57 protein-coding genes and 1 tRNA gene (1 of these 58 running past the window's edge) are annotated in these 55,394 nt (G+C 62.7%); 29 read left to right on the top strand and 29 right to left on the bottom strand.

Going from position 1 to position 55,394, the window contains the following annotated elements; all coding sequences use genetic code 11:
* A protein-coding gene (argH, locus tag KBY58_RS01510) for an argininosuccinate lyase (protein WP_255002471.1) crosses the window boundary here: on the top strand, positions 1–217 show its final stretch. Its footprint begins 1,196 nt before the window's first position; only the last 217 of its 1,413 coding nucleotides appear in the window; the start codon falls outside the window, past its left edge; its stop codon occupies positions 215–217.
* 90 nt (positions 218–307) lie between these two features.
* On the top strand, positions 308–796 hold the full coding sequence (locus KBY58_RS01505; RefSeq protein WP_255002470.1) for an RNA recognition motif domain-containing protein: 489 nt from the start codon (positions 308–310) through the stop codon (positions 794–796).
* A 21-nt stretch (positions 797–817) separates the two neighbouring features.
* Here the strand turns inward: KBY58_RS01505 and dusA are convergent, their stop codons facing one another.
* Positions 818–1,843 carry a tRNA dihydrouridine(20/20a) synthase DusA gene (gene dusA, locus KBY58_RS01500; protein WP_255002468.1) on the bottom strand — a complete coding sequence of 342 codons (1,026 nt, stop codon included), beginning with the start codon at positions 1,841–1,843 and terminating at the stop codon, positions 818–820.
* A 6-nt stretch (positions 1,844–1,849) separates the two neighbouring features.
* Between dusA and KBY58_RS01495 the strand changes: the two genes are divergently transcribed.
* Entirely contained in the window at positions 1,850–3,160 is a 1,311-nt protein-coding gene (locus KBY58_RS01495; RefSeq protein WP_255002533.1) for an NAD(P)/FAD-dependent oxidoreductase, read from the top strand.
* Here KBY58_RS01495 and KBY58_RS01490 read toward each other — a convergent pair.
* The 3 genes from KBY58_RS01490 to KBY58_RS01480 are packed head-to-tail and all read right to left on the bottom strand — an operon-like array spanning position 3,148 to position 7,302.
* Entirely contained in the window at positions 3,148–4,398 is a 1,251-nt protein-coding gene (locus KBY58_RS01490) for a type II secretion system F family protein (protein ID WP_255002466.1), read from the bottom strand. The two genes, KBY58_RS01495 and KBY58_RS01490, sit on opposite strands and share 13 nt — an antisense overlap.
* Before the next feature lie 3 nt (positions 4,399–4,401).
* Positions 4,402–5,478 (bottom strand): type IV pilus twitching motility protein PilT, encoded by a 1,077-nt coding sequence (locus KBY58_RS01485; protein WP_255002463.1) that lies wholly within the window; start codon positions 5,476–5,478, stop codon positions 4,402–4,404.
* Positions 5,479–5,499: 21 nt separating this feature from the next.
* Entirely contained in the window at positions 5,500–7,302 is a 1,803-nt protein-coding gene (locus KBY58_RS01480; protein WP_255002461.1) for a GspE/PulE family protein, read from the bottom strand.
* A 106-nt stretch (positions 7,303–7,408) separates the two neighbouring features.
* Between KBY58_RS01480 and grpE the strand changes: the two genes are divergently transcribed.
* From grpE to rsgA, 4 genes are read left to right on the top strand one after another with little or no spacing between them, the layout of a single operon-like run.
* The gene (gene grpE / locus KBY58_RS01475) at positions 7,409–8,095 is read left to right on the top strand and encodes a nucleotide exchange factor GrpE (RefSeq protein ID WP_254934317.1); all 687 of its coding nucleotides are present in this window, start codon (positions 7,409–7,411) and stop codon (positions 8,093–8,095) included.
* Positions 8,095–9,216 (top strand): molecular chaperone DnaJ, encoded by a 1,122-nt coding sequence (gene dnaJ / locus KBY58_RS01470; RefSeq protein WP_255002460.1) that lies wholly within the window; start codon positions 8,095–8,097, stop codon positions 9,214–9,216. Before grpE ends, dnaJ begins: the two co-directional genes overlap by 1 nt.
* Positions 9,216–9,461, top strand: coding sequence for a sulfurtransferase TusA family protein (locus KBY58_RS01465; protein ID WP_255002459.1), 246 nt, complete (start codon positions 9,216–9,218; stop codon positions 9,459–9,461). The genes dnaJ and KBY58_RS01465 overlap by 1 nt, the downstream gene beginning before the upstream one ends.
* A complete protein-coding gene (gene rsgA / locus KBY58_RS01460) occupies positions 9,451–10,473 on the top strand; it encodes a ribosome small subunit-dependent GTPase A (protein ID WP_255002458.1) in 1,023 nt (340 codons plus the stop codon). The genes KBY58_RS01465 and rsgA overlap by 11 nt, the downstream gene beginning before the upstream one ends.
* Here rsgA and KBY58_RS01455 read toward each other — a convergent pair.
* Genes KBY58_RS01455 through murC form a run of 3 tightly spaced genes read right to left on the bottom strand, consistent with a single transcriptional unit; the run spans position 10,470 to position 13,194 of the window.
* Positions 10,470–10,811: a YbaB/EbfC family nucleoid-associated protein gene (locus KBY58_RS01455; protein WP_255002456.1), complete on the bottom strand. Its 342-nt coding sequence runs from the start codon at positions 10,809–10,811 to the stop codon at positions 10,470–10,472. The two genes, rsgA and KBY58_RS01455, sit on opposite strands and share 4 nt — an antisense overlap.
* 24 nt (positions 10,812–10,835) lie before the next feature.
* The gene (gene murB / locus KBY58_RS01450) at positions 10,836–11,738 is read right to left on the bottom strand and encodes a UDP-N-acetylmuramate dehydrogenase (protein WP_255002455.1); all 903 of its coding nucleotides are present in this window, start codon (positions 11,736–11,738) and stop codon (positions 10,836–10,838) included.
* A 4-nt stretch (positions 11,739–11,742) separates the two neighbouring features.
* The gene (murC, locus tag KBY58_RS01445) at positions 11,743–13,194 is read right to left on the bottom strand and encodes a UDP-N-acetylmuramate--L-alanine ligase (RefSeq protein WP_255002453.1); all 1,452 of its coding nucleotides are present in this window, start codon (positions 13,192–13,194) and stop codon (positions 11,743–11,745) included.
* A gap of 189 nt (positions 13,195–13,383) precedes the next feature.
* Between murC and gap the strand changes: the two genes are divergently transcribed.
* Positions 13,384–14,406 (top strand): type I glyceraldehyde-3-phosphate dehydrogenase, encoded by a 1,023-nt coding sequence (gap, locus tag KBY58_RS01440; protein WP_254934323.1) that lies wholly within the window; start codon positions 13,384–13,386, stop codon positions 14,404–14,406.
* 60 nt (positions 14,407–14,466) lie between these two features.
* Here the strand turns inward: gap and KBY58_RS01435 are convergent, their stop codons facing one another.
* The gene (locus KBY58_RS01435) at positions 14,467–15,507 is read right to left on the bottom strand and encodes a peptidylprolyl isomerase (RefSeq protein WP_255002451.1); all 1,041 of its coding nucleotides are present in this window, start codon (positions 15,505–15,507) and stop codon (positions 14,467–14,469) included.
* A gap of 146 nt (positions 15,508–15,653) precedes the next feature.
* On the opposite strand from KBY58_RS01435, the gene efp reads away from it, so the two are divergent.
* Complete coding sequence (efp, locus tag KBY58_RS01430) at positions 15,654–16,214, top strand: elongation factor P (protein ID WP_254934325.1); 561 nt, start codon at positions 15,654–15,656, stop codon at positions 16,212–16,214.
* 5 nt (positions 16,215–16,219) lie between these two features.
* On the top strand, positions 16,220–16,705 hold the full coding sequence (accB, locus tag KBY58_RS01425) for an acetyl-CoA carboxylase biotin carboxyl carrier protein (protein ID WP_255002450.1): 486 nt from the start codon (positions 16,220–16,222) through the stop codon (positions 16,703–16,705).
* Here the strand turns inward: accB and pdxA are convergent.
* Positions 16,692–17,720, bottom strand: a complete 1,029-nt coding sequence (pdxA, locus tag KBY58_RS01420; RefSeq protein ID WP_255002449.1) for a 4-hydroxythreonine-4-phosphate dehydrogenase PdxA — start codon at positions 17,718–17,720, stop codon at positions 16,692–16,694. The two genes, accB and pdxA, sit on opposite strands and share 14 nt — an antisense overlap.
* A gap of 108 nt (positions 17,721–17,828) precedes the next feature.
* Positions 17,829–18,779: an SDR family oxidoreductase gene (locus KBY58_RS01415; protein ID WP_255002447.1), complete on the bottom strand. Its 951-nt coding sequence runs from the start codon at positions 18,777–18,779 to the stop codon at positions 17,829–17,831.
* 32 nt (positions 18,780–18,811) lie between these two features.
* Between KBY58_RS01415 and KBY58_RS01410 the strand changes: the two genes are divergently transcribed.
* Positions 18,812–19,027: a serine protease inhibitor gene (locus KBY58_RS01410; RefSeq protein WP_255002446.1), complete on the top strand. Its 216-nt coding sequence runs from the start codon at positions 18,812–18,814 to the stop codon at positions 19,025–19,027.
* Here KBY58_RS01410 and KBY58_RS01405 read toward each other — a convergent pair.
* A complete protein-coding gene (locus tag KBY58_RS01405) occupies positions 18,973–19,413 on the bottom strand; it encodes an HNH endonuclease (protein WP_255002445.1) in 441 nt (146 codons plus the stop codon). The genes KBY58_RS01410 and KBY58_RS01405 overlap by 55 nt on opposite strands.
* Before the next feature lie 74 nt (positions 19,414–19,487).
* Here KBY58_RS01405 and KBY58_RS01400 point away from each other — a divergent pair, with 74 nt between their 5' ends.
* Entirely contained in the window at positions 19,488–21,077 is a 1,590-nt protein-coding gene (locus KBY58_RS01400) for a DEAD/DEAH box helicase (protein WP_255002443.1), read from the top strand.
* Here the strand turns inward: KBY58_RS01400 and KBY58_RS01395 are convergent, their stop codons facing one another.
* Together KBY58_RS01395 and KBY58_RS01390 are read right to left on the bottom strand one after the other, a co-directional pair.
* Positions 21,078–21,488 (bottom strand): hypothetical protein, encoded by a 411-nt coding sequence (locus KBY58_RS01395; protein ID WP_255002440.1) that lies wholly within the window; start codon positions 21,486–21,488, stop codon positions 21,078–21,080. It abuts the gene before it with no gap.
* A 16-nt stretch (positions 21,489–21,504) separates the two neighbouring features.
* Positions 21,505–21,972 carry a YgdI/YgdR family lipoprotein gene (locus tag KBY58_RS01390; RefSeq protein ID WP_255002438.1) on the bottom strand — a complete coding sequence of 156 codons (468 nt, stop codon included), beginning with the start codon at positions 21,970–21,972 and terminating at the stop codon, positions 21,505–21,507.
* A 44-nt stretch (positions 21,973–22,016) separates the two neighbouring features.
* On the opposite strand from KBY58_RS01390, the gene KBY58_RS01385 reads away from it, so the two are divergent.
* The 3 genes from KBY58_RS01385 (at position 22,017) to KBY58_RS01375 (ending at position 23,022) form a co-directional block, all read left to right on the top strand.
* On the top strand, positions 22,017–22,289 hold the full coding sequence (locus tag KBY58_RS01385; RefSeq protein ID WP_315858011.1) for a hypothetical protein: 273 nt from the start codon (positions 22,017–22,019) through the stop codon (positions 22,287–22,289).
* Positions 22,290–22,348: 59 nt separating this feature from the next.
* Positions 22,349–22,585, top strand: coding sequence for a hypothetical protein (locus KBY58_RS01380; protein ID WP_254934333.1), 237 nt, complete (start codon positions 22,349–22,351; stop codon positions 22,583–22,585).
* Positions 22,586–22,860: 275 nt separating this feature from the next.
* Positions 22,861–23,022: a hypothetical protein gene (locus KBY58_RS01375; RefSeq protein WP_255002437.1), complete on the top strand. Its 162-nt coding sequence runs from the start codon at positions 22,861–22,863 to the stop codon at positions 23,020–23,022.
* Positions 23,023–23,041: 19 nt separating this feature from the next.
* Here the strand turns inward: KBY58_RS01375 and KBY58_RS01370 are convergent.
* Together KBY58_RS01370 and KBY58_RS01365 are read right to left on the bottom strand one after the other, a co-directional pair.
* Positions 23,042–23,113, bottom strand: a tRNA-Gly gene (locus tag KBY58_RS01370).
* Positions 23,114–23,125: 12 nt separating this feature from the next.
* Entirely contained in the window at positions 23,126–24,283 is a 1,158-nt protein-coding gene (locus tag KBY58_RS01365) for a pyridoxal-phosphate-dependent aminotransferase family protein (protein WP_255002530.1), read from the bottom strand.
* A 79-nt stretch (positions 24,284–24,362) separates the two neighbouring features.
* Between KBY58_RS01365 and cbiD the strand changes: the two genes are divergently transcribed.
* The 5 genes from cbiD to mrdA are packed head-to-tail and all read left to right on the top strand — an operon-like array spanning position 24,363 to position 30,023.
* Positions 24,363–25,523, top strand: coding sequence for a cobalt-precorrin-5B (C(1))-methyltransferase CbiD (gene cbiD, locus KBY58_RS01360; protein ID WP_409995698.1), 1,161 nt, complete (start codon positions 24,363–24,365; stop codon positions 25,521–25,523).
* Positions 25,524–25,556: 33 nt separating this feature from the next.
* On the top strand, positions 25,557–27,155 hold the full coding sequence (gene guaA / locus KBY58_RS01355; RefSeq protein ID WP_255002434.1) for a glutamine-hydrolyzing GMP synthase: 1,599 nt from the start codon (positions 25,557–25,559) through the stop codon (positions 27,153–27,155).
* Positions 27,156–27,201: 46 nt separating this feature from the next.
* Positions 27,202–27,843, top strand: a complete 642-nt coding sequence (locus KBY58_RS01350) for a hypothetical protein (RefSeq protein WP_255002433.1) — start codon at positions 27,202–27,204, stop codon at positions 27,841–27,843.
* 57 nt (positions 27,844–27,900) lie between these two features.
* Positions 27,901–28,257 carry a hypothetical protein gene (locus KBY58_RS01345; RefSeq protein ID WP_254934338.1) on the top strand — a complete coding sequence of 119 codons (357 nt, stop codon included), beginning with the start codon at positions 27,901–27,903 and terminating at the stop codon, positions 28,255–28,257.
* Between the two features lie 2 nt (positions 28,258–28,259).
* Entirely contained in the window at positions 28,260–30,023 is a 1,764-nt protein-coding gene (gene mrdA, locus KBY58_RS01340) for a penicillin-binding protein 2 (RefSeq protein WP_255002432.1), read from the top strand.
* Here mrdA and KBY58_RS01335 read toward each other — a convergent pair.
* From KBY58_RS01335 to KBY58_RS01320, 4 genes are all read right to left on the bottom strand, one after another.
* The gene (locus KBY58_RS01335) at positions 30,020–31,168 is read right to left on the bottom strand and encodes a glycosyltransferase family 4 protein (RefSeq protein WP_255002431.1); all 1,149 of its coding nucleotides are present in this window, start codon (positions 31,166–31,168) and stop codon (positions 30,020–30,022) included. The two genes, mrdA and KBY58_RS01335, sit on opposite strands and share 4 nt — an antisense overlap.
* Before the next feature lie 14 nt (positions 31,169–31,182).
* Positions 31,183–32,376 (bottom strand): NAD-dependent epimerase/dehydratase family protein, encoded by a 1,194-nt coding sequence (locus KBY58_RS01330; RefSeq protein WP_254934341.1) that lies wholly within the window; start codon positions 32,374–32,376, stop codon positions 31,183–31,185.
* 55 nt (positions 32,377–32,431) lie between these two features.
* The gene (psb34, locus tag KBY58_RS01325) at positions 32,432–32,599 is read right to left on the bottom strand and encodes a photosystem II assembly protein Psb34 (RefSeq protein ID WP_254934342.1); all 168 of its coding nucleotides are present in this window, start codon (positions 32,597–32,599) and stop codon (positions 32,432–32,434) included.
* A 125-nt stretch (positions 32,600–32,724) separates the two neighbouring features.
* Positions 32,725–33,534: a thiazole synthase gene (locus KBY58_RS01320; protein WP_315858012.1), complete on the bottom strand. Its 810-nt coding sequence runs from the start codon at positions 33,532–33,534 to the stop codon at positions 32,725–32,727.
* Positions 33,535–33,656: 122 nt separating this feature from the next.
* On the opposite strand from KBY58_RS01320, the gene KBY58_RS01315 reads away from it, so the two are divergent.
* Positions 33,657–34,208 (top strand): hypothetical protein, encoded by a 552-nt coding sequence (locus KBY58_RS01315; RefSeq protein ID WP_254934343.1) that lies wholly within the window; start codon positions 33,657–33,659, stop codon positions 34,206–34,208.
* 39 nt (positions 34,209–34,247) lie between these two features.
* Here KBY58_RS01315 and KBY58_RS01310 read toward each other — a convergent pair whose 3' ends face one another.
* The 3 genes from KBY58_RS01310 to rpmI are packed head-to-tail and all read right to left on the bottom strand — an operon-like array spanning position 34,248 to position 35,401.
* Positions 34,248–34,784 carry a hypothetical protein gene (locus tag KBY58_RS01310; RefSeq protein ID WP_255002430.1) on the bottom strand — a complete coding sequence of 179 codons (537 nt, stop codon included), beginning with the start codon at positions 34,782–34,784 and terminating at the stop codon, positions 34,248–34,250.
* Positions 34,785–34,806: 22 nt separating this feature from the next.
* Entirely contained in the window at positions 34,807–35,154 is a 348-nt protein-coding gene (gene rplT / locus KBY58_RS01305; RefSeq protein ID WP_254934345.1) for a 50S ribosomal protein L20, read from the bottom strand.
* Positions 35,155–35,203: 49 nt separating this feature from the next.
* Entirely contained in the window at positions 35,204–35,401 is a 198-nt protein-coding gene (gene rpmI, locus KBY58_RS01300) for a 50S ribosomal protein L35 (protein ID WP_254934641.1), read from the bottom strand.
* A 166-nt stretch (positions 35,402–35,567) separates the two neighbouring features.
* Between rpmI and KBY58_RS01295 the strand changes: the two genes are divergently transcribed.
* A complete protein-coding gene (locus KBY58_RS01295) occupies positions 35,568–37,004 on the top strand; it encodes a SpoIID/LytB domain-containing protein (protein ID WP_315858010.1) in 1,437 nt (478 codons plus the stop codon).
* 24 nt (positions 37,005–37,028) lie between these two features.
* A complete protein-coding gene (locus tag KBY58_RS01290; protein WP_255002429.1) occupies positions 37,029–38,399 on the top strand; it encodes a glycosyltransferase in 1,371 nt (456 codons plus the stop codon).
* Between the two features lie 27 nt (positions 38,400–38,426).
* Here the strand turns inward: KBY58_RS01290 and KBY58_RS01285 are convergent, their stop codons facing one another.
* The 4 genes from KBY58_RS01285 to tig all read right to left on the bottom strand — a co-directional run bounded on the left by KBY58_RS01285 (position 38,427) and on the right by tig (position 43,843).
* A complete protein-coding gene (locus tag KBY58_RS01285; protein WP_255002428.1) occupies positions 38,427–40,295 on the bottom strand; it encodes a DNA polymerase III subunit gamma/tau in 1,869 nt (622 codons plus the stop codon).
* A gap of 28 nt (positions 40,296–40,323) precedes the next feature.
* Positions 40,324–41,691, bottom strand: coding sequence for an ATP-dependent protease ATP-binding subunit ClpX (gene clpX, locus KBY58_RS01280; RefSeq protein WP_255002427.1), 1,368 nt, complete (start codon positions 41,689–41,691; stop codon positions 40,324–40,326).
* A 92-nt stretch (positions 41,692–41,783) separates the two neighbouring features.
* Positions 41,784–42,446 (bottom strand): ATP-dependent Clp endopeptidase proteolytic subunit ClpP, encoded by a 663-nt coding sequence (clpP, locus tag KBY58_RS01275; protein WP_409995697.1) that lies wholly within the window; start codon positions 42,444–42,446, stop codon positions 41,784–41,786.
* A complete protein-coding gene (gene tig, locus KBY58_RS01270; RefSeq protein ID WP_255002426.1) occupies positions 42,443–43,843 on the bottom strand; it encodes a trigger factor in 1,401 nt (466 codons plus the stop codon). Before tig ends, clpP begins: the two co-directional genes overlap by 4 nt.
* 203 nt (positions 43,844–44,046) lie before the next feature.
* Between tig and KBY58_RS01265 the strand changes: the two genes are divergently transcribed.
* The 3 genes from KBY58_RS01265 to KBY58_RS01255 all read left to right on the top strand — a co-directional run bounded on the left by KBY58_RS01265 (position 44,047) and on the right by KBY58_RS01255 (position 48,150).
* A complete protein-coding gene (locus KBY58_RS01265; RefSeq protein ID WP_255002422.1) occupies positions 44,047–45,123 on the top strand; it encodes an aspartate-semialdehyde dehydrogenase in 1,077 nt (358 codons plus the stop codon).
* Complete coding sequence (gene dapA, locus KBY58_RS01260; protein ID WP_254934351.1) at positions 45,120–46,034, top strand: 4-hydroxy-tetrahydrodipicolinate synthase; 915 nt, start codon at positions 45,120–45,122, stop codon at positions 46,032–46,034. The genes KBY58_RS01265 and dapA overlap by 4 nt, the downstream gene beginning before the upstream one ends.
* Before the next feature lie 82 nt (positions 46,035–46,116).
* Positions 46,117–48,150 carry a ribonuclease J gene (locus KBY58_RS01255; protein WP_255002414.1) on the top strand — a complete coding sequence of 678 codons (2,034 nt, stop codon included), beginning with the start codon at positions 46,117–46,119 and terminating at the stop codon, positions 48,148–48,150.
* Here KBY58_RS01255 and KBY58_RS01250 read toward each other — a convergent pair.
* Together KBY58_RS01250 and tilS are read right to left on the bottom strand one after the other, a co-directional pair.
* Positions 48,147–48,560, bottom strand: a complete 414-nt coding sequence (locus tag KBY58_RS01250; protein ID WP_255002413.1) for a hypothetical protein — start codon at positions 48,558–48,560, stop codon at positions 48,147–48,149. The genes KBY58_RS01255 and KBY58_RS01250 overlap by 4 nt on opposite strands.
* Before the next feature lie 55 nt (positions 48,561–48,615).
* Entirely contained in the window at positions 48,616–49,671 is a 1,056-nt protein-coding gene (gene tilS / locus KBY58_RS01245; RefSeq protein ID WP_255002411.1) for a tRNA lysidine(34) synthetase TilS, read from the bottom strand.
* Between the two features lie 110 nt (positions 49,672–49,781).
* On the opposite strand from tilS, the gene KBY58_RS01240 reads away from it, so the two are divergent.
* The 3 genes from KBY58_RS01240 (at position 49,782) to KBY58_RS01230 (ending at position 54,225) form a co-directional block, all read left to right on the top strand.
* Positions 49,782–50,552, top strand: coding sequence for a DUF561 domain-containing protein (locus tag KBY58_RS01240; protein WP_255002409.1), 771 nt, complete (start codon positions 49,782–49,784; stop codon positions 50,550–50,552).
* A gap of 11 nt (positions 50,553–50,563) precedes the next feature.
* Complete coding sequence (gene uvrB, locus KBY58_RS01235) at positions 50,564–52,570, top strand: excinuclease ABC subunit UvrB (RefSeq protein WP_255002408.1); 2,007 nt, start codon at positions 50,564–50,566, stop codon at positions 52,568–52,570.
* A 119-nt stretch (positions 52,571–52,689) separates the two neighbouring features.
* A complete protein-coding gene (locus KBY58_RS01230) occupies positions 52,690–54,225 on the top strand; it encodes an alpha/beta fold hydrolase (protein ID WP_255002406.1) in 1,536 nt (511 codons plus the stop codon).
* 11 nt (positions 54,226–54,236) lie between these two features.
* On the opposite strand, the gene KBY58_RS01225 is transcribed toward KBY58_RS01230, so the two are convergent.
* The coding region (locus KBY58_RS01225) for an ACT domain-containing protein (RefSeq protein WP_255002402.1) at positions 54,237–55,394 on the bottom strand (1,158 nt) is incomplete at its 5' end.

The raw sequence follows: 55,394 nt of genomic DNA, 5'->3' as shown, positions 1-55,394 counted from the left end.
GGTGGGTGGCCTGGTGAAAAGTTCCTTGGCGGAGGGGCTCCTGCTCAAGGACCTTCGCCTCGATCGCTGGAAAGAGCTTCATCCCTCCTTTGAAGCCGACATTTATGCGGCCATTGCCCCCCGCCAGGTTGTGGCGGCCCGCCGCAGTGAGGGTGGTACTGGCTTCGAGCAGGTGGATCAACAGCTGCAACGAATGCGCAGCCGCTTGGCTTGCTAGGCCAGGCCAGATGTAATTGGGCGATTTAGGCTTGCTTGGTTAGAGGCCCTTGGGCCCACATTTCAGCGGCCCCGGGGCCGACCTTGGTTCGTGAGCATTTTTGTTGGCAATCTCCCCTTCCGCGCAGAGCAGGAAGACGTGGCTGAGTTGTTTGCACCTTTTGGTGAAGTTACGAATTGCGCCCTGCCCCTGGAGCGCGATACCGGGCGCAAGCGCGGTTTTGCCTTTGTGGAAATGGTCGATGACGCCGCCGAACTGAAGGCAATTGATGCCCTTCAGGGTGTGGAATTGATGGGTCGCCCCCTGCGGATCAACAAGGCGGAACCCCGCAGTGCTGGCGGTGGCGGCGGTGGTGGTCCCCGCCGCAACGAGGGCGGCTACGGCGGCGGCGGGTACGGCCACGGCGGGGGGGGGGATGGGGGGGGGGGTGGATCAGCCCCTGAACGGGGATCGGCCCCTGAGCGGGGATCGGGCGCCAAGGGATGGGAGGACCGCAGCTATGGCAGTGGAGCGCCTGCTGGAGACAGCTTTGATGCGGGCCGCACCCGTCGCCGCCGTAGCGGCAGCAGCGAGGCCTGACGGCTAGCCCAGGGTTTGGGCCTAGTAACCCCGCTCTTCCAGGGCCCGGGCAGCCTGGTCCATCACCTCCGTGCCGGCGTCTTTTTGGCCAGCGGCCACACCGAGCTGGTGTCGCCAGGCCCGGGCGCCGTTTACCCCTTCCACCACATGAACCAAATGGCGGGCGATGGGCCAAAGCCGATTGCCCCGCTGGAGCCAACCCTCGGCATAGGGAATCAGACCACGCACCACCGTTGAGGCTTTGATCGGCCCAGCTTGAATGACGCCAAAAATATCCCGATCGACCCCAGCCCAGCGCAGGGGGTGGTCGTACACGGCCCTGCCCACCATCGCCCCATCCACCAGGGTCAGTTGTTCCTGGCAGGCAGCCAGGGTCTGGAGCCCCCCATTGATTTCGATCCTGAGGTCAGGCCGATCGATCTTTAGTTGGTGCACCAACTCGTAGCGCAGGGGAGGGATCGTGCGGTTTTGCTTGGGATCGAGGCCCTCCAGCCAGGCCTTGCGGGCGTGCACGCTGAAGCGGCTTGCTCCGGCGGCGGCCACCGTGTCCACAAATTGGATCAACTCCCCATAGGAATCGCGCTCGTCGATGCCGATGCGGTGTTTCACCGTTACGGGCAGGGCACTGGCGGCGGCCATGGCGGCAATGCAGCGGGCCACCTGGTCGGGTTCGGCCATCAGGCAGGCCCCAAACCTGCCTTTCTGCACCTTTTCGCTGGGGCAGCCCACGTTGAGATTGACCTCGTCGTAGCCCCAATCGGCCGCTAGGGCTGCAGCCTCCGCCAGCAGGACCGGATCGTCACCACCCACCTGGAGGGCCAGTGGGTGTTCGCTCGGATCAAAGCCGATCAGGCGCTCCAGGCGGCCACCGGGCTGGCTGGCCTCCGGCAGTTTGCGGGCATGGTGCAGGGCCTGGGCCACCACCATTTCGGTGTAGAGCAGGCTGCGCTTGGTTATTTGGCGCATCAACACCCGGAAGTGCCGATCCGTGTAGTCCATCATTGGAGCCACACTGAAGCGATAGCTACTCCCGTCGACGTGCTCCATTCCCCCATGCTGCCCACCCGTGCCGCCGTGGTGGTGGCCGGCGGCGGGGCGGCGGGATTTATGGCCGCAATTGCCGCGGCCGAAGCCGGAGCTAGGGATGTCCATCTGCTGGAGGCGACCCCCGAACCCCTGGCCAAGGTGCGAATCAGTGGCGGTGGCCGCTGCAACGTCACCCATGCCTGTTGGGATCCCAGGGTTTTGGTGGGCCATTACCCCCGGGGATCCCAGGCCCTACGCGGCCCCTTTAGCCGTTTTGCCACGGGCGATGCCGTCGCCTGGTTTGACGACCACGGCCTGGAGCTGGTTGAGGAAGGCGATGGGCGGATGTTTCCCCGCTCCAATCGCTCGGAATCGGTAATTAAGACCCTGCGCCGGGCGGCCCAGTTGGCCGGGGTAGAGCTCCACCTCGGCACCGCCCTTCAAACGGCAGTGCCAATTGGCGCTCCTGGGGAGGGCTTTGAGCTGAAGCTGCGCTGTCCGGGGCCCGATGGTTCCCGCAGTGCGGCCATGCAGGCCGGTCAGCTTGTCTTGGCCACGGGTAGTCACCCAAGCGGCAGGCAGTTGGCCGCTGGCCTGGGCCACACCCTGGTGGCGCCCGTGCCCTCGCTGTTCACCCTGGCCCTCGCCGCTGACCCCCTGCGGCAGCTGGCGGGGGTGGCGATGGATCCGGTGGCAATGGAGCTGGAACTTTCCGCCGACTTGGCAACCGGCGATAGGGCAGTTGGCACAAAACGTTTTTGCCAACAGGGTCCGGTGCTGATTACCCACTGGGGCCTCAGTGGGCCGGCAACCCTGCGGCTGACGGCCTTTGCCGCCCGCGCCTTGAAGCAGGTGGGCTATCGCGCCGTCTTGAAGCTGGATTGGAGCGGCGGCCGCTCCCAGGCCCAGCTGGAGGGTTGGTTTGCCGAGGCCCGCAGCCACCAGGCCAAGCGCCAATTGACTAATTGGCGTCCCTGGCCCGAGCTGAGTCGCCGCCTTTGGGGGCATCTTTTGGTTCAGGTGGGGGCCGATCCAGAGCGGCGCTGGGCCGATCTCTCCAAGGTCCACCAGATCGGCCTGATTCAGGCCCTGCGGGCCAGCCGCTACGAAGTCACCGGCAGGGGACCCTTTGGTGAGGAGTTTGTAACCGCCGGTGGCGTGCCCTTGGCTGAATTGAGCTTGGCCACGATGGAAAGTCGGATTAGCAGCGGGCTTTATCTGGCCGGTGAGCTGCTCGATGTGGATGGAATCACCGGCGGATTCAACTTCCAACACTGCTGGAGTTCCGGTTGGCTGGCGGGACAGGCGATTGCCGCTCGCCAGGGCTACTTGATTTGATCAAAGATCGAAAACATCGGCAAATACATGGCCAGCAGGATCGATCCCACGATGCCTCCCACAACCACGATCATCGCCGGCTCCAGCATGGCCGTGAGGGCCTTTACGGCTGCCCCCACCTCGTCTTCATAGAAGTCGGCCACCTTTGAGAGCATGGTGTCCATTCCTCCGGTTTCTTCGCCAATGGCAAGCATGCTTAAGGCCATCTCTGGAAATACTTTTTTGCGCGATAGGGCCAGGCTGAGTGGCATCCCCTCCTGCACTTCGTTGCGGGAGGCTGTGATCGCATCGGCAATCAGGATGTTGCCAGCTATTTCACGCACTATTTCTAGGGAATAGAGGATCGGAACACCTGCCCGGGTTAGGGAGCTGAAGGCTCTGCAGAATTGGGCGGTGGCTGTTTTTTGCAGCAGATCTCCAAATAGGGGCAGTTTCAGTAGCCAGCCATCTATGCGGCGCCGGCCATGGGCGCTGGCGTAATAGCGGCTAAATAGCCAACCCCCCAGCAATAGGGCGGCAGCCGCAAAGATGGAAAAGATCGAGCGCAGCAGCTGGCTTAGGGTCACCATTAGTTGGGTGAATGGGGGCAGCTGGGCCCCTAAATCTTCGAAGATTCCTGAAAAGGTGGGGATTAAAAATATTGTCATACCTAGGAAAACTAAAACTGCAATTAAAAGCACCGCCATTGGATAGCCCAATGCCCCCTTGATTTGATTTTGCAATTTGGCGTTGTCTTCCAGCAGTTTGGCCAGGCGCTTTAGGGATTCATCCATTACCCCGCCGGCCTCGCCCGCTTCCACCATGGCAACCGTAAGCCGGTCAAATACCTGGGGCCATGCCCGCATCGCGGCTCCCAAGCTGCTGCCTTCGTTCACCTCACGGCAAAGGCTCACCAGGGACCGCTTGAACAGGGGCATTTTTTGCTGGGCTGCCAGCAAATCCAGGCTGCGCACGATGGGCACACCGGCATCCACCATGGCGGCCAATTTGTTGGCAAAGAGGGCCTTCTCCCTGATCCCAGGCCTGGCCTCAAGCAGTCTTTCAAGCTGCATAAAGCCGCCTGAGCTCCCTGAAATGTCAGGGCCTGGAGGTTGGGAGGCAGTTAGGAGCTCCAGTTGGCTGGCCCGGATTCCCCGCCGCCTCAGTTGCCTTTTGGCATCAAACCAATCAACCGCCTCAACCCGCAGTTGGCGGGGTTCGCCGTTTTTGCCGACGTAGGTACTTACAAAGCGCGCCACGGCCTAGGGGCGCTCCAGCAGCCTTTGTAGTTCCTCCGGTTTGCCGGTTTTGTTGAGGGCTTCCTCCAGGTTTACCGTGCCCGCCTGCACAAGGTTTGCCAGCGCCTTTTCCAGGGTTTGCATCGCAAATTGCCCTCCCGTTTGGATCTGGGAGTAGAGCTGGGCCGTTTTGCCCTCGCGAATCAGGTTGGCGATGGCGGGGGTGTTGACCATGATTTCCTGGGCCATCACCCTGCCCTGTTGCTCCGGCCCGGCCTGACTTCGCCGGCAAAGGGTTTGGCAGAACACCGCCACCAGGCTGTTGCTGAGTTGCACCCGAATTTGGGTCTGTTGGCTGGCGGGGAAGACATCCACCATCCGATCAACGGTTTGGGCGGCTGAGCTGGTGTGCAAGGTGCCGAGTACTAAATGGCCGGTTTCGGCAGCGCTGATGGCCAATTGGATGGTTTCCAGATCCCTCAGTTCTCCCACCAGGATTACGTCGGGGTCTTCCCGTAGGGCAGAGCGCAGGGCATTGGCAAAGCTGCGGGTGTCTTCGTTTACCTCCCTTTGGTGAATCAGGCTGCGGGCACTGGTGTAGGTGAACTCAATCGGATCTTCGATCGTCAGGATGTGTTCCACCCGGCTTTGATTGATGTGCTCAACCAGGGCCGCCAGAGTTGTGGTTTTGCCGGAGCCAGTGGGCCCTGTTACCAGCAGTAAACCCTTGGGTTTACGGGCCATGGCTTCGATCACCGGGGGCAGGCCCAGGGCTTCCAGGCTGGGAATCTGCTGACCCAGCGCCCTCAGGCAGGCGGCGTAGCCGCCCCGTTGGCGATATACGTTCACCCGGAAGCGCGAGACCCCCTCCAGTTCGTAGGAGCAGTCCAACTCCCAAGTTTGCTCCAGTTGTTTGCGCTGGGTGTTGTTAAGCAGCGCCAAGACCAGCCTGTTGCAGCTCTCCCCATCAAGGGCTTCTGCTGCCATGGCTTTGAGTTGGCCGTTGAAGCGTCCGTAGGGGGGTTGGCCCGCGCCCAGGTGCAGGTCGCTTCCGCCCGCCTGCACCAGCCTGGTCATTAGGTCTTCGAGATAAGGCTCCATCGCCCCTAGCTCCGCCGCAACTCAGTTCCTTGCGGTCAGACAGTAAGGACATTCCAGCCATTCGTCCCGCAGTCCCGCGCCGCAGCTGCCGCAACTCAAGGCGGCCAGGGAGCGGGCTCGAAGCTCCGATTCCAGGCCCGCATCGGTCAGCAACATCCGCTCCACCTCCTCCAGGGTGGTGTGGCCCTGGCGCACCAGGTCGAGGCCGTAGCCCAGCAGGGTTTTCATGCCGCTTTCCAGGGCCAGGCGCCGCAACGCATCGGTGCTGGAGCGTTTGGCCACGGCCGCGGCGATGGTTTCATTCATCCGCAGGATCTCGTAGACACCAATCCGTCCCCTGTAGCCATTGCCCAGGCAGTGGGGGCAGCTATCTGCCGTGGGGTTGCCCTGCTGAGCCCTGGCGGAGTGCTGAGCCCTGGCGGAGGTCTGGGCCCTGTAAAAGCTGACCGCTGTTTCATGGCTGGCCAGTAGGCCAAAGCGCCCCAGTTCCTCACTGCTGGGCTGGTAGGGGATTCGGCAATGGCGGCATACCCGTCTCAATAAACGCTGCGACACGATCCCCAATAGGGATGCGCTCACCATGAACGGCTCCACCCCCATCTCATCCAGGCGGGCGATGGCGCTGGCGGCGTCGTTGCAGTGCAGGGTGGTAAGCACCAGGTGGCCGGTCAGGGCAGCCTCCAGGGCCGTTTTGGCAGTTTCGGTATCCCGGGTTTCCCCCACCAGCAGCACGTCTGGGTCCTGGCGCATGAAGGCCCGCAGGGCGGTGCTGAAGTCGAAGCCCTTTTCGCGATTCACCTGGGTCTGGGTGATGCCCTGCAGGCAGTATTCGATCGGGTCTTCCACCGTCGAAATGTTGATGCCCGGCCCATTGCGCTCCGAGAGCAGGGCGTAGAGGGTGGTGGATTTCCCTGAGCCGGTGGGGCCTGTCACCAGGATCATGCCGAAGGGCTTGGAGCCCAGGGCCCGCAGGGCCAGGCGGGCATCGGGATCCGTGATCAGGCTGTCGAGCCCAAGCTGGGTGGCACCGCTATCTAGGAGCCTTAGACACACCTTCTCGCCGTGGCGACTGGGCAGGGTGCTCACTCGGAAATCCATGGTTCGGCCGCGGTAATTGCGCCGAATCCGGCCGTCCTGGGGCAGGCGCCGCTCGGAAATGTCCAGGTCGGCCATGATTTTCAGCCTGGAGGTGATGGCGGGCACCAGGTGTTTGGGCAGGTCATCCAGTTGCTTCTGGAGAACCCCATCGAGGCGAAAGCGGATTGCCAGACCTGCCTCCTGGGGCTCCACATGGATATCGCTGGCCCCACTCTCGAGGGCCTCGATCAGGATGCGATCCACCAGGCTCACCACTGGTGAACCGTGGTTGGCGGCTGAAGTTTCGAGATCCTCCGGATCACCCCCCTCCTGGAGGGCCCTGTCGGTTGCAGGCAGGGTGAGGCCCTCGGTGAGCGATCGGGTGCGGACCATCGGCGCAGGGGTTACTTGTTGCTCCAGGGCTCTGTTGATGTCCGCCGCCAAAGCGAGTTGGAATTGGGTTTCTTCGGCTGGCCGGCCCAGCTGGTGGAGGAGTTGCTGGCGCTGCTCGGGGCCCCAGTTGCAGGGAATGGCCACCTTCAGGATCTGGCCCTTTTGCTGCAGGGGCATGGCCCCCCAGCTCCGCCAGAACTCCAAACTGGCGCCCGCCCCCCCCAGGAGGGTTGCATCGGCCTGGCCCAGTTCCTCTGGGGTCAACACCGGTTTTTGCAGCAGCAGTTCCGCCTTCAGGCGCTGTTGCTCGAGGATGCGAGCTTCGGGTACGGAGCCGCCGGAGGGAAAAATCATCGGAACAAAAGGTGCGGGCTTCCGCCGCTTGTGGGAGGTGCCCATCTGCCTTCAACATGTCTAGATCTGATTTGTGCCCCCGTCAGCCATGAGCGGCGACTCCTCCATGAGCGGTGAGAGCAATTTCGAGGGCAGCCCCCAGGGCGCTCCAGAACAGGCTTTAGAGGGTGAAACCACCCCCCTTGCAGGCGAACAACCTGCTGCTGTTGACCCTGAACAACCAGGGGAAGAGCCAATTACCTCCCAGGAAACTGGCGAGAGCCCGGTCAATCTGGAGGCCGAGCTAGCCAGCCTTAGGGAGCAGAACGAAGCGCTCAACGGCCAGTACATGCGCCTGGCGGCTGATTTCGACAACTTCCGCAAGCGTCAGAGCCGGGATAGCGAGGACCAGCGCCTGCAGATCACCTGCACCACCCTCAGCGAAATCCTGCCGGTCGTCGACAACTTCGACCGGGCCCGCCAGCAGCTCAATCCCCAGCACGAGGAGGCCCAGGCCCTCCATCGCAGCTACCAGGGCCTCTACAAGCAGCTGGTGGATGTTTTTAAACAGCTCGGGGTTTCGCCGATGCGGGTTGAGGGCGAATCCTTTGATCCCAGCCTCCATGAGGCGGTTTTGCGGGAGCCCAGCGAAACCCATCCGGAGGATGTGGTGATCGAGGAATTGCAGCGGGGCTATCACCTAAATGGCCGGGTGCTGCGCCATGCCCTGGTCAAGGTGTCGATGGGTCCTGGGCCGGCAGACGGCCAATCCCCAGCTGCTGGGGCCGGTCCCGTGGACCACCAGGACGGCTGATGGCCGATTACTACGACCTGCTCGGAGTCGCCCGGGATTCCGACCCAGACACCCTCAAGCGGGCCTACCGGCGTCTGGCGCGCCAGTACCACCCCGATGTCAACAAGGACCCCGGTGCGGAAGACAAATTCAAGGAGGTGGGACGCGCCTATGAGGTGCTGAGCGATCCCCAAAGCCGGGCCCGTTATGACCAGTTTGGGGAAGCCGGCCTGGGCGGTGGCGGCGGTGCGCCCGACATGGGCGACATGGGCGGCTTTGCTGACCTGTTTGAAACTTTTTTCAGTGGCTTTGGTGGGGCCCAGCAGGCTGGTGCGGGACAGCGCCGTAGGGGCCCCCGCCAGGGCGATGACCTTCGGCTTGATCTGACGATCAGCTTTCAGGAGGCGGTCTTTGGAATCGAAAAGGAGGTGCAGATCCGCCACCTGGAGACCTGTGGCACCTGCCAGGGAACCGGCGCCAAGGCCGGCAGTGGTCCCACCAGCTGTGGCACCTGTGGGGGCCAGGGCCAGGTGCGCCGGGCCACCCGGACTCCCTTTGGGAACTTCACCCAGGTGGCCCCATGCCCCAGCTGCGAGGGCAGCGGTCAGGTGATTGCCGATCCCTGCGGAGCCTGTGGCGGCCAGGGTCTCCAGCAGGTGCGTAAAAAACTGCGGATCAATATTCCCGCCGGGGTAGATACCGGCACCCGGCTACGGGTAGCCAATGAGGGCAATGCGGGCCAAAGGGGCGGCCCGGCGGGCGATCTCTATGTGTTTTTGAGTGTGCAATCCCATGGCCAGCTGCGCCGTGATGGGATCAACATCGGCTCGGAGATCAACCTGAATTATCTCCAGGCGATTCTCGGCGACACCATCGAGGTGGAAACCGTGGATGGCCTCGAACAACTGCCGATTCCGGCTGGCACCCAACCCGGCGCCGTACTGACGCTCCAGGGCAAGGGGGTGCCGAAATTGGGCAATCCCGTGGCCCGGGGCAACCACCTCTTTAGCGTCAAGGTGCTGTTGCCCACCAAGCTCAACTCTGAGGAGCGGGAGTTGTTGCAGCAACTGGCAGGTCACCACAGCAACAAGGGCCAAAAGCATCCCCATAAAAGTGGGCTTTTTGGCGGTTTGTTCGGCTAGTGGGGGTAAGCCCTGCTGTAAGGCTGGATTTGCGGGGCACGCCCTGCCCGATGAACTTCATTCGCACCCGCCTGGCCCTCGAAAAAATCCCCGTCGGCGCCCTATTGGAAGTGGATCTCGACCGGGGTGAGCCGGAACAAACGGTGGCTGAAGGTCTCCGCGGCGAAGGCCATGCCCTTAGCGCCCTGCCCCATCCCAGCGATGGCTCCGCCGTGCGTCTGTTGATTACCCGCCATGGCGGCTGAGGGGCTGCCGGGTTTGGTGGTGGCCCTGGTGGCCAATTTTTGTTGGGTGCAATTGGATCAACAGGGCCCAGGCGGGGTGGAACGGCTGCTCTGCACGCGCCGCACCAGGCTGGCCAAGGGGGGGCAAACGGTCTGGGTGGGGGATCGGGTGAGGGTGGAGGGTATCGACTGGGTGCAGGCCCGTGCTGCGGTGTCTGCGGTGGATCCGCGGCGCTCCCTGCTGCAGCGCCCGGCCGTGGCAAATGTGAACCGGGTGGTGGTGGTGGTGGCCATGGCGGAGCCGGCCCTGGATCCCTTTCAGCTCTGTCGCTTTTTGATCACTGCTGAGGCCAGTGGCCAGGAGGTGCTGTTGGTGCTTTCCAAGGCGGATTTAGTGCCCCCCCAGGAGTTGGCTGGCTGGCTGGCACGGATTAGCTCTTGGGGCTATGGGGTCCAAGCGATCTCCACCCATTCAGGTGCGGGCCTGCCGGAGTTGCGGGCGCTGTTGGCAAAGCCTGGAATCAGCGTCTTGAGTGGCCCCTCTGGGGTTGGTAAGAGCAGCCTGCTCAATTGCCTGAAGCCTGATTTGGAGTTGCGGGTCGGGGCAGTTTCTGGACGCCTGCAGCGGGGTCGGCATACCACCCGCCACGTGGAACTCTTTGCATTGGCGCCTGGGGCGTTGGTGGCCGATACCCCCGGTTTCAACCGACCCGAATGGCCCTCAGATCCCTCGGCCTTGGCAGCTCTGTTTCCAGAGTTGCGCCAGGGCCTGGCCCTGGGTGAATGCCGCTTCAGTAATTGTTTGCACCAGGGTGATCCCGGCTGCGCGATCGGCACAGATTGGGACCGCTACGGCCTCTACGGCCAGTGCTTGGCTGAGGTGATCGCGGTGTCGGAGCGGCTGGCAGTGGCCACGGTTAGGCCCCAGCCCGGCCTCAGGCAGCGGGGCGGGCGCCTGGAGCTCCGGTTGGATCCCAGCCTGCGGCAGGCCTCCAGGCGGCGCCAGCGCCAGGGTGAACCGGAGGCGGATTAACCGCCCAGGCCCGGCAGGTTCAAATTGAGACCACCGGTGAGCTCTTCCATGCGCCCTTTCATCGTGCCGGTGGATTCGGCGTAGGCGGCCTTTAGGGCCTCCAGGACGGCGGCCTCGGCCGTCTCCTGGCCCTCCGCCAATAGGGCTGGATCCAGCCGCACCTTGAGGGGTTGCTGGTTGCCCGATAGCCAGACGCTGGCGCGGCCATCGCTGCTTTGACCCTCCAGCTCCATGGCATCGAGCTCCTCCTGGAGCTTTTGGGCGTTTTGCTGCAGTTCTTGGGCCTTTTTGAAGGCTTCGGTCAGCTGGCCAAAATTGGGTAGTCCGAAGCCAGCCATATGGGGTGTGTTGTTGGTTGCAGGCTAATCGCCCAGGCGCCTCACCTCGGTGTGCAGGCGCATGCCATGGGCCAACTGCACCTGGTCCTGAACTTCGGCAATCAGGGCCTCGATATCTGCGGCCGTGGCGCCACCGCTGTTGACGATGAAATTGGCGTGCATGGGTGAAATTTGGGCCCCACCCACCTGGCGGCCTTTGAGCCCAAGGGCCTCAATCAATTGCCCCGCCTTGTGGGGTTCGGGGTTGCGAAAAACGCTGCCGCAACTGGGCTGTTGATAGGGCTGGCTGCTGGTGCGGCTGTGCAAATTGGCGCTGGTACGCGCCGTAATTGCAGCTGGGTCATGGCCGCTTTCAAGTTGAAAGCGGGCCGAAAGCACAATCCATGGTTCCTGTTGCAGAAGGCTCTGCCTGTATCCGAAGGCGAGTTCAGCGGCAAGTAACTCGATTGGTTTTTCTGGTTGAAGGGGATTGAGAAGCGTCACTGAATGCAGCCATTCGGCCGTGCATCCCCCTTGGGCGCCGGCGTTCATCACCACCGCCCCACCAACCGTGCCTGGGATGCCCACGGCCCACTCCAGGCCGCTGAGGCCGGCCCGGGCGGCCTTGCGGGCCAGGGTTGGGATCGGCTCGCCAGCTTCGGCCTCCACCAATCCGCTCGAGCCATCCAGCTGGCTGCCCTGGAGGCGGCGATGGCAAAGGGTGAGGCCCCCCAAGCCCCCATCGGCGATCAGCAGGTTGGAGCCTGCCCCGATGCAATGCAAGGGAAGCTTTTGCAGTTGGGCCCAACGGACCAGGGCCCATAGCTCCGCCCCGGTTGCCGGTTCGCCAAACCATTGCGCCTCACCCCCCACTTTCCAGGTGGTGAAGGCATCCAAGCGGACGGCCCGCTGCAGGCCCAGGGGCGGGTGGTTAGGCAAGGCCGCCAAGGCCCTAGGCCGCCATGGCCACGTTGGTGGCCTGCTCGCTGGGCAACTTGACCTTCAGAAGCCGGTCCCAGAGGTTGTTCACATCGCCTGCCCCCATGGCCAGCACCAGGTCGCCGGCCAGGCTGATCTCGGCCACCAGCTGGGCCAATTCCTTAATGCTGCCGGCAACGTGCACCTGGCTCTTGGGCGCCAACTTCTTAATTGATTGGCCCAGGGCCGCACTGCTGATCCCCGGAATCGGGGCCTCACCGGCGCCATAAAGGGGGGCGATTAGGACGAGGTCCGCCTGGCTGAGGGCCTGGGCAAAACCCTCGAGGAATTGGGCGGTGCGGCTGTAGCGGTGGGGCTGGAACACGGCCACCAGCCGCTTCGGATTAATCGGCAGGGTGCTGCGGCCACTGCTGAGCATCAACTGGGCCATTGCCAGGGTGGCGGCCACCTCGCTGGGGTGGTGGGCGTAGTCGTCCACGATTAGGCGGCCGTGCCAATCGCCGCGGAAATCAAAGCGCCTGCCTGGCGGCTTAAGGGCGGCTACGGCCAGCCGCAATTCAGCAAAGGAAACCCCCACCAGGCGGCAGGCCGCCATGGCTGCCGTGGCGTTGCTGAGGTTGTGGCGTCCCGGCAGGGGCAGCTCAAAGGAGCCGACCTTTTCGCCCTTTTCATAGAAGTCGGCACTGGTGCCATCGCCGCGCTCATCGGTGGCGATGGCGGCGAAGCTCACCTGGGCGGGATTTTCGTTTGACCACCAGTGGCGGGCCTTGAAGTGCTCCTTCAGTACCGGGCAATCCCTATTGGCCAGGAGCCCCTTGGAGCGCTTGGCAAAGCGCTGCAGGGTGCTGATCAGGGCCTCCAGGTTTGGGTAGTGGTCGGTGTGATCGAGCTCCACATTGGTAAGGACCCCCCATTCGGGTTGAAATTTCACCAGGGAGCCATCCGATTCATCGGCCTCGGCCACCAAAAGCCGGCCAGCTCCAGAACGCCCATTGCTGCCAAAGGCGGGAACGATCCCGCCAATTACGGCGGTGGGATCGTGGTTGGTGGCCGCCAGCAGGGTGGCGATCAGGGTGCTGGTGGTGGTTTTGCCGTGGCTACCTGCCACAGCAATGGAAGGTTGGGCATTGATCAGTGCGGCCAACACATCCGATCGATGGCAGATGCTCAGGCCCAGGCGCCGGGCTTCCCGCAGTTCGGGGTTCGTTTCCGGTACGGCCGAACTGATTACCACCAGTGGTTGGCGGGAGGTGCCGCTGCGGATTGCGGCCACCGTGGCAGCGCTTTGCTGCCGGAAAACCCGCACCCCATTGCGTCGCAGGTTGTCGAGAACTTCGTTGTCGCGGGCATCGGAGCCGCTGACGACAAAGCCCCTGAGGGCAAGGATTTCGGCTATGGCTGACATGCCGATGCCACCAACACCGATGAAGTGGACAGGCTGGTGGCGATCAAGCAACGGGGCCAAGGGCAACTCCAATCCGGGATGGTGGCCAGTCTGAAATTAGGCCGGCGGGGCCCAGAACTCTGCAAAGAGTTGCTGCGCGTTTTGGCATGGTCCTGCCTGATCGCCTCCGCCGCAAGAGGGTTCGGCAAAACTGTTTCTGTATGATCTGCAGCCAAAACCCCTCTTCTCGCGGCTTTGCTGCGGTTTGCCATGACCTTGCGCGTTGCAATTAACGGATTCGGACGAATCGGACGCAACTTCATGCGCTGCTGGCTTAGTAGAGGCGCAGACACAAACATTGAGATTGTTGGTCTCAATGGTTCGGGCGATATGAAAACTAATGCCCACCTGCTCAAGTACGACACCATGCTTGGCCCCCTCCGCAATGCGGAGGTGACCTATACCGAAGACACAATTATTGTCAACGGAAAAGAGATCAAGACCTTCTGCGATCGCAACCCAGCCAACCTGCCCTGGAAGGAGTGGGGCGTGGATTTGGTAATTGAGTCAACCGGCGTTTTCAACGACGATGTTGGAGCCAGCAAGCACTTTGAGGCTGGTGCCAAGAAGGTCATTCTCACGGCCCCCGGCAAGGGCGCAAAGGTTGGAACCTTTGTGGTGGGTGTTAACGCTGACCAGTACCGCCATGAAGATTGGGACATCCTCAGCAACGCCAGCTGCACCACCAACTGCATGGCCCCGGTGGTGAAGGTGCTGGATCAGGAGTTCGGCATCGTCAAGGGCACCATGACGACCACCCACAGCTACACCGGTGACCAGCGCATCCTGGATTCCGCCCACCGCGACCTGCGCCGGGCAAGGGCCGCAGCCGTCAACATTGTGCCCACCAGCACCGGTGCTGCCCAGGCAGTTGCCTTGGTCTATCCGCCGATGAAGGGCAAGTTGAGTGGCATCGCCATGCGCGTTCCGACCCCCAACGTTTCCGTCGTTGACATCGTGCTCGACATCAGCCGCGACACGACCAAAGAAGAGGTAAATGCCCTGCTCAAGGCCTCTTCCGAGGGCTCGATGAAGGGCATCATCAAGTACTGCGATTTGCCCCTGGTATCAAGCGACCACGCCGGCACCGATGAGAGCACCATCATCGACTCCGAACTCACCCTGGTGATGGGCGGCAACATGCTGAAGGTGATCTGCTGGTACGACAACGAGTGGGGCTACAGCCAGCGCGTTGTTGATCTCGCTGAGATAGTTGCCAAACAATGGAAGTGATCTTCCAGGCCGCCCCGAACGGGGCGGTTTTTTATGTCTATTTGCCTAGTCCCGATGGGGTTAGGCGTGGGGCTGGAGGTTTGATCCACCCTCGACAACCTTGGCTTTGACGATGCCGTCATCGGCCGTGAGCTCTTCGAGCACATCAAAGCCATCCACCACGTAGCCAAAGGCGGCATAGCGCCCATCGATCAGGTTTAGGCCGGCCGGAGTTAGTTCTGGCTCAAATAGAAAGAGGAAGAACTGGGATGAGCCATCGGCAAGCCCCTCGTCGGAGTGGGCCCAGCCCAGGGTTCCCTTGGTGGAGAAGGGCAGTTCCGGCGCTGCCTTGAACATGCCCAGGTCTTCGAATGTCTGGTTGTAGAAGGGGGTTTCCTGGCCCGGCACCTTGATTTCTAGTGGCACCTTGCGCTCCAGCTTGGTTTGGGGATCGATAAAGCCCTCTTCGGGGCCCTTGGGGTCCCCCGTTTGCAGGACGTAGAAGTCTTCGGCCCTGATGAAGGGCAGCCCGTCATAGAAACCCCGCTGCACCAGGTCCACAAAGGCGCCAGCAGTCAGGGGGGCGTTGTAGCCGTCCACCACGGCGGTCAGATCGCCTTTGGTGGTGGTGAGTTGCACGGTGGCGCGGCCCAGCAGCCTGGGCAGGTCGTCGTATTCGGCTGGAAGGGTATAGGGGAAGGGACCGACCAACAGGTCTTCGGCTGTGCCAATCGTGGTTAGGGCAGTGCGGCGAGCTTCTAGAAAGCGGTCGCGGTCCTGGGCTTCGGCGGCGGCGGCCAGGGTTTGTAGCTGTCCATTGAGCTGGCCCAGCAGCTCCTCAGCTGTGACGTGGTCCTGTTGCTTAAAGCTGGCCAGGATCGGGCCCTGGCGGGTGGTCAGCAGCGCTTGGCTCTTGCGAACGGAGTTTTCTAGGGCCGGCCAGCGCTTGGCCCGTAGATCGTCGCTGGTGCCCTCAATTTTGTGTTGGAGGTTCTGCAGATCTGGGGCATCGATCGGCAGGGCGTTGCGCAGCAGGGCTGCTGGATCGGTCACCGCATTGCCCTGGGGCAGCGCGGCCCAGGCAGGTGGCAGGGCCACCAGTAATCCGAGCAATAGGGACATTGCCCAGGCCCACCAGTTTTGGCCTTTTGCCATGCCCTTTTGTGTCGCTGCCTGGACTTTGGCATAACGAAACCGTCCATTGTTGGGAGCTGGCTGGGGCTGCCCCTGTAGCCAGCCGTACAATCCGCCAGATCCGAACCGCCGGAATGATCTCCAGCAACGACTTTCGTACGGGCACCACGATTGAGCTGGATGGCCAGGTCTGGCGTGTCGTTGAATTTCTGCACGTAAAACCCGGCAAGGGTTCTGCTTTTGTGCGCACCAAGCTCAAGGCGGTGCAAAGCGGCAACGTGGTGGAGAAGACTTTCCGGGCTGGCGAGACCATGCCCCAGGCGGTGCTCGAGAAGGCCACCCTCCAGCACACCTACATGGAGGGTGATGACTACGTCTTTATGGACATGGCTTCCTACGAGGAGACCCGTCTGACCGCTAAACAAATTGGCGATACCCGCAAGTACCTCAATGAGGGCATGGAGGTCAGCGTCATCTACTGGAATGGCAAGCCCCTGGAGGTGGAACTGCCCAATTCCGTGGTGCTGCAGATAACCCAGACCGACCCTGGGGTTAAGGGTGATACGGCCACAGGTGGCACCAAGCCCGCCATTGTGGAGACAGGTGCCCAGGTGATGGTTCCCCTGTTCCTATCGATTGGCGAGAGGATCAAGATTGATACCCGCACCGATAGCTACCTGGGTAGGGAGAACTGATCGCCATGCAGTTAAGTCACGACCAACTCCGCCAGCTCCTCGACCTGATTGGCGAGAGCGACATCCAGGAACTGAAGCTTGAGGGCGACGATTTCCGCCTCGAGGTGCGCCGCAATCTGCCTGGGGCAGCCCCTGTGGCCATGGTCCAGGCCGCCCCAATGGCTGCTGCGATGCAGATGGCACCAGCCGCTGGGGGCCTGCCGGCGACGCCCTCCCCGCCACCCCCGGCCGCTGCAGCTAGCCGCACTGACCTCTTGGAGATCACGGCCCCGATGGTCGCGACCTTCTACCGCTCCTCGGCCCCCGGAGAGGCCCCCTTTATCGAAGTGGGCTCCCGCATCAGCGTGGGTCAAACAATCTGCATCCTTGAGGCGATGAAGCTCATGAATGAGCTCGAAGCCGAAGTGGGTGGAGAGGTGGCGGAAATACTGGTGGAAAATGGCACCCCAGTCGAATTTGGCCAGGTTTTGATGCGGGTCAAGCCCGGCTGAGTTCCCCGGCGGTTTCGATGGCCGCCGCCATGCTCAAGGCCCGGGCGGCGCCCATGCCGGCGATCCCAAATCCCGTGCCGTGGTCTGGTGAGGTCCGCAGAAAAGGCAGCCCCAGGGTGGTGTTCACGGCGGCGTCGAAGGCCAGCAGTTTCACCGGGATCAGGCCTTGGTCGTGATAAAGGGCCAGATAGCCGTTTGGGCCAGGGGCGGAGCTTCTCCAGGCCTCCGCAGCCCCAAGCCAGCAGGTGTCTGGCGGTAGGGGTCCCTCCAGGCGAACCTCTGGATGGGCCCGTTGCCAGCTAGCCAAGCTGGCTTCCAGCCACTCGCTTTCCTCCAGGCCCAGTTGGCCCCCTTCGCCGGCATGGGGATTTAGCCCCGCTACCAGCAGATGGGGGCGGGCCGTAAAGCGCCGGCAAAACCCGTTCAGCAGATCGAGTTTGGCTTGCACGAGCTCCCCATTCAGCTGGCGGGGCACCTCGGCTAGGGGGATGTGGGTGGTGGCGAGCAGGGTGTTCATGCGCCAGTGGCCGCCGGGGGCTTTGGCGGTGAAGAGCATCGAGGCATGGGCGCAGCCGGCCAATTCGGCCAGGCGCTCGGTTTGGCCTGGATAACGGTGGCCTGCGGCATGCCAGCTGGCCTTACAGATTGGAGCGGTCACCAATGCCTGGCATTGGCCCTTTTGCACCACTTGGGTGGCGGCGGTGAGCCAGAGAAAGCTGTCATGGCCGCTGGCGGTGGTTCCCTGCCCTGGCTTGACCGGTTCTGTCAGGGGTAGGTCCAACATCTCCAGCTGGGCCGGATCTACTAGGGGTTCGGGGCTGATTTGCCGCAGCATTTCGTACTGACCTTCAAGCCAGCGGCGGCAGCCCACCAGCAGGGGGGGCTGTTCGCTTGCCGCCCCCTGGGCGAGGGCCTTGAGGGTCACTTCCGCCCCAATGCCGGCGGGATCACCGAGGGCAATGGCCAGGCGCCGTTGCTTGGGGTTGGATGGGGCCTGGCTCAAGCTTTTGCCCATGCTGCGCTGGTTGGTGATCGGCTTGCTGTTGTTTGGCCTGGGAACGGGCCTGCGTCAGGGTTGGATTGTGCTGCGTTGGGGTCGCATGCTCCAAGAATTGGGCTTGCCCTACGTGACTGATCTGGAAGGCTTCTCCGACTGTGCCGCGCCGAGCTCGCCTTTGCCGAACCAGTCGGCGCCCCGTTCTTCTGCCAGGCAGGCCAGATAGCCCTGGCGGTAGCTCGGGTAGCGGAGTTTGTAACCCAGCCCTTGGCAGAGCAGGCGATTGGAGGCGCGCCGGTTTTCGGCCCAAAAGCTGCGGGCCATGGCACTGAGACTGGGGGCAATCTCCCCAAATCTTTCGGCCCTGGGCAAGGGGCAGTTGAGCAGATGGGCCGCGAAGCCCAGGGTTTCGCTGGAGGGGCAGGGATAGTCGTCGCAGACGTTTATCAGCTTTGGTCGTTCGCTTGCCGTTTGCTTCTGGCAATGCAGCAGGGAGCCAACGATGTCGTCGACATGCACCCGGGAGAAAACCTGCTGGGGCTTGTGAATCAGCCTGCTTTCTCCCGCCAACAAGGCTTTGAAGGGGGAGCGGTGGGGGCCGTAGATAGCTGGTAGGCGAAAAATTTGCACCGGCAGGCCTGATTCCAGCCAACTCTCTTCTGCCTGCTGTCTGGCCCTGCTGCGGCCTTGGGCTGCTGCCACCGGCGTGCTTTCGTCCACCCAGGCTCCCCCGCTGTCTCCGTAGACGCCCGTTGTCGATAGGTAGCCCAGCCAGGCCAGGGGTAGGCGGCGCAGCAGCTCGCCAAGGTGCACCAGGGCAGGATCTTCGCCATTGGCCCTGGGCGGCAGGCTCACCAGCACGTGGGTGGTGCCTGCCAGCTCCTCCAGGGTTGGGATGGCCCCGATTTCCGGGTCAAACACCAGCCAGCGACCTGGGACGCTGGGGGCCTTCGCCTGGCGGCTTGTGAGTAAGGCCCCGTTGCCGAGTTGGCGCCAGGCCCGGGCAAACCGCTGGCCGGTGTAGCCACCGCCAATAACCAGCAACTGGAGAGGGAGGTTGACAGCAGCCTTGGTCATGAGTACATCTGTATTAGTTAGATCTTGTTGCCATGACGGCCTCAGCTTTCACTCCCACCTTTGCCCCGGTTCCTCGCCCTTCAGTTCAGCATCACGCCCGGCGGCAGCGGATCGCTCCGGTGGCTGGGCCGGCCCTGCTGGCGGCGGTTTTGTGCCTGGTGGCGGTGGTGGTGGCGCCGGAGCGCCCCGGTGATCAGGCCGCCATTTGCCAGCGCCACAACGGCGTCGATGCCTGCAAGGTTTGGTGATTGGCCACCGGCTGCAGCTGCGGGGTTTCCTCGGTGGCGGGGCTGGGATTGGCCCACTGCAGCAGGCGCAGGGCTAGGCGCAGGTCCCCATCGGTCCAGGCGCGGATGGCCATGGCCCGCCGGGGGTCATAGAAGCTCTGGCGGCGATACCAGCTGAAGGCATCGGAATCCCCCTTGTGGCCGTTGCAGGCCAGGCAGGCGGGCACACAGTTCTCGGTGACGCTCAGGCCACCCAAGCTCTGGGGGTGCACGTGATCAATCGATTCAGAGCGCTTGCCGCAGTAGATGCAGCTCTGATCGGTGAATTGGTGGAGCGACTGGCGCCATCGTCTGACACGGAGCTTGGGACAGAGATCCTCGAGGAAAACTGCATCCCTGGCCTGCATCAGCGCGACTCGGTTGGCGGCAGTTTGACGCTATTGCCCTGGCTGTCAATGTGTCGAAGACTGCAGTTTCGCGAATGAGCTGTTTGCTGCAGCTGGGGGCAACGGGGCAAATCGAGGTGGTTAGCCCGTTTGATGCGGTAACCCAGGCCCAGCTCCGGGCGATTCGACCCAGGGGGCAGTGGTTAAGCAAGCGTCGCTGCTGGCAATTTCCCCTGGAGGCTTCAGCGGCCCTGCAGCAGGCCTTGGCCGGCCGCTTCCCTTTGGAGCCTGAGCTGGCCCAGTGGCTGGCCTGGATGGAGCAGCCCCTGCCCCCTTTGCCCCCGCACCGGCAACTGGTGGCCGCAGCTGAATTACAGAATCCCTTGCCCGATGGCCGCAGCCTCTTCGCCCACCAGAAGGCCGGGGTGCGCTGGTTGTTGGCCCGGCGGGGGGCAGTGCTGGCCGATGCCATGGGTTTGGGTAAAACCCTCACCGCCCTTGTGGCGGCAAGGGCCCTGGGACGCCTGGCCGACTGTCGAATCATGGTGATTGCCCCGGTGGGGCTGCACGCCCATTGGGGGGCTGAGGCGGTGGCCCTGGGCCTGCATTTGGAGCTGCACAGCTGGGCCAAGCTGCCGGCCGAATTGCCCCCAGCCGGCACGGTATTGATTGCCGATGAGGCCCATTTTGCCCAAAACGGCCAGACCACCCGCAGTCGTGCCCTTTTGCGCCTGGCGCGCCATCCCCGGCTGCGGGCCATTTGGCTGCTTACGGGCACACCGATGAAAAATGGCCGACCCGCCCAGCTTTTTCCCCTGTTGGCCGCCATTGGCCACCCCCTAGCCCGGGATCAGCGCCAATTCGAGGAATTGTTTTGTTTGGGCCATTGGCGTGAGCAGGCTGGTCAGCGGGTCTGGCAGGCCTCGGGCGCCACGCGCTTGGCCGAGCTCCAAAGGCTCACCCGCCCCCTGCTCCTGCATCGCCGCAAGCAGGATTGCCTGGATCTGCCGCCCAAGCTGCGCCGCTGCTGGCCCGTGGAACTGGACTCTGCCGCTGGCCAGGGGTTTGACCACCGTTTGCAGCGCAAGGTGGAGGCCTACCGCCGTCGGGCCGACCGCGGCGAGGTGCGCCGAGATGCGGAAGTTCTGGCAATTTTCACGGCCATGCGCCAAATCGGCTCCGAATACAAATTGGCGGCGGCCAGGGATCTTGTTGCTCCCCTGCTGGAGCAGGGGGAGGCGGTGGTGGTCTTCACCTCCTTTGTGGCCACGGCCCAACTGCTGCACCAGGCCCTGGCCCAGGGGTCCTTGCTCACCGGTGCCGTAGCCCCCGCCGAGCGGCAGCGCCAGGTGGATGGTTTCCAGCGCGGCAGCAGCTCCCTGCTGATTGCCACCTATGGCACCGGTGGCCTGGGTTTCACCTTGCACCGCGCCAGTCACGTGGTGCTGGTCGAGCGGCCCTGGACCCCTGGCGATACGGAGCAGGCGGAAGACCGTTGTCATCGCATCGGCATGGGGCGTGCCCTAACCAGCCATTGGCTCCAGCTCGGTGTGGCCGACCAGCTGGTGGATGGCCTGATTGCCAGTAAAGCCGAGCGGATTTCCCTGTTGCTCAACAGCCAGGAGCGGCTCTTGCAACGGCGCAGCCTGCCGGCGATGGTGCGGCAATTGATGCAGGAGTGGTGATTAGCCCTTGGCTGGGGCTGGGGCTGGGGCTGGGGCTGGGGTTGGGGTTGGCAGGGGCGTGTTGCAAAGCTCCAGCCGCAGCTTCAGTTCGTTCTGCATGGTTATGCCAAGGCTTCCCGCCTTGGCCTGCTTGGCCAGGGCGTTGGCCCGACGAATGTCCTGGCAGGCGGCTCTGTTTTGGCGTGGCTCGATCAGGCTGCGCAGCAGGTAGCGGTCGTTGAGTGGTCCGGGGTTGTTGGGGAATGCCTTGACCACTTCGTCGCAGCGCTTTAGTTGCTCTGCGAGCTGGTCGAAGGTGAGTTGGCGTAGGCAATCATCACTGCGCATTTGCCGCTCGGGCAGGGGCTGTTCGCTGCAGCCCGTCAGCAGCAGGCCCCCCAGCAGCAGGGTTCCCAGGGCCCTGATGGCCAAGGGCGCAACGGCGCGGCTACTTGCGATTGGTAGCGCCGCTGCCGCTGCCAGCCTTGGTTTCGGTTGGGCTCTCGGTCTTGGCTTCGCCCTTAGTAAATAGGTCACCCAGGTAGCGGCCGCAATCGGGGAATTTGGCAGGATTTTGGACGACAGCCTCGGAAATCATCACCGATGCATGTTCCTCCGAGGTTTTGAAGGGACTGTCTTTCTGGCGCTTGACCAGGGCGTAGGCCGCATTCCAGCTCACCTGGTGACTGTTGCCGTTGGCGCGCAAGTAGCAATACATCTGGGCTCCCTTGGCCCCAGGCGTGACCATCACATTGCCTTCCGTGGTTTGCACAGCGCTTTCGCTCACCTGGGCCCTTAGCGCCGCTGGGCTTAGGCCCAGGGCCAGGAGCACGGCTAGCCGGCCCAAGGTGCAACGCAAGGTGCAGCGTTTGAGCAGGGCCATGTCCTTGTGGGGGCTGGTGGAAAGGGTTTCCAACGCTATCGGGCCAATTGGCTTTGCTCAAGGGGTGGATTTGTGTTGTGATCGGCTCCATTGCCACTGCCACCATGGCCCCCGAGTCGGTCTCCTTTCGGATCACCCGCAATGCGGAGGATTTGGCTGAAACCATCCATGCCCTCTCCTATCGCCTCGTCAAACTCGAGCAGCGTTTGGCTGCCCTGGAAATCCAGCTAGATCACCGCAACCAGGAGGAGCCCCCCGATCTGGCCAGCCTCGACAATGTGGAGCGCCTGCTCAACGATTGCCGCAATCTGCTGGAGATCGCCCCCCAGCAGCTGGCTGAGGCCGCCTAAGAAGCTCCGAAGCCCGCGCCGCTATTGGCAGCGGTGCCAGAATGGGGAGAAAGCCTGCCATGGCCTTTCCTCCTTCCCAGCACCGCCCCCAGCAACCCCAGGAGAGTGGCGTATCCGGTGCGAGCCACCGCCCGGGCACTTTTCCGGTTGTCGCGCCCCTAGAGGGTGAGCACAAGCTTGAAAAATTGGAATTTGCCCTGGCCGTCGCCCTCACTCGGGGTGATCTGCAGCGCTCCCAACAACTGCGAACCCAAATTGCTGCCCTGGGAGGCAATCAGGAAGAACCGGGAACCTAGCCCTAACTTTCGATCCATTCCCCCAGCCTCCTTGGCCACGGGGAAAGATGTAGTTGGTTGTTTAGTATGATTATTAGATAGGAACTTTCCTGCCATTTTTGGCGGGAATGCTTCGAAATTCGTGCGTTGATCATCAGCTTTACACGCCCTTTCATTTCGCGCGTAGTTTGACTGTTGCTTTGTCTCGCTTGTTTTTGTTTCGCTAGCCGTTAATGACTGCCGCCATCCTTCAGATTGCCAATCCACAGCCAGCCCAGGCGGGGCAGAGGCACAGCTTGAGTCTTTCGGCTCTGCGATTTGAAGAGCAGGCCAAGCAGGCTGCCGAGCAGGGTGAGATAACTGAATCAGCTAAGGCAATCTTGGCTTGCCTCGATTGCGAGCGCCGCATGGCAGCCTCTGGCCCCCAGGTGCTCCAACTAATCAAGCCACGCGCTTAAAGCGAGGCATTTTTAAACAAGCGGGTGACCGGACTCGAACCGGCGACGTTCAGCTTGGGAAGCTGACATTCTACCACTGAATTACACCCGCATGTCCGCGATCCTAGCGGGCTAGCTCCGTGGCAGCTGCGGCCACCCCGGAGCCGATTGGCGTCTTGGCAAGGCCGAGGGCCTGCACTGTCGCTTCGATGGCGGCCACGGCCGTGAGCACATCGCGGTCGCAAACAAAGCCGAGGTGGCCAATCCTGAACACCTTGCCCTTGAGGTGGTCTTGACCACCGGCCAAAAGGATGTCGAAGCGCTCCTTGACCTGCTTGCGCAGACTTTCCGCATCGATTCCATCGGGAGCCACCGCCGTGATTGCGGGGCTGCCATGGCCTTCGGCGGCATAGAGGGCCATGCCAATGGCCTTCATGCCGGCCTGGGCGGCGCGGCGATGGCGCCCATGGCGGCTAAAAATTGCCTCCAGCCCCTCGTTCTGCATCATCTCGAGGGCTGTCTCGAGGGCGAAGTAGAGATTGATCGGGGGAGTGAAGGGGTTGCTGTTGTCTGCCGCCGCTTTTTTGTACTTACCCAGATCCAAATAAAACTTGGGAAGGTCGGATTTGGCGTGGGCTGCCCAGGCCCGCTCGCCCATGGCCACAAAAGCCAAGCCCGGCGGCATCATGTAGCCCTTCTGGGAGCCGGAACCCACCACGTCCAGGCCCCAGGCGTCCATCGGCACATTGCAGGCGCCCAGGCTGGTGACGCAGTCGGCAATGGTCAGGGCTGTGCCGTGGGCGCGCACATATTTGGCAATGGTTTCAAGGTCGTTGATCACTCCCGTGGAGGTTTCCGAGTGGGTGAGGATCACGGCCTTGATCGCCTTGGCGCCATCTGCATCTGCTTCGAGGGCGGTTCGGAAGGCTTCCGGATCCAGCGGTTGGCCCCACTCAGCCTTAATCACCTGCACGTCAAGGCCATAGGCCTTGGCAACTTTTACCCAGCGCTCCCCAAATTTGCCGTTGTCGCCGCAGAGCACCCTGTCGCCCTTACTGAGCACGTTGATGATTCCGGCTTCCATGGCAGCGGTGCCACTGCCCGCCAGCACCAAAACCGATTCCTTGGTTTGGTGCAGCCATTGGAGCTGCTCCGTGGTGCGTTTGACGATTTTTTGGAAATCGGCGCTGCGGTGACCAATCGGATGGCGGCCCATGGCCATCAGCACGCTTTCCGGCACCGGGGTGGGGCCAGGGATCATCAGGGTGAGCTTGTCCTGCATGAAAATTAGGGGGCGCTCAAAGCACGCCAAGGGCTGGTTATCGACCACCATAAAAAACGACCCTGATTGGTCCGTCTTGGTGCCACCTTCACCCCCCGGTTACACCCTGCCCGTCTGGGTGGCAGCGGCTGCCCGGGCGGCGGTGCTGGCCCTTAGGGGAGAGCCCTTCCTGGCTAGCCAACCATTGCGGCTCGATCCCCTGGCTAGTCAGCAGCCACTGGCCGAGGTGCCGGTGGTTGCGGCGGCTCCCCTTGGTGAAGGCCGGGCCATGGCGGTGGCCCGCTGCGAGCCCGGCGATGGGCTCGACCTCACCCGCGGGCTGGTGATCTGGGTGGAGGTCCGTTGGTTGCCTGAGCTGACGCCCAGCGAGGGCTGGTTGCAGCTGGAGGCGGGCGAAGGGGTGGGGGTGCACTCGCAAACCGGTGAGATTTGTCTTTCTGCTTTTGCCCGTGAACTCTTGGAGGTAAACCTGGGCCCCCTGGTGGAGCCAGGCCAGGCCCTGGCGGTGCGGGTGGTTTTCCCCTCCGGTCGGGCGCTGGCGGAGCGCACCAGCAACGCCGCCTTTGGGGTGGTGGAGGGGCTGGCCCTGATTGGCACCCAGGCGGAGGTGCAGCAAAGCGCCACCCCCGACCAGTTGGAGCGGGTGCTCAAGGAACTGCGCCAGCGGGCGGCCAGGTCAGGCTTTGGCGGGGATCTGGTGGTGGTGATCGGCGAAAATGGCCTCGATCTAGCACCCCAGCTGGGCCTGCCCCAAGAGCTGCTGCTTAAGGCCGGCAACTGGCTGGGCCCTGTGTTGGTGGCCGCAGCCGAAGCTGGGGTGGCCCGCCTGCTGCTGTTTGGCTACCAGGGCAAGTTGATCAAGCTTGCGGGCGGCATTTTCCATACCCACCACCATCTGGCGGATGGGCGGGCCGAGGTGCTCACTGCCCTGGCTGCCCTGGAGGGCGTTGCTGGTGATGCCCTTCACGGCCTTTATCAGGCAGCCACGGTGGAGCAGGGCTTGGCGGAGTTGGCAACCAGTGATCCAGCTATGGCAGAGCGCTTGCGGCGGCGCCTGGCCAGGACCGTGGAAGAGCGTTCCATGGCCTATCTGGCCCGCTATGGCCAGCTCCAGATGGCGGTGGGGGCAATGCTCTTTGATCGCTCCCGGACAATTTGCGGCCAGGGTCCTGTGGGTGAGCGCCTATTTAGGGATTGGGGTGACAGGGATTTGGGTGGAAAGGTTGGGGGCGACACCTAGGCTTGATCGAATGCTTCGGGCCAAGTGCCGCGGATGTCTTCAGTAGCTGTTTTCGATCAAACCTCCCAATCGTCCCGCTATCCGGCGATTGTGATATTGGATTTTGGTTCCCAATATTCCGAATTAATTGCTCGGCGGGTGCGGGAAACGGAGGTGTTCTCCCTGGTAATGGGTTACACCACCACCGCTGAAGAGTTGCGGACCATTGCGCCGAAGGGAATCATTCTCAGTGGCGGCCCAAATTCGGTTTATGAGCCTGATGCTCCGGTTTGCGATCCAGCCATTTGGGATCTGGGTATTCCGGTGCTCGGGGTTTGCTACGGCATGCAGTTGATGGTGCAGCAGCTGGGAGGTTCGGTGGTGGCCGCAGGCCGCGCTGAATATGGCAAGGCACCTTTATTTGTTGACGACCCGATTGATCTGCTCACCAATGTGGAGACCGGATCAACGATGTGGATGAGCCACGGCGATTCCGTCGAGCAGCTACCCCAAGATTTTGTGCGTCTTGCCCATACCGAAAACACACCTGAGGCGGTAGTAGCTAATCCTGGGCGCCGGCTCTATGGGGTCCAGTTCCATCCTGAGGTGGTCCATTCCATTGGCGGCATGGCGATGCTGCGCAACTTCGTGTACCACATCTGTGGTTGTGAGGCTGATTGGACTACCGCCGCATTCATCGAAGAAGCGGTGGCCGATGTGCGAGCCCAGGTGGGTGATAAACGGGTGCTGCTTGCCCTTTCAGGGGGTGTCGATTCCTCTACCCTTGCCTTCCTTCTGCATAGGGCGATTGGCGATCAGCTGACCTGCATGTTTATCGACCAGGGTTTTATGCGTAAGGGCGAGCCTGAGTTTTTGGTGGAGTTTTTTGATAAACGATTCCACATCAATGTGGAATACATCAACGCCCGCGAGCGCTTCATCAACAAGCTCGCCGGCATTACCGATCCAGAGGAAAAACGAAAGTTGATCGGCACCGAATTTATTCGGGTGTTTGAGGAGGAGAGCAAGCGACTTGGGCCCTTTGATTACCTCGCCCAGGGCACCCTTTATCCGGATGTGATTGAGAGTGCCGGTACCGGCATTGACCCCAAAACCGGTGAGCGGGTTGCCGTCAAAATTAAGAGCCACCACAACGTTGGCGGCCTACCTAAGGATCTCCAATTTAAATTGGTGGAGCCCCTGCGGCGCCTGTTCAAGGATGAGGTGCGTAGGGTGGGTCGCAACCTGGGCCTGCCCCAGGAAATTGTCGGTCGCCATCCCTTCCCGGGCCCAGGCCTGGCAATTCGCATCTTGGGCGAAGTTACCGCCGAGAAGCTGAATATCCTGCGGGATGCGGATTTGATCGTGCGTGAGGAAGTGCGAGATGCCGGTCTTTATGACGAAATTTGGCAGGCCTTCGCCGTGCTCCTACCTGTGCGCAGCGTGGGCGTGATGGGTGACAAGCGCACCTATGCCTTCCCGGTGGTGCTGCGCTGTGTTTCCTCCGAAGACGGCATGACCGCTGACTGGTCGCGCCTTCCCTACGACCTGCTTGAGACCATCTCCAACCGGATCGTCAATGAGGTGAAGGGGGTTAACCGGGTTGTGCTCGATATCACCAGCAAACCCCCAGGCACGATTGAGTGGGAGTAGCTCCGGCTAGGCAAGTTCGATACCATCGGCTCCCAGGCCTCCTGTCGTGACTGCCGCCCCCGAGCCCACTAGCTCCCAGCCCAACGAACAGGAGCTGCAACGTCGGCTCCAGCAGGACAGTATTTTGCTGGGCGGCAAGGTTATTTACCTCAATCCTTTCCTGTATTGGCGCCGCTTTGATGCCAATACCGACCGCTGGCTGCGGGAGCCGGGCCAACTCCAGGAAGACCAGATCATCAGTAACCGCAGCCGCTTCTATCCGGAGCTGGATTGGCAGTTACTGGATGATCAGGAGGCGGCCGCCAAGGATGGGGCTGTTGAGATGTTTCTCAAAAGCCTCGAGCTGATCAGCACGTTTAATCCCGAGTTGAGCGCTGGCCACCTGCTCGAGGTGGAGCGCAAGATGGCGGTCACCAAGAAGCGGGCCTTCGAGCGCTGGGTGGTCAGATCACTGAAGAGGCGCGAGAGGGCGGAGGCAAAGATCCGGCGCCGCTTTGACCGTGAACGCAACATGCGGGCCTGGCTGGAGTGGGGAGCCCTGGACGTAACCCGCCAAGCGGTTTTGCCCCTGGCTGGATTGCTGGCCGTGGCGGTGGCCGCAGGCTGGTGGTGGGGCAGTCAGCAGATTTGCAGCCAGAAGATTGTCTATCCAGGGGTGCAACCCGCCCTGCAACGGCCCGCGCCCTAGGGCCCAGAACCATTCGTCAAGGGTCAGACTGCCTATCTCAGTGCCATCAACAGGTCCATGGCCGTAGATCCCCTTGACTCCCTGCGCCTGAAGTTGATGCAGGACGTGCTGCCGGTGGGGCTTGCCATGGCTGGTCGGGCCCGCAAGGGAGGAGCTAAGGATGTGGTGGCTGCCTTCCAAGGTGGTGATGGCAATCCCCTCGAGCAGTTGCGCCAGGAAGGTGAAGTAGCGGCATCCCAGGTACGTGAACAGCTCGATCGGCTAAGTCCGGGCCTGGGCAACCCGGTGATGAAGGTGAGCGTGCGGGATGTGCCGCCGGAGCAAGCCCCTGCCCCCCCTACCGAGCTGCAGGAGCGTCTGCAGCAGATCGGTGAGCGTCTGCAGCTCCTGGAGCAAAGGCTGGGGGCGCCCTAGGCATGCTGCCGGGGCAAGGTACGGTTCGCCGCAGCGGCATGGGTCAGCAGCCCGTTTTGCTGCTGGCCCTGGTGTTGCTTGCCAGTGGCGCGATGGTGGCGCGGCTTGCCTGGTTGCAATTGCTGCAGGGCCCTGCAAACAGGGCCCGTGCCGACGACAACCGGATTCGGCTGATGCCCCGCAATCCGATTCGTGGCCGCATCCTCGATCGCCACGGTCAGGTGCTGGCGACTAGCCGCCTTACCTACAACCTCTATCTCAAGCCCAACCAGCTGGAGCCTGGCCAATGGCCCCAGCTGCGGGATCGCTTGGCGGTGATCCTGGCCATTCCGGCCGCAACCCTGGAGCAGCAGCGCCGCGATGGGGCCAATCCGGAGGGTTTTCGCATTGCCCTGGCGATGGAGCTCAAGCCCGAGCAGGTGTTGAGGTTTAGGGAGCAGGCCGATGCCCTCCAGGGGGCCGAGGTGGATGTGGACGTGCTTCGCAGCTATCCCAATGGGCGACTGGGGGCCCACGTGCTGGGTTACACCAGCGGCATCACCGAGGCGGAATACCAGCAGCTGGAGGGCAAGGGTTACCGCCTTCGCGATCGAATTGGCCGCAGCGGGGTTGAGCGTGCCTATGAGTCGATCTTGAGGGGCCAGTGGGGCGGCCAACAGGTGGAGGTGGATGCGGCCGGCCAGGTGCAGCAAATCCTCGGCGATAAACCGGCCAAACAGGGCCAGGATCTGCGCCTAAGCCTTGATTTACCCCTGCAACGGGCGGCCGAGCGAGCCCTCGATGGCGTGCGCAAGGGGGCAATTGTGGCGATGGACCCCCAAACCGGAGCGATTCGGGCCATTGCCAGTCGACCAACCTTTGATCCCAATGTCTTCGCCGATGGCCCCAGCACCAGCCAGTGGGCCCGGTTAAACGGAGTAGATGCGCCCCTCTTGAATCGAGCTTTTCAGGGTTTCCCTCCAGCCAGCACCTTCAAGTTGGTGACCACCATTGCAGCCTTGGAGTCGGGCAAGTTCACGGCGGATTCCAAGCTGATGACCATGCATTCCTTTTGCTACGCAGGGCTCTGCTACGGCGACCATGGGGCTTTGGGGGTGATTGGCTTTCCCCTGGCCTTGGCGGCCAGCAGCAATACCTTTTTTTATCAAGTGGGCTTGAAGGTGGGCCCGACTGCCCTGTTCGAGGCGGCGAGGCGCCTGGGCTATGGCAGTGCCACGGGTTTGGAATTGCACGACGAGGAAACGCCGGGCCTTTTGGGAGATCCCGCCTGGAAAAAGAAGGCCCTGGGTGAACCCTGGACGCCGGTCGACACGATCACCTCGGCGATTGGCCAGGGGGCCCTGCAGGTGACGCCTATTCAGATGGCCCGGCTCTATGCAGCAGTGGCCAATGGCGGCTGGCTGGTGACTCCGCACCTGGTGGAGCGTCCAACCCAGCGCCGCTGGCTGGGCCTCAAACCGGTCACCCTGCAGGTGTTGCACCAGGGCCTGCGCCAGGTGGTGACCATCGGCACCGGCAAGGTGCTCAACGATCCCAACCTGCCGCCGGTGGCTGGTAAAACCGGTACTGGAGAGGATCCGCCCCGCCCCGACCATGCTTGGTTTGGGGGCTATGCCCCCGCCAACAGCAAGCCCACCTTGGTGATCGTCGCCTTTGGTGAAAATTCCGGCGGCTATGGCGGCACCGTTGCCGCACCGATGGTGCGCGCCCTGATGACCACCTGGTTTAGGGGATACAAGGCCCCGACCAAGCCAATCCAGACTTAGGCAACCAACTGCAGTTCTGGCTTGGCAAGCAAATTGCGGTAGTAGCTCCGCAGTTGATCGGTGGCGCCAGCCCAGCCCCAGCGCTCGGCTTCTTCGCGGGCGTTGAGGCGCAGGGTTTGGTGTTGGGCCGGATCCCCCAGCAGGCGACTGACGGCGGCAATAAGGCTGGCAGCGCCGCCATCACTGCCCTCGGGGTCATAGAGACAGCCGTTCATTCCATCGGTGACGATGTCCGGGATGCCCCCCCGGTTGGCTCCCACCACGGGGCAGCCGGCAGCCATCGCTTCCAGCAGCACCAGGCCGAGGGTTTCGGTGCTGGAGGGGAATAGGAAGGCGTCGCCACTGGCATAGGCGGAGGCCAGCTCTTCGCCGGCCAGGTAACCCACGAAATTGGTGGCGGTGCCGGCAAAGATCTTTTCGAGCTGCTGGCGATAGGGGCCATCCCCTACCAGGGCAAGCCGGGCATCGGGCAGGGCATCGAGCACCGGCTTGATCCGCTCGATTTGCTTTTCGGCCGATAGCCGGCCGATGTAGAGGAGCAGTCTGCCGGTGTCGCTGCGGCCTCCCAGCAGGCGCTCACGCATGGCATCGGAGCGCAGTGCCGGCCGGAACAACTCCGTATCCACGCCCCGCTGCCACAGGGCGGTGTGTTGGATGCCCTTGTCACTGAGCTCGCCCACCATGGCGGTGGAGGTGCAGAGATTGAGACTGGCCTGGTTGTGGGCGGCCTTGAGCAGCTCCCAGAGGAGCGGCTCCAGCATGCCCATGCCGTAGTGCTCCAGGTATTTGGGCAGGTGAGTGTGGTAACTCGCCACCAGGGGATAGCCCTTGGTCTTGGCCAGCCAGATACCGCCCAGGCCGAGCACGGCCGGATTCACCACATGGATTAGGTCGGGATCAAAGCGATCGAGGGCTTCGGCCACGGCGGGCCGCGGCAGGGCAAGTTTTAGTTCTGGATAGAGGGGCAGGGGCATGGCGGGTACGCCCACCACCTGGGCCCCCAGGTAGTTGTCTGGAGCACCTTCGGGACAGAAGATCAGCACCTCATCGCCAGCCGCCACCAGGTGCGGCACCGTTTTGGTCAGGCGGGTGACGATGCCGTCGACCTTGGGCAGGAAGGTCTCAGTAAAAAAGGCGATCTTCAATGGATTCGCCTGAATTAGGGCTTGGCGATGGCCTGGGCCTGGTCCTGGGTCCAGGCCGACACGCAGGGAATCCGGCTGCGGTCGCAGCGGTCGGCCCAGCGCCGTGCCACGTCCACCACTTCGGCCAGAAGGCCGTCATCGAGGGTGGTGGGCTTGAGGCCCAGCTCAATGAAGCAGCGGTTGTCGACGATCAGGTCGTTTTCGACGGCTTCGTTTCGGGGATTAGGCAGGTTGTTGATTTGGGCACCCGTCAGGGCCGCCACCTTTTGGGCTAGTTCGCCCACCTGGTGGCTTTCGGTCATCTGGTTGAAGATCTTCACCCGCTCCCCCTTGGCCGGGGGATTCTCCAGGGCCAGCTCCACGCATTTGACCGAGTCGCGAATGTGGATAAAGGCCCTGGTTTGGCCACCGGTGCCGTGGACCGTGAGGGGATAGCCAATGGCCGCCTGCATCAGGAAGCGGTTGAGCACGGTGCCGTAATCGCCGTCGTAGTCGAAGCGGTTTGTGAGCCGGGGATCCCGCTCAGTGGCCGCGGTGTTGGTGCCCCAGACGATGCCTTGGTGCAGGTCGGTGATGCGGATCCGGTCGTTTTTGTTGTAATAGAGGAAAAGCAGCTGGTCCAGCGTCTTAGTCATGTGATATACGCTGCCTGGGCTGGCCGGATGGAGGATTTCCTCCTCAAAACGGCTGCCGTCAGGTTGGGGCACCTCCACCTTCAGGTAGCCCTCGGGGATCGTGGCGCCGCGGTGGGATCCGTAGCCGTAGACCCCCATGGTGCCGAGGTGCACGATGTGGGTGTCGAGGCCGCTTTCCACGATCGCGGCGAGCAGGTTGTGGGTGCCGTTGACGTTGTTGTCCACGGTGTAGCGCTTGGTGGCGCTGCTCTTCATCGAATAGGGCGCTGCCCGCTGTTCGGCGAAATGGACCACCGCCCCTGGCCGCTCCGTCTGCAGCAGGTCCACCAGCCGGTCGTATTCCTGGGCGATGTCTAGGTGGACAAAGCGCATCGGCTTGCCGCCCACCTCCTCCCAGGCCTTGAGCCGGTCGCCCATGGTGGCGATGGGAGTAAGCGACTCGACCTCCAGGTCGATGTCGATCTTGCGGCGACTGAGGTTGTCGACGATCACCACCTCGTGGCCAGCGTCGGCGAGATTCACAGCACAGGGCCAACCGCAAAAGCCGTCGCCACCGAGAACGAAAACCTTCACTCCAAACTCCAGCGGTACGAGCGGAATGCTCCTCTGCGCAAGTTACTACAGGCGTTCAGCTGATTCCCGCCGCCACTGCCACCAGGGCTGCCACAAACAGGGCCCCACCAATCAGCAGCACTTTGCTGTCGCTGACACTGTTTTCGCCCTCCTCCATCAGCACCATGCGGGGTTCCTTGGCAAAGGCATTGAGGCGTCCGCCGTCTTCTTCGGTGACCTGCATCACATCGATTTGGATTTGCGGGCAAACCTATGGAGCCCAGCGGGATTGGCCCATCCAGCTGGCATGGAACTTCACGGATTGTTGAACATTGGCGCTGCCGATTTTTGCTGTGGCTTCCCGCCGATTCAGCTGCCGATCCTGCCGCCGGTGGGCGAACTGGGGCTGGCCTCGGCCCGTATCGGCAGTCGGCCGGCCTGGAAAGCGCTACGACCGGCCACGGCGGCCATGGCCATGGCCCTTGCCATGGCTGGGGGATCACCTGCCAGGGCAATCGCGCTGTTGATCAGCAGGGCGTCAGCCCCCATTTCCATGGCCTGGGCCGCTTCGCTGGGCACGCCAATGCCCGCATCAACCACCACGGGCACCGTGGCGTTTTCGATGATTAGGGCAATGTTGGCGGCATTGCGGATCCCCTGGCCAGAGCCGATCGGCGAGCCCAGGGGCATCACCGTGGCGCAACCTGCCTCTTCTAGGTGCTTGGCCAGCAAGGGATCGGCATTGATGTAGGGCAGCACCGTGAAGCCCTCCTTCACCAGTTGCTCGGCCGCCTTGAGGGTGCCAATCGGATCAGGCAGCAGATATTTGCCGTCGGGAATCACCTCCAGCTTCACGAAGCTGTTGTCTTCTTGGCCGGCCAGCTTGGCCAGTTCGCGCCCCAGCCTTGCCACCCGGATTGCTTCCTCTGCGGTGGCGCAACCAGCAGTGTTGGGCAACATCCAAATTTTTGACCAGTCGATGGCTTCGATTAGGCCCTCGTGGCCTGCGGCCAGGCTTTGCACCCGCCTTACTGCCACCGTGACGATCTCGCAGTTGCTGCTGGCTAGGGAGGCCTGCATGGCGGCCAGGCTGGGGTACTTGCCAGTGCCGGTCATCAGGCGGCTACGAAAGCAGCGGCCGCCAATCCACAGGGGATCTTGGCAGCTGCCCCCAGCCAGGGCTGACTCCCCAGGGTTTGCTTCGCCGAAGTTGTTTGCGGACAGGGGTGTTTCTGACACGGGTAAACCGGTCGTTGAGGCTCAGTCCGACTAGCCTCCCATCCAATAGACCCTCCAATGTCGTGCCCGTCCCCTTGCCTCCAGCCCCAGTAGAGGTGGCGCAGTTGCCCGGTGGGGCGTTTGTGCCCTTCCAGCAGCCCACTGGGGCAGCCGCCAGGTTCGACTCCGCCACCGATACCGAGCTCGGGCCGGTGCAGATGTTTGACCCTGGAGCCCGGGCCCAGGCGATAGCCAAGGAAATGCCCCGGCGCTGGAGCGGCACCTATCAGGCCTTTGGGGGCAGTGCCCCGGTGCCGGTGCTTCTCAATTTTGAGTCTGTCAATGCCGTTGGCGCCATGGTGGTTTTGCGCGGCAGCATGACCATTGCCGGCCAAGCCACTCCGGTCCAGGGCAATCTCAACGCCCAATCCGACCAGCTGGATCTGCTGCCCTTGGCGGGCAAACTCGGCGGGGGCTTGAACGCAGGCGGTTCCTTCCAGGGTCTGCAGGGCATCGCCCTCAGTGGTTGGAACGCCGATCGCCTCACCGACATGGGAGGCAAGTTGGCCCTGGCACCCCAGGGCTCCAGCAAAGCTGTGCCAATCCGCCCGCTCTGGAAGCCTGGCCAGAAGTAGGCGGTTTTTTGGTTTGCTCCTAGTTCGTTTTTAGTTCGCCTATTTGCCAGTTCCCAGTTGCCTTTCGAGCAATTTGAGACGCTTGCTGGCCGTCTTATTGCCGCCGTCTAGGGCCAATACCCTTTCGTAGGTGGCCTTTGCCTCCTCCTGTTTGAGCTGTTTTTCCAGGGCAAATGCCAGGTTGTTGAGGGCCACCGGGTAGTCCGGCTTGGCCTCGAGGGCGAGCCGGTAGTGGCGAATGGCAGTTTTGTAGTTGGTCTGGGCTGCGAGGGAAAAGCCCAGGGCGTTTTGGATTAGGGCCCTGGCCTCAGCGGGTTCCTTTGCCGCTTCAGCCCGTTTTTGGGCCAGTTTCAGGTTCTCAGCGGCCTGGCCGTAGAGCCGCTTACGCAGTTGTACGGAGGCCAGTTCGTAGAGGGTTGCTGCATCCGAAGGCTTGCCCTCGCCACTGTTTTCCAACTTGGCGAGGGTTAGCTCATCGCCCCGCACGCGCCAAATCTGGCGGGCCACCACTACGGCGGCGGCCCCCAGCAGCACGACAAGACCAATTAGGTAGGCCTGGGGAAGGAGGGCGTCCAAGGGGGCCTACGAAGGGGTTAACTCAGTTTTTAGCGGCACCAACCACACTGGTGAAGCTGGCGGGATCGACCACAGCTAGCTGGGCCAGCATCTTGCGGTTGATGCGAACGTCCACCTTCTTGAGGCCACCCATCAAACGGCTGTAGCTCAAGCCGTTTAGGCGAGCTGCGGCGTTGATCCGGGCAATCCAGAGACGACGGAAATCACGCTTGCGGCGGCGGCGATCGCGGTAGGCGTTACAGAGCGCCTTCATCACCCGCTGGTTGGCGGTGCGGAAGAGAGAGCCGTTACCACCCCGAAAACCTCGGGCTAGGCGAAGGATTTTGTTACGGCGTTTACGGGCGACGTTGCCCCTCTTTACGCGAGCCATAGCTAGAAATTTCTGTGGTTATGAAAGTGGCTGGTCAGCCTGGTGGGACCTAGGCGTAGGGGAGCATGGCGCTCACATTGTCCGCATCGCGCTCATCAACAACGGCCATGGTGCCCAGGTAGCGCTTGCGCTTGGGGCTCTTGTGGTCGAGCAGGTGGCTGCGGAACGCCCGACGACGCATGAATTTGCCAGTGCCGGTCGCCTTGAACCGCTTGGCGGCTGCTTTGCGGGTCTTGAGCTTCGGCATGTCTCCTGGCGCGTGCGCAAACAAGCAGAGTACGACGCGGGCGTGCTTTTCACCAATACCCCCACCGCTTCCAATGGCTGAGGCCTCGATGCGATTCCCCAAATCGCTTGCTTGGAGTGCTCTTTGGGCAGCCTGGGGCCTATTCACCGGCGGTTGCCGTGCCGAGGTGCAAGGGTTCCAGCCCCCCCAGCAGCCCGGCGCCGCCCTGCATTGGCCAGTGGCCGCCCCCGAGCCGCTTGCCAAGCGGGATCCCCGACTTTGGCTGGCCCTGGCTGCCCACCTGCATCCGCCTGAACCGCTGGTCCTGCGCAGCGCCAAGGGGTCAATCAGCCTGATCAGTGCTTCGGGCCAGCGGCTCAGCGCCCCCGAATTGATCTTTCGCTGGCAGCAACAGCCCCTGCGCCAACCCCTCGAACTGCGGCGCCAGGTTTGGGGACCCTTCGCCAGCTACGAGAGTGCCCAGGCGGCCTCTGAGCGCTGGCAGCGCCTGGGGGTGAGCACCAAGATTGCCCATCCGGCGGATTGGGAGGTCTGGGCCCAGGCCAATGGGCCGCTGCCGGACACCCGGCCAGGGGATCCCCCCCTGCGGCTCTGGCAGCAAAAGCTGGGCCAGCGCTCGGTGCTTGTGGTGCGCGGACCCGCCCCTGGCTTCAGCACCCCCCAGACGCTGGTTTTGGATGCGCCCGCCCGCATAGAGGCTCCGGGGGGCCTGCGCTGGCAGGGCGGGGTCTATGCCGGGCCGTTTCGGCTCCAAAGCGACGCGACCGACCGTTGGACCCTGGTGGAGCAGGTACCCCTAGAGCGCTATTTGCTTGGGGTTGTGCCCTTTGAAATTGGTGCGGGTGCCCCGGTGGCCGCCCTCCAGGCCCAGGCCGTCTTGGCGCGCACCTGGGCGGTGCGCAACCAGCAGCGTTTTGAGGTGGATGGCTACCACCTTTGCGCCGATACCCAGTGCCAGGTCTATGGGGATCCCAGGGCGGCCAATGCATCTGTGGCCAAAGCGATTGCAGCGACTGCAGGCCAGGTGCTCAGCTGGCAGGGAAAACCGATCCACGCCGTCTATCACGCAACCAATGGCGGAGTTGCTGCCGCTTTTGAGGAGGGCTGGGGTGGCGGGCCCCTGCCCTATCTCAAGCCGGCATTAGATGCTTCCTTGGGCCTCCAAAAACAGTTCCCCTTGCCGCTCCAGAGCGGCGCCCTCGAAAGGTGGCTGGCCCCTGGATCCAGCAGCCCGGGGGCCCAGGCCTATGGCGCCGACCATCCCCGCTATCGCTGGAGTCGTCTGATTGAGGCCAAGCACCTGGAGGTGCTGGAGCGGGGTCCCAGTGGCCGGGTGCTTGTCCTGAGGATTGAGGGCCCCAAGGGTGTGGAGCTGCTGCGCCTCGACGCCATCCGCCGCCGGCTTAAAATCTTGCCCAGCACCCTGTTTGTGGTGCAGCCCGCGGGTCCAGGTCGCTGGCAATTAGAAGGTGGTGGCTTTGGCCATGGCGCGGGCCTATCCCAGGCTGGGGCCATTGATTTGGCGGCCCGGGGCTGGAGTTTGCAGCGGATCCTTGAGCATTACTTCCCTGGGGCCAGCTTGCGGCCGTTGGGTTCGCTTTAGAGTTTGCTCAATTCTTGGAAGTCCATGGCTGCGGGCGGCAGTACTACCGAAACCGCCCACCAGCCACGTCGCGGCAAGTCAGTGCTGTTTGTGGTCAGTTGTGGTTGGGCTGGCATGGCCCCCCATTGGTTGCATACGCCCTTCAACCTGATCCCTGCCATTGCCTTGGCCGTGCTGTTGGGGGGCTACAGCATGCGCACGGTGCTGTCGTCCGTGATGAGGAGCAGGTCTGGGCAATCTGCCCAGCCAGGTGATGGAGGCCAGCCAGCCATGGCGGCAGATTTATTCGCCTTTGATTGGCCAGCGGTGGATGTGGTGGTTGCGGCCCGGGATGAGGAAGCCGTAATCGGCCGGCTTGTGGAGCGCATTGCCCAGTTGAGCTATCCGACCGACCTGATCAAACTTTGGGTAGTCGATGACGGCAGCACCGACCGCACCCCGGAGCGGTTGGGCGAGCTACAGCTGCGCTTTCCCCTGTTGCAGGTGTTGCGGCGCAGCCCGGATGCCGGTGGCGGCAAATCCGGAGCCCTCAATGAGGTGCTGAAGCAGCTGCAGGCCCGCTGGATGTTGGTGCTCGATGCCGATGCCGATCTGCAGGCCGACACCCTGGAGCGGTTGATCCCTTTCGCCGAGACCGGTGCCTGGGCGGCTGTGCAATTGCGTAAGGCCGAGGTCAATGCCTCGGTAAATTGGCTCACCAGGCTCCAAGCGATGGAGATGGCCCTGGATGCGGTGATTCAGGAGGGCCGCCTTGCCACTGCTGGTGTGGCCGAACTGCGGGGCAACGGGCAGCTGTTGCGCCGTGATGCCATTGATCTTTGCGGCGGCTTCAACGAGGCCACGGTGACCGACGACCTCGACCTCAGCTTCCGTTTGTTGGTCAACCAGCAGCCGATAGGCGTGCTTTGGGATCCACCGGTGCAGGAGGAGGCGGTCCTGAGCTGGAAAGCCCTGTGGCGCCAGCGCCAGCGCTGGGCAGAGGGGGGGCTGCAGCGCTTTTTCGACTACGGCCCCCAGCTGCTTTCGGATCGACTCACGGGAGCCCAAAAGCTTGATTTGGCTTGCTTTTTTCTGCTCCAGTACGCCCTGCCCATGGTGGCGATTGCGGATTTGCTTGGGGCAATGATCACGGCCACGCTGCCCTTGATTTGGCCCCTCTCTTTTGTGGCCTTTGGCCTTTCTGGGGCTTCGATTGCGGTGGGTTGCCGCCGCCCCAGTGAGGGGCCTCCCCTACCTGCCATTAACCCCATCTCCTTGGCCCTTGGCATCGCCTACCTGGGTCATTGGTTTGTGGTCATCCCCTGGACGAGCCTGCGCATGGCCCTGCTGCCGAAGCGGCTTGTATGGGCAAAAACCATGCACCTGGGTGAGGTGGGCGAGGAGCTGCCGGCCTGATTTTGGGCCTGAGTTTTTGGCCTTGGCTTAGGCGGCGTCGATTTCAGCCGGTTCGTCTGGCCCTTCCAAGCCCCCATCCAGCTCAATCACTTCGCCGTTGAAGAAATCCGCCAGGCGCTTGGCTTTTTCATCGAGGGGTGCTTGCTGACGGGTTTCCAGGGGACAGGCTTCCAGGGGAGCTGGGGCCTGCTGCATGGGCGCCGGGTTGGTTGTCGCAGTGGTGGTGGGCCCTGGGCGGGGAACCACCGGCACTGGTGCTGGGATTGCCTGGACGGCCGCCCGGGCCACTGGCGCCGCTGGGATTACCGGTAGAGCTGGTGCTGATGGTTGGGCTTGGGGAACTTCGCCGCCACTTTCCAGCGTCAACTGGCGGGGGTTGCCGAGGGCCTGGGTCATGGCCTTTTCCAGCAGGGGCAGCCGGCTTTGGACCATGGCCATCCAATTGCCCGCCACGCTGACCACGGCCCGTTTGCCATCCAGCCGCACCAACTGGGCTTGCTGGGATAGCAGCATTCGGGTCGAGGGCAGCTCCAGCCCCGCCAACACCTGCTGCCAGAGCTCCGGCAGGTTGGCGGTGTTGGGTTCAAGTGTGCCCACTTCAGGCGGGCTTTCCCCAGGTGGACTCTGCCCAGCAATTGGGGCTGGGGGAGTTGCGGGGGCGGTGGGAGCGGCAGGGGCAGCTGCAGGGGTAGTAGCAGCGGTGGGTGTCGTTGGTGCGGTCTGGGCGAGCGGGGTTTGGTGGGGTGCTTGGGGAGCCTGGGGGGCAACTTTTGCCGGCATGGCCGGGGCGGCTACCTGGGCTTCTGCCAGCAGACCCAGCAGCAGCACCTCCAGCCAAAGCCTGGGGTTGACGCTGTGGCGCAGTTGTTGCTCGCTGCCCTTGAGCTGGGCCTGCCAGTGGAGCAACTTGGCCTTGCCAATGCGGCGGGCCAGTTCGGGCAGTTCGCTGCGGAATTGGGGTGAAACGCTCGTCAACTCGAGCCGATCTGGGGCCGTGCCAGCCAGCACCAAATCCCTCAACAGGCTGGCCAGCCCCTGGAGCACAGCCCCGGGTTCACGGCCCCTTTCCAGCAGTTCTCGGCTGGCCTCCAGCAGGGTCAGGGGTTCGCTGGCGGCCATGGCACTGGCGAGATTCAGCAATTCCTGCTCCGGCACCACCCCCAGCAGTTCCCAAACCGCCGCCGCCTCAATCGGGCTAGGCAGGAGGCTCAGCTGGTCGAGCAGGCTTTCGGCGTCGCGCAGCCCCCCTTGGGCCCGCTGGGCCACCACGTAAAGGGCTTCGGCCGTGATGCCGATCTGTTCCTGTTCGGCGATCCAGCCGAGGTGCTGCTCGAGGGCCGCCATGGGGATCCGGCGGAAATCAAAGCGCTGGCAGCGACTCAGGATCGTGGGCAGCACCCGCTGGGGGTCGGTGGTGGCCAGCACAAAGACCACCCGCGGCGGCGGTTCCTCAAGGGTTTTGAGCAGGGCGTTGAAGGCTGCGGTCGAGAGCATGTGGCACTCGTCGATCACATACACCTTCCAGCGGGCCTGAACCGGCGCAAAGCGGGAGCGCTCGATCAGTTCGCGGATGTTGTCGACGCCGGTGTTGGAGGCGGCATCAATTTCGATCACATCCAGGGCCTGGCCCGACGCAATCGATTTGCAGAGTTCGCAGCTGCCGCAGGGCTCAGGCGTGGGGCCGTCTGCACCGATGCAGTTCAGGGAGCGGGCCAGAATTCTGGCGCTGGAGGTCTTGCCGGTGCCCCGGGGACCACTGAACAGGTAGGCCGGAGCAATTCGGTTTTGGCGCAGGGCATTGCCCAGGGTGGCCGCAATCGCCTCCTGGCCCACCAGCTGGTCAAAACGCTGGGGCCGGTATTTGTGGTGGAGCGGCTGGTATGCCGTAGGACGCACCGGAACTGAACCCGCAGGCTACCGGCGATTAGGCCGATTCTTGCCGCTCCAGTTCCAGGGAGCTGGGGTGGGTCAACACCTGGGCCTTGCTGCGTTGGTCCACCAGATCTCGGGTGATGGTGAAGCTCTTGACGTCCTTGCGGGATGGCAGGTCGTACATCAAATCGAGCATCAGCTCCTCCACGATGCCGCGCAGGGCCCGGGCGCCGGTTTTGCGCCGATGGGCCTCGATGGCGATGGCCTCAATGGCGCCAGTTTCAAATTCCAGGCGCACGTTGTCCATGCTCAGCAGGGTCTGGAACTGCTTGACCAGGGCATCGCGGGGTTCGGTGAGAATCGATTCCAGGGCCTGGGTGTCGAGGGGTTCCAGCACCGCACTGACCGGCAGGCGACCAATGAACTCGGGGATCAGGCCGTAGCGCACCAGATCGTCGGGCTCCAGGTGGCGCAACACCTCGGCGGCGTGTTTGTTCTTGGCGCTGCGGGGCCTGCTGCTGCCATTGGCGCTGATGAAGCCGATCGAGTTGCGGCCCATCCGTTTTTGCACCAGGTCCTCGAGGCCCACAAAGGCACCGCCACAGATGAACAAAATCTGGCTGGTGTCGATCTGGATGCAGTCCTGGTAGGGGTGCTTGCGGCCGCCCTGGGGAGGCACATTGGCCACGGTGCCTTCCAGCATCTTCAGCAGGGCCTGCTGGACCCCTTCCCCTGAAACATCACGGGTGATGGATGGGTTTTCGCTCTTGCGGGCGATCTTGTCGATTTCGTCGATGTAGATGATTCCCCGCTGGGCTTGCTCCACATCCATGTCGGCCTTTTGGAGCAGGCGCAGCAGGATGTTTTCCACGTCTTCGCCCACGTAACCCGCTTCCGTGAGGGTGGTGGCATCGGCCACCGCGAAGGGCACGTCGAGCATTTCGGCCAGGGTTTGGGCCAGCAGGGTTTTGCCGCAGCCCGTCGGACCGATCAACAGGATGTTGGACTTGTGCAGCCGGGTCGCCGTTTGGTCGGTTTCCCCCTTGCCATCCCCCTGCCAGGCCAGGCGTTTGTAGTGGTTATAGACCGCAACGGAGAGGCTTTTCTTGGCCTCCTCCTGACCTACCACCTGGCGGTCAAGGAAGGCCTTAATAGCTTGGGGTTTGGGCACTTCGGCCAGGGTTGGAGCCGGCTTGGAAACTTTCTTGGTGGGGGCCTTGCTGCGGCCCTGTTCCGCCTGGGTGCGGCCGCTGGAGCCGGTGTTTGCTTGGCCGTCTACCAACTCCTCATCCAGGATCTCGTTGCAGAGATCGATGCATTCATCGCAGATATAAACCCCAGGGCCCGCAATCAATTTGCGCACCTGTTCCTGCGATTTGCCGCAGAACGAGCATTTCAGGTGGGCGTCAAATTTGGCCATCGGCGGGGGCTGCGGGGCAGGTGAGCCAGGAGATCAGGATCGTTGTGATCAGGATCGACCCAAACCTGGGGTTCGTCAGCCGTCCTTAACGATCAAACCGGAGAGGTGTCGGTCACCACTTGGTCGATCAGGCCGTATTCAACCGCTTCTGCCGGAGAAAGGAAGTAGTCGCGGTCGGTGTCTTCTGCAATTTTGTCCAGGGGTTGGCCGGTGTGCTCCGCCATCAGCCCATTCAGGGTGTCTTTTAGGTAGAGGATTTCCTTGGCCTGGATTTCGATGTCAACGGCCTGGCCCTGGGCCCCGCCAAGGGGCTGGTGGATCATGATCCGGGCGTTGGGCAGGGCCAGGCGCTTGCCCTTTGTGCCTCCTGAAAGCAGGAAGGCGCCCATGCTGGCCGCCAGGCCGTAGCAGATGGTCACCACGTCAGGGGCGACCTGCTGCATGGTGTCGTAGATCGCCAGCCCGGCGGTTACAGAGCCACCGGGTGAGTTGATGTAGATCTGGATGTCCTTCTCGGGATCTTCAGCCTCGAGAAAAAGCAGCTGGGCCACCACGGCATCGGCCACGGCGTCGTCGATGCCGGTGCCCATAAAGATGATCCGCTCGCGCAGCAGGCGCGAATAGATATCAAAGGCCCGGTCACCCTTGCCCGATTGCTCCACCACCGTGGGCAGGATCCCCGGGCTACCACTGGGACTCCAGTGGTTGTGGATCGGATGGTGGCGCAGTGCCGTGGGCGAGTTGGCTTCGATCACGCGCTGATGCTTGGTTGTGACTCCAATCTATTGGCGGGAGCCTTTTCGGTGATGGTGCTGTTGGCTTCCAGCCAATCCAGCAATTTCTCCTGCAGCAGGTCGTCGGCCACGGCCAGCCTCAGGCGCTCAGGGTCGATGTTGCCCTCCTTGCTGATGCCGCGGCTGACCTCCTTGATCTTGGCCTCCAGATCCTTGGCATCCACCTCGATTTTTTCGGCGCTGGCCAGGGCCTTGAGGGCCAAGCTGCGCTTGAGACGCTGCTCAGCCTCGGGGCGGGAGGTGTCCATCAGGCTGCGCACCAGGTCGGGGGTGAACAGTTTTTTCACATCCATGCCCTGCTGGGCAATTTGGCCAGCGGTTTGTTCGATCAGGTTGCGGATTTCTTGCTGCACCAGGGTCTCGGGCAGCTCCACCTCCAGCTCCTCCACCAGGGCGTTGAGCAGGGCATCGTGGCGGTTGGTCTTGGCGCGGCGCTCGCTGTCGTCCTTGAGGCGGGCCTCCAGGTCGGTGCGCAGTTCGGCCAGGCTGGCCTTGTCGCTGGCCTGTTGGGCAAAGGTGTCGTCGAGCGCTGGCAGTTCCCGGGCCTTGAGCTCCTTGAGGCTGATCTCAAAGCTGGCCTTGCGGCCGGCCGACTCCTCCTGGGGGTAGCTCTCGGGGAATTCGCATTCGATTGTTTTGTTGTCGCCAATCGCCATGCCGATTACCCCCTCCACGAAGCCAGGGATCATCCGGCCTTCCTCCAGCTCCACTTCCATGGCGTCGCTGCTGCCACCGCTGATGGCTTCTTTCGTATCTAAATAAGTGCCGCTGAAGCTGAGCACCGCCACGTCGGCGGCCTGGGCGGGCCTGCCCTCCACGGGCACCAGGGCCGCCATTTGTTTGCGGGATTGCTCGATCAGTTCATCAACCTTGGCAGGGTCGTAGTTAACGCCTTCGGCCTCGGCCTTAAGCCCCTTGGTGGTCTTCAGCTTGGGTGTGGGCTCGACATCGAGCTCCAGGGTGATGGTGAGGTCGCTGCCGGGGGCAAAGCGCTCCAGTACCACCTCAAATCCTTCGCTCAGCTCGGGCCGGCCGATCGCTGCCACGGTCTCCTGTGCGAGGGCATCGCGGCACGCCTCATCCACCAGGTCTTCCAGGGCGGTGGCCCGAATCCGCAGGGGGCCGATTTGCTGCAGCAGCACCGCCTTGGGCACCTTGCCCTGGCGAAAACCTGGCAACTTGACGCTGCGGCTCAATTTTGCGACTGCCGCCTCGTAGCTGGCCTGGCTGCGCTCACCCGGAATCGCCACTTCAAGGGCCATGCGGCTGCCCGGACGGGAGCTGGCCTTCACCTTCAAACTGGCAGTTTTGGCCAAACTGGCAGTCTTGGCGGTGGATTTGGCAGCAGCAGGGCTCATGGGCATAGGTAGTCAGCCCCCGATCCTAGAAAGTGACCGTTCCACCCCTTTGACCAGCCTGGGCTCGGCTAAGGTTTGCTTGGCGCAGAAAGAAGGCAATAGGTACCAATTAGCTGTTGAAACGGGCAAGATGCAAAGTCCGTTTTCCATCCAGGTTCCATGGCCCGCCCCTAAACCAAAGCTTTGATTTCCTTTCACTCCCCTTGACCGCCGCCCAGACCGCCCCTTCCCCCCTATCCACAACCCTGCCTAAGCGACCCCTGCGGGTGGCCATCCTTGGTGCCACCGGTGCGGTGGGCCAGGAGTTGTTGGAGCTGCTGGCAGAGCGCAGCTTTCCCGTGGCGGAATTGATTCCCCTGGCCTCGCCCCGCTCGGCCGGCCAAAAGCTGGCCTGGCAGGGCCAGGAGTTCACCCTGCAGGTGGCCGACCAGGCCCTATTTGAGGGGGTGGATCTGGTGTTGGCCTCCGCGGGTGGGGCGGCCTCCAAGCAGTGGGCCCCGATTGCGGCCCAGGCCGGTGCCGTGGTGATCGACAACTCCAGTGCCTTTCGGATGGATCCGGCGGTGCCCCTGGTGGTGCCTGAGGTGAACCCGGAGGCCGCCTTTGGCCACGGCGGCATCATTGCCAACCCCAACTGCACGACAATCCTGCTCACCTTGGCCCTGGCGCCCCTTGCCGCCAGGCGGGCGATCCGGCGAGTGGTGGTGAGTACCTATCAGTCGGCCAGTGGGGCTGGAGCAAGGGCCATGGAGGAGCTGCGCAGCCTTAGCCGCACCGTGCTCGATGGCGGTGAACCGATCAGCTCAGTGCTGCCCCATTCCCTGGCCTTCAACCTGTTTCTGCACAACTCGCCCCTGCAGCCCAATGGCTACTGCGAGGAGGAGCTCAAGATGCTCCATGAAACCCGCAAGATCATGGGGCTGCCCGAATTGCGGCTATCGGCCACCTGCGTGCGGGTGCCGGTGCTGCGGGCCCATTCAGAAGCCGTAAATATTGAATTTGAGGAGCCCTTCCCGGTTTCAGAAGCTCGGGCCCTATTGGCCCAGGCCCCTGGTGTCGAGTTGCGCGATGACTTCGAAGCCAACCGCTTTCCGATGCCCACCGACGTGACCGGCCGCGATCCGGTGGCCGTGGGTCGGATCCGCCAGGACCTCAGTGACCCCAATGCCCTGGAGCTCTGGCTCTGCGGCGACCAGATCCGCAAGGGTGCGGCCCTAAACGCCATCCAAATTGCCGAACTGTTGATCGCAGGACCGCCAGCCGCCGGAGGTGTCGCTTGAGTAGCGCCAGCCAACAGCCCTGGCTAAACGCCCCCTTTGGCCGGGTAGTCACCGCCATGGTGACCCCCTTCGCCGCCGATGGATCCCTGGATCTCGATTTGGCGGCCCGGCTGGCTGTCCATTTGGTCGACAACGGTTCCGATGGCCTGGTGCTTTGCGGCACCACTGGCGAATCGCCCACCCTCAGCTGGCAGGAGCAACACGAGCTGTTTGCCGCCGTGAAGGGGGCCGTGGGAAGTCGGGCCAAGTTGGTGGCGGGCAGCGGCAGCAACTGCACCGCAGAGGCGGTGGAGGCCACCCAGAAGGCGGCTTCCCTGGGGGCCGATGGTGCCCTGGTGGTGGTGCCCTACTACAACAAGCCCCCCCAGGCAGGCCTTGAGGCCCATTTCCGAGCCATCGCCGAGGCAGCCCCAGGCTTGTCGCTGATGCTCTACAACATTCCTGGCCGCACCGGCGCCAGCCTGGCCCCAGAAACGACCGCCCGCCTGCTCGACTGTCCCAATGTGGTCAGCTTCAAGGCAGCCAGCGGCACCACCGAGGAAGTGAGCGCCTTGCGGGCCCTCTGTGGCGATCGCCTGGCGATTTACAGCGGTGATGACGCCCTCACCCTGCCGATGCTGGCCGTGGGCGCCGTCGGTGTGGTCAGCGTGGCCAGCCACCTGGTGGGGCCCCAGATCAGCGCCATGGTTGCTGCCTTTTTCGCCGGCGACTTGGCCGGCGCCCTAGCCCTACATGAGCAGTTGCTGCCCCTGGGCAAGGCCCTGTTTTGTACTACCAACCCGATCCCCGTGAAAGCAGCCCTCGAGCTCAGTGGCTGGCCGGTGGGTGCCCCCCGTCTTCCCTTGATTTCTGCCGAAGCCGACGTGAGAAAACGACTGACCTCCACCCTGGCCGCCCTGCGTCCCACATGACGCCAAGGCTGTTGTCCTGACTGTCCTTCGACGGTCTGTTTTTTAAAGCTCCGAGATTTTTCCCTTTTTTACCCCCCCCTTCATGACCAGTTCCAACGCCATCACCAAGAAACCTGCCCTAAGGGTCATTCCCCTCGGCGGCCTGCATGAGATCGGCAAGAACACCTGTGTGTTCGAGTACGGCGACGACATCATGCTGGTGGATGCCGGCCTGGCTTTCCCCAGTGATGGCATGCACGGCGTAAACGTCGTGATGCCCGACACCAGCTACCTGCGCGAGAACCAGAAGCGCATTCGCGGCATGATCGTGACCCACGGTCACGAAGATCACATCGGTGGCATTGCCCACCACCTCAAGAACTTCAGCATCCCCGTGATCCATGGGCCCCGCCTGGCCCTGGCGATGCTCACCGGAAAAATGGAGGAGGCCGGTGTGATGGATCGCACCATCCTCCAAACCGTCGCACCCCGCGATGTGGTGAAGGTGGGCCAGCACTTTTCCGTGGAGTTCATCCGCAACACCCACTCGATGGCCGACAGCTTCTCGCTGGCCATCACCACCCCAGTGGGAACGGTGATCTTCACCGGTGACTTCAAGTTCGACCACACCCCGGTCGATGGCGAATACTTCGACATGGCCCGCCTGGCCCATTACGGCGAACAGGGGGTGCTGTGCCTGTTCTCCGACTCCACCAACTCGGAAGTACCTGGCTTCTGCCCGCCGGAGCGCTCGGTGTTCCCCTGCCTGGATCGCCACATCTCCCAGGCTGAGGGCCGGGTGATCATCACCACCTTTGCCAGCTCGATCCATCGCGTGGCGATGATCCTCGAGTTGGCGCTTAAGAACGGCCGCAAGGTGGGCCTCTTGGGCCGCTCGATGCTCAACGTGATCGCCAAGGCGCGGGAGTTGGGCTACATGCGTGCCCCTGACGACCTATTTGTGCCGATTAAGCAGATCCGGGACCTGCCCGACCGCGAGACCCTGTTGCTGATGACCGGCAGCCAGGGTGAACCGCTGGCGGCCCTGAGCCGGATTTCCCGTGGCGAGCACCCCCAGGTGCAGGTGAAATCCACCGACACGATCATCTTCTCGGCCAGCCCGATCCCCGGGAACACCATCTCGGTGGTGAACACGATCGATCGCCTGATGATGCTCGGCGCCAAGGTTGTCTATGGCAAGGGCGAGGGCATCCACGTTTCAGGCCATGGCTTCCAGGAAGACCAGAAGTTGATGCTGGCCCTCACCAAGCCCAAGTACTTCGTGCCAGTGCACGGCGAGCACCGCATGCTCGTGGCCCACAGCAAAACCGCCCAATCCCTGGGCGTGCCTGCCGACAACATCCTGATCATCGACAACGGCGATGTGGTCGAGCTCAGCCCCGATTCGATCACCAAGGGCGATCCGGTTAAGGCCGGTATTGAGCTGCTTGATGCATCCCGCAACGGCATCGTTGACGCCAGGGTGCTCAAGGAGCGCCAGCAACTGGCGGAAGATGGCGTGATCACCCTGTTGGCGGTGATCAGCACCGATGGCGTGATGGCCGCCCCGCCCCGGGTGAACCTGCGGGGTGTGGTCACCAGCGCCGATGCCCGCAAGCTTTCGCTCTGGGCCGAGCGGGAAATTGGCTGGGTGCTCGAAAATCGCTGGAGCCAGCTTTGCCGCAACACCGGTGGCAAGGCCCCCGATGTGGATTGGGTGGGCGTCCAACGGGAAGTGGAGGTGGGCCTCCAGCGCCGGTTGCGCCGCGAACTGCAGGTGGAGCCCCTGATTATTTGCCTGGTGCAACCTGCCCCCGCCGGCACCCCGGCCTACAAGGGTCGTGCCGATGCTGAGCCCGATAGCCGCCCCGCACCCCGGGGTCGCGGCGGCAGGGATGGCGGCCGCGATGCGGTTCGCGATGACAACGGCCGGCCCGCCGCACCCCAACGGCAAGCGGCTCCAGCTGCTTCAGATGCTGCCCCCCTTTCCAACGGTGCAGCTGCCACTGCCGTGATTGCTCCGCCTGCCCCTGTGGTGGTGGCGGCTCCTGTGGTGGCCAAACAGGCACCAGAGCCCGAACCCGAGCTCGAGCCCGCCGGTCGCATCCGGCGCCGCCGCTCAGCTGCAGCTGGTTAATTGGGGAGCTGTTGCTGCGGGGGGTTGGCCTCAATCATTACCCGCAGTAGCCCCTTTGCCAACTCGTCTGTTTCGTTTGGATTTGGCTGGCTAATTGGGGCCAGGCCATCTGCTTTTGGAACTGGCATGGCTTTTTGGCAGTCGCTTAGGCCGGCTGTGGCGATCTCCCGCCAAAGGCTGGCTTGTTCGCCACTGGAGCTGGCTAAAACCTGGTCGTAGAAATCGGCTGCGCCAGCAGGATCCTGGCTGCCATAGAGCCGGCTGTGACCCATCAGCAGCAGGAGCCTTGGGCGCCAACTGGCCAGATCTTTTTCCTGCAGCCACTCCCCAACAGAGGCCTCAAGCTCGGCCCATTGGCCCGAGCTGTAGAGCTTCTCCAACTGGGCATAGCGCTGCTGGTTGATCTCCACGAAGGGCTGCTCCTCGCTGGTGCCGGAGGGATTATGGGATTAATTAAAACCATGACTAGGGGGTTTGGGCAGGTCCTGGAGGCGCCAGGTCCAGCTGCTCCCGGTTCCAGGCCAATTGCCAGCCCCCCTGCAAATCCAGTTGGCCTGGCCCCCGCCCTGGCGCGAGGCGAAGCACCAGCTCGCTGAGCTGGGCAGCGCCCAGGCCGTGGCCGCTATGGCTTTCCAGCCAATGTTGCAACAGCTGGCGCTGGGTGGCTGGTGCCAGTTGGGTGAGCTGCCGGCGCAGCAGGGCAATGCCTGTGGGGGCCCGCAGGCTGGCTAGGGCCAGCCCAACCAACTCCGTTGTGCAGATTTGCTCTTCCGCGATTCGCTCGCCCAGGGCACTGATCCGTTGGCTGGCGCCTGGGTGGAGCGCTTCGAGCACGGGCAACACCTGGCTGCGAATTCGATTGCGGCTCAGGGTTAGATCGTCATTGGAGGGATCTAACCAGATCGGCAGGGCCAGCTCCTGGCAGATGCGTGCTGTGTCTTGCCGCGAAAAGTGCAGCAGTGGTCTCACCAGCCAAATCCTGGCGGCGTTGGGTTGGGCTTGGCCTTGAACTTGGGCTTGGCCCTGGGTTTGGGCTTGGGCTGGCACCAGCTCCCTGCACCAGCCCAGGCTGGCCAGGCCGCGGCGATGACTGCCCCTGGAGGCGTGCATCAGCAGGGTTTCGGCCCGATCGCTGGCGGTGTGGGCCGTCAGCACATGGCCGCATCTCCAGGCCTGGGCGCGCCTGGCCAGGCAGCCGTAGCGCCAGTTGCGGGCGGCGGATTCATTTAGCTGGGGTGCGGCCCAGCCATCGATTTCGAGGGGCAGCCCTTGCCCTTGGGCCCAGAGGGCCAATTCGGCTGCAACTTCCCTTGATTGGGGCCGCCAGCGATGGTCGCCATGCCAAAGGCCCAGCTCCCAGCCATGGAGACGCCTGAGGTCTTGCAGTAGGGCGGTTAGGGCCATCGAATCCTGGCCGCCGGAAACGGCCACCAGTAGCCGGGCCCCCTGCGGCAAGAGCTTGGGGCGGCGCAGCAAGAGCCGGTGCAGACGCAGGTGATCGGGGCTCCAGCGGGCGCTCATCGCTCCAGGGTGGCCGGATCGGGAATGCTTTCTATCATCGATGCATCTTTGCCGGCAGTTTTGATTAACCCCATCCAATGGGAGAATCAATTCATTAATCCAGGCCTTCCATGTCGCGCTTTGATCGCCTCTCCAGCCAGTTGCAAGCCGCCCTGGCTGAGCGCCGCCTGCTCAAGGTGATTGCCGGCCTCACCAATTTTGATGCCTCTTCTGTGCAGCGGATTAGCCGGGCGGCAGGGCTTGGTGGGGCAGACCTGATCGACGTGGCCTGTGACCCCGAGCTGGTTCGTTTGGCTGCGGCTGAGAGCGGCCTGCCGATCTGCGTGTCGGCGGTGGATCCCGAGCTATTCCCCGCAGCGGTGGCTGCTGGCGCTGCCCTGGTGGAAATCGGCAATTACGACGCCTTCTATCCCCTCGGTCGCATCTTCGATGCCCCAGAGGTGTTGGCCATTACCCGCCGCACCCGGGAGCTCCTGCCCGATGTGGTGCTCAGCGTGACCGTGCCCCACGTGCTGCCCCTCGATCAGCAGGAGCAGTTGGCGATCGACCTGATCCAGGCCGGCGCCGACATCATCCAAACTGAGGGCGGCACCAGTGCCAAACCCCTCAGCGCCGGCAGCCTGGGCCTGATTGAGAAGGCCGCCCCCACCCTGGCGGCATCCCATGCCATTAGTTCTGCCCTGCGGGCCGCCGATCTGGCCAATCCGGTGCTCTGTGCTTCCGGCCTCTCGGCTGTCACGGCACCGATGGCGATTGCCTCCGGCGCTGCTGGCGTGGGCGTGGGTTCGGCGGTGAACCGCCTCCAGGATGAATTGGCGATGCTGGCGGTGGTGCGTGGGCTGCGGGAATCCCTGCCTCGCATGGTGGCTGTGGCCCCATGAGAATGGGGGCCATGGTCCCCTTCCAACTCCACGCCCCCTACGAGCCCAAGGGCGACCAGCCCAGCGCCATTAAGGCGATGGTTGCTGGCGTCAATCAAGGCGAGCGCTACCAAACGCTTTTGGGTGCAACGGGCACTGGCAAGACCTTTTCGATTGCCAATGTGATCGCCCAAACCGGGCGCCCCACCTTGGTCTTGGCCCACAACAAAACCCTGGCGGCCCAGCTCTGCAATGAGCTGCGGGAATTTTTCCCAAACAATGCCGTTGAATATTTTATTTCCTACTACGACTACTACCAGCCCGAGGCCTATGTGCCCGTCTCGGACACCTATATCGCTAAAACAGCTTCAATCAACGAAGAAATAGACATGCTGCGCCACTCGGCGACGCGGTCGTTATTTGAGCGTAAGGATGTGATTGTGGTGGCCTCAATTAGTTGTATATACGGTTTGGGAATTCCTTCAGAATACCTAAAAGCTGCGGTCAAATTTGAGGTGGGATCCACCCTAAATCTGCGGGGCTCCCTCAGGGATTTAGTCAATAATCAATACTCTCGCAATGATCTGGAGATCACTCGGGGCCGTTTTCGGGTGCGGGGGGATGTGCTCGAGATTGGCCCGGCCTATGAAGATCGGCTGGTGCGCATTGAGCTCTTTGGTGATGAGGTTGAGGCGATTCGCTACGTGGACCCCACCACCGGCGAAATTCTGCAGAGCATGGATGCCATCAATATTTACCCGGCCAAGCACTTTGTGACCCCCAAGGAGCGGCTGGGTGATGCCATTAAGGCGATCCGCTCAGAGCTCAAGGCGCGCCTAGAACTGCTCCAGGGCCAGGGGCGCCTGCTGGAGGCCCAACGACTGGAGCAGCGCACCACCTACGACCTCGAAATGTTGGAGCAGGTGGGCTATTGCAATGGGGTTGAAAACTACGCCCGCCATTTAACGGGTCGAGAGGCTGGCACGCCACCGGAATGTTTGATTGATTATTTCCCTAAGGATTGGCTTTTGGTGGTGGATGAAAGCCATGTCACCTGCTCCCAATTGCAGGCGATGTACAACGGCGACCAATCCCGCAAGGGGGTGCTGATTGAGCACGGCTTCCGTTTACCCAGTGCTGCAGATAATCGTCCCTTAAAAGGTGATGAATTTTGGCAGAAAGCCGGTCAGACAATCTTTGTAAGTGCCACCCCTGGTAATTGGGAGATGGCGCAGAGTAAGGGCCAGATAGTGGAGCAGGTGATTAGGCCTACCGGGGTGCTGGATCCGATTGTGGAGGTGCGCCCCACCGATGGCCAGGTAGACGATCTACTCGGTGAAATCCGCGAGCGCTCTGATCGGCAGGAGCGGGTTTTGGTGACGACCCTGACCAAGCGCATGGCGGAAGACCTTACCGACTACCTGGCGGAAAATGGGGTCAGGGTGCGTTACTTGCACTCTGAAATTCACTCCCTGGAGCGCATTGAGATCATCCAGGATCTACGCAATGGTGAATACGACGTGCTGGTGGGTGTGAACCTGCTGCGTGAAGGCCTGGACCTGCCCGAGGTTTCGTTGGTGGCGATTCTGGATGCGGATAAGGAAGGCTTTCTAAGGGCCGAGCGCTCCCTAATCCAAACGATTGGCCGTGCTGCCCGCCACGTTGATGGCAAGGCCCTGCTCTATGGCGACAATCTCACCGATTCGATGGCCAAGGCGATTTCAGAAACGGAGCGCCGCCGGGCAATTCAGCATGCCTACAACGTCAAGCACGGCATCACCCCAAGCCCAGCGGGCAAGCGGGCGGGCAATTCAATTTTGTCGTTTTTGGAAGTTTCCCGCCGCCTCAACGACGAGCAGGTTGAACCAGTTGTCGATAGGGCCGAATACAACCTGGTGCCCCTGGATGCCCTGCCCGAGCTAATCCAACAGTTGGAGGAGAAGATGAAGGCTGCCGCCAAGAATCTTGAGTTTGAGGATGCGGCGAATCTGCGCGACAAAATCAAAACACTGCGCCAAAAATTAGTTGGCAAGTGCTAAAATTAGAAGATAATTTCTTCAGGCCTTGCGGCACCGCAGTGCAAACGCTTAATCGCAAACTCCGTCTCAAGCTTAATCGCAATCTGAATCGTCTTTCGGCCGCCTGTTCGGCAGGAGCTTTGCTTGCCTTGCCGGGCATGCTGGCAGCCCTTTCGGTTGTTCCGCTTGCAAGGCCTGGCCTGGCCGTCGAGCGGGTGGATTTGGTGGCTCCATTTTCAGGGGAGACCTACGCCATTCCCCTTTCCGAGTTGGCCGATCCCAAGGCACTGCTTGCGGGTAAAAGTGATCTTGCCGATTTAGATAGGGCACTAAATGGCTCAATTGGCAGGCAGTTGATCCAGGTTCTCCACAATCCCCTGCCCCTAAGTGAGGGTGCTTTTGATAAGGATTCCGGCTCACCCCTGTTGCAGCAGGTGATTTTGGTGCTTTCCTCCCTGGGAGAACTGGAAGGTTTTAAGACTAAGGATATTTCAGCGGATGTGCTGGCAAATGTTATTGACAAGGCATCAGTAGGCGGCAAGATTACATTTTATTCCCTGCTGCAGGCACTGCCGGGCCAAGCAATCCGCATCAATTTGCCCCTGGTTGTGCGGGCGATGAACCGCAACGCCCAGCAGCGTGAGCTCACCAATAAATTGTTAACAAGTCTGCCTCCTGTGGCAGCCACACCTGGGTTCAGTAAGCCGGGTCCTGCAGTCGTGGAGCTTCGGGAGTTGGATCTGGTGGTTAACCATCGATCTGTCCCGCTCTCTTTAGTGGTGATCCAGCCGTCTAAATCGCCCAATGGCCGGCTAGTGGTGATTTCCCATGGGCTTTGGGATTCACCGAAGAACTTTGAGGGCTGGGCTCGCCACCTGGCCAGCTATGGCTACACCGTGGTGCTGCCCGTCCATCCCGGCAGTGATCAGGATCAGCAACGGGCCATGCTCGCCGGTGAATCGCCGCCCCCCACGCCCCAGGAGTTGCGCCTGCGGCCGATGGATGTGAGCGCGGTGCTCGATGCAATTGAGGCGGGAAAACTGCCTCGCTTGAATGGGGTTCAGGTGAAATCCACTGTGGTGGTGGGCCACTCCTGGGGGGCAATCACCGCCCTTCAATTGGCTGGCGGGCGTTCTAGGGCAGAGCCCTTGCAAAAGAACTGTGGTGATCTAACCGGCTCCGATCGCAACTTCAGCTGGATCCTCCAGTGCAGCTTTGTCTCCGTGGCTGATTCGCCTTCCCAGGCGGATCCACGGGTCACATCGGTGATTGCGGTGAGCCCCCCCATTGGCTTGTTGTTTGATCCGGATGCGGCCAAGGAGATCCAGGCCCGGGTGTTGCTCGTTAGCGGCAGCAAGGATTGGGTGGTGCCGCCCGATCCAGAGGCCCTGGCAGTCTTTTCCCAGTCTCCGGCCCTTGGTCATCGCCTGGTGCTTGTACAAGGTGGCGACCACTTCAACCTGCGGGCTCCGCTCGCCAAGAGCACCGCCAAGTTGCCCGTGTTGGCGCCCCTGATTCTGGCCTGGGTTAATGGCACCTTTGCCGCCGGCTCCCTGGCTGCCCCCGCTCCAGGTGCCCCCAGCTTGTTGCCGGTATCCGGCTGGGGCCGCGATGGCATGGTGCTCGTGGATGTCAGTCCCCAGCAGGCAGGAGCTAACCAGCCCGCCACCAAATAGGCAGGAGCTAACTAGGCGGTTTGCTCGAGGGGTGATTCCGAGCCCTTGGCCTGGTGCTGGATTTCCCCACCCAGGCCGAAGGCTGCGTGCACCGCCTGGAGGGCCCTGACGCCGTCGGCCTCTGGCACCACACAACTGGTGCGAATTTCGCTGGTGGCGATCAGCTCGATGTTGATCTTTTCTGCAGCCAGGGCCCTAAACATCTTGGCGGCCGTACCTGGAGTGCAGGGCATTCCCGCTCCGACGGCACTGATCCTGGCGATCGCTGCCCCCTGCTCAAAGCGGGCACCGGGCCATTGCTTGAGAAGGGCCTTGAGGGCAACTTCGGCTCGGCCCAGATCTTCCTTGCGCAGGGTGAAGCTCATGTCGCGGCTGAGTTGCTCGCCGCTGCCATGGGTGCGTTCCGATTGGACAATCGCATCGAGGCTGATTTGGGCATCGGCCATGGCTCGGCAAACGGCGGCTGCAGTGCCAGGTCGATCCGGTAGGCGCCGCACGGCGACCTGGGCCTGGTCGCGGTCGAGGGCCACGCCGCGCACGGCCGGTTCACCCAACTGGGAGGGGGCGGGGTTGTGGCGCAATTGGTTTTCGCCCAGCTCAAATACTTCAGCTGCTGCGCGCAGCGCCTTCTGCCCCTGATGGCCGGCCACCAGGCAGCTCACCTTCACCTCACTGGTGGCAATTAGGCGCAGGTTGATGCCACTTTTGGCCAGGGTGTCGAATAGGCGCGCCGCCACGCCAGGGCGACCAAGAATGCCGGCCCCGGAGATGCTCAATTTGGCCAGCCCCGACTCAGCGCTCAGTTGGGCGCCCCCCTGTTCTGGATCAGCACCCAAGGCCGCCAACACTTCCCGGCACACCAACTGGGCCCGGTCCAATTGATCTGCGGCCAGGGTGAAGGCAATGTCGTTGGTGCTGCCTTCGTGGGTGGCCTGCACGATCAGGTCCACATTCAGCCCAGCGCTGCCGAGGGCTTCAAACAGTTGGGCCGCCACCCCGGGGCTATCGGGTACATGGGCCAGGGCGATTAGGGCCTGGTTGCTCTCCAGCTCTGCCCCATCGACGGGTTTGGTCAGCTCCAGGCCCCCATGACCCAGGGGCTGGCGGCGGTTGCTGGTGAGCAGGGTGCCGGGCCCTTCGCCCCAGCTGGAACGCACCACCAGGGGCAC

The sequence above is a fragment of the Cyanobium sp. HWJ4-Hawea genome, from assembly GCF_024345815.1.
Lineage (GTDB): Bacteria > Cyanobacteriota > Cyanobacteriia > PCC-6307 > Cyanobiaceae > Cyanobium_A.
Note: the sequence above shows the minus strand (reverse complement) of the source record. Positions and strands in the feature narration are given on the sequence as shown.

What these genes read in the sequence shown, in the direction of transcription:
- uvrB (WP_255002408.1), top strand. Translation starts at nt 50,564, where the DNA reads ATGGTCCCCTTCCAACTCCACGCCCCCTACGAGCCCAAGGGCGACCAG.
- clpX (WP_255002427.1), bottom strand. Translation starts at nt 41,691, where the DNA reads ATGGCCAAATTTGACGCCCACCTGAAATGCTCGTTCTGCGGCAAATCG.
- KBY58_RS01410 (WP_255002446.1), top strand. Translation starts at nt 18,812, where the DNA reads ATGACGGCCTCAGCTTTCACTCCCACCTTTGCCCCGGTTCCTCGCCCT.
- KBY58_RS01345 (WP_254934338.1), top strand. Translation starts at nt 27,901, where the DNA reads ATGGCCGTAGATCCCCTTGACTCCCTGCGCCTGAAGTTGATGCAGGAC.
- dusA (WP_255002468.1), bottom strand. Translation starts at nt 1,843, where the DNA reads ATGGAGCACGTCGACGGGAGTAGCTATCGCTTCAGTGTGGCTCCAATG.
- KBY58_RS01240 (WP_255002409.1), top strand. Translation starts at nt 49,782, where the DNA reads ATGTCGCGCTTTGATCGCCTCTCCAGCCAGTTGCAAGCCGCCCTGGCT.
- efp (WP_254934325.1), top strand. Translation starts at nt 15,654, where the DNA reads ATGATCTCCAGCAACGACTTTCGTACGGGCACCACGATTGAGCTGGAT.
- psb34 (WP_254934342.1), bottom strand. Translation starts at nt 32,599, where the DNA reads ATGCAGGTCACCGAAGAAGACGGCGGACGCCTCAATGCCTTTGCCAAG.
- KBY58_RS01455 (WP_255002456.1), bottom strand. Translation starts at nt 10,811, where the DNA reads ATGGCTGGCTTCGGACTACCCAATTTTGGCCAGCTGACCGAAGCCTTC.
- tilS (WP_255002411.1), bottom strand. Translation starts at nt 49,671, where the DNA reads ATGAGCGCCCGCTGGAGCCCCGATCACCTGCGTCTGCACCGGCTCTTG.
- mrdA (WP_255002432.1), top strand. Translation starts at nt 28,260, where the DNA reads ATGCTGCCGGGGCAAGGTACGGTTCGCCGCAGCGGCATGGGTCAGCAG.
- rplT (WP_254934345.1), bottom strand. Translation starts at nt 35,154, where the DNA reads ATGGCTCGCGTAAAGAGGGGCAACGTCGCCCGTAAACGCCGTAACAAA.
- KBY58_RS01435 (WP_255002451.1), bottom strand. Translation starts at nt 15,507, where the DNA reads ATGTCCCTATTGCTCGGATTACTGGTGGCCCTGCCACCTGCCTGGGCC.
- tig (WP_255002426.1), bottom strand. Translation starts at nt 43,843, where the DNA reads ATGAGCCCTGCTGCTGCCAAATCCACCGCCAAGACTGCCAGTTTGGCC.
- KBY58_RS01485 (WP_255002463.1), bottom strand. Translation starts at nt 5,478, where the DNA reads ATGGAGCCTTATCTCGAAGACCTAATGACCAGGCTGGTGCAGGCGGGC.
- KBY58_RS01495 (WP_255002533.1), top strand. Translation starts at nt 1,850, where the DNA reads ATGCTGCCCACCCGTGCCGCCGTGGTGGTGGCCGGCGGCGGGGCGGCG.
- pdxA (WP_255002449.1), bottom strand. Translation starts at nt 17,720, where the DNA reads ATGGGCAAAAGCTTGAGCCAGGCCCCATCCAACCCCAAGCAACGGCGC.
- KBY58_RS01365 (WP_255002530.1), bottom strand. Translation starts at nt 24,283, where the DNA reads ATGCAGGACAAGCTCACCCTGATGATCCCTGGCCCCACCCCGGTGCCG.
- rpmI (WP_254934641.1), bottom strand. Translation starts at nt 35,401, where the DNA reads ATGCCGAAGCTCAAGACCCGCAAAGCAGCCGCCAAGCGGTTCAAGGCG.
- dnaJ (WP_255002460.1), top strand. Translation starts at nt 8,095, where the DNA reads ATGGCCGATTACTACGACCTGCTCGGAGTCGCCCGGGATTCCGACCCA.
- KBY58_RS01290 (WP_255002429.1), top strand. Translation starts at nt 37,029, where the DNA reads ATGGCTGCGGGCGGCAGTACTACCGAAACCGCCCACCAGCCACGTCGC.
- grpE (WP_254934317.1), top strand. Translation starts at nt 7,409, where the DNA reads ATGAGCGGTGAGAGCAATTTCGAGGGCAGCCCCCAGGGCGCTCCAGAA.
- KBY58_RS01380 (WP_254934333.1), top strand. Translation starts at nt 22,349, where the DNA reads ATGGCCTTTCCTCCTTCCCAGCACCGCCCCCAGCAACCCCAGGAGAGT.
- KBY58_RS01480 (WP_255002461.1), bottom strand. Translation starts at nt 7,302, where the DNA reads ATGATTTTTCCCTCCGGCGGCTCCGTACCCGAAGCTCGCATCCTCGAG.
- guaA (WP_255002434.1), top strand. Translation starts at nt 25,557, where the DNA reads ATGTCTTCAGTAGCTGTTTTCGATCAAACCTCCCAATCGTCCCGCTAT.
- KBY58_RS01400 (WP_255002443.1), top strand. Translation starts at nt 19,488, where the DNA reads ATGAGCTGTTTGCTGCAGCTGGGGGCAACGGGGCAAATCGAGGTGGTT.
- KBY58_RS01405 (WP_255002445.1), bottom strand. Translation starts at nt 19,413, where the DNA reads ATGCAGGCCAGGGATGCAGTTTTCCTCGAGGATCTCTGTCCCAAGCTC.
- rsgA (WP_255002458.1), top strand. Translation starts at nt 9,451, where the DNA reads ATGGCGGCTGAGGGGCTGCCGGGTTTGGTGGTGGCCCTGGTGGCCAAT.
- accB (WP_255002450.1), top strand. Translation starts at nt 16,220, where the DNA reads ATGCAGTTAAGTCACGACCAACTCCGCCAGCTCCTCGACCTGATTGGC.
- KBY58_RS01415 (WP_255002447.1), bottom strand. Translation starts at nt 18,779, where the DNA reads ATGACCAAGGCTGCTGTCAACCTCCCTCTCCAGTTGCTGGTTATTGGC.
- gap (WP_254934323.1), top strand. Translation starts at nt 13,384, where the DNA reads ATGACCTTGCGCGTTGCAATTAACGGATTCGGACGAATCGGACGCAAC.
- KBY58_RS01255 (WP_255002414.1), top strand. Translation starts at nt 46,117, where the DNA reads ATGACCAGTTCCAACGCCATCACCAAGAAACCTGCCCTAAGGGTCATT.